Origin of the sequence: Pseudomonas sp. B21-041, assembly GCF_024748675.1 — a bacterium.
GTDB classification, from domain to species: domain Bacteria; phylum Pseudomonadota; class Gammaproteobacteria; order Pseudomonadales; family Pseudomonadaceae; genus Aquipseudomonas; species Aquipseudomonas neuropathica.
Map to the genome: position 1 here is coordinate 3,976,387 of NZ_CP087175.1, position 57,671 is coordinate 4,034,057.

A 57,671-nucleotide genomic window follows, 5' to 3' on the forward strand; every position below is an offset into this window, starting at 1 on the left:
TCAGTTGTACGAGCGTCTGCACACTCGTGACATGCGTGAGATGGGCGGTCTGTGGTCGCGTATCGCTTACCTGCCGGCGATCAGCCTGTTCTTCGCAGCAGCATCCCTGGGCTTGCCGGGTACCGGTAACTTTGTCGGTGAGTTCCTGATCCTGATCGGCTCCTTCGCAAGCTGGCCGTGGATCACTGCAATTGCCACCTCCGGTCTGGTGTTCGGTTCGGTCTACTCGCTGATCATGATCCACCGTGCCTACTTCGGTCCGTCGAAATCGGATTCGATCCTGCACGGTATGGACGCTCGCGAACTGATCATGGTGCTGGGCCTTGCGGTGCTGCTGGTTTACCTCGGCGTCTACCCGCAACCGTTCCTCGACACCTCTGCCGCCACGATGCATGGCGTGCAGCAGTGGCTCGGCACCGCCTTCACTCAACTCGCTTCGGCCCGGTAAGAGCGCTATGGAATTCACGATTCAACACTTTATTGCGCTTGCGCCACTGTTGATCACCAGCCTCACCATTATCGTGGTGATGCTGGCAATCGCTTGGCGCCGCAACCACTCGCAGACCTTCCTGATCTCGGTCGCCGGTCTGAACCTGGCCTTGCTGTCGATCCTGCCAGCCCTGAAAGTCGCGCCTCTGGCCGTGACTCCACTGCTGCAAATCGACACCTTCGCTTGCCTGTACATGGCGCTGATCCTGGTCGCCACCCTCGCCTGTGTGACCCTCGCACACGCCTACTTGGGTGATGGCGGTTCGGGTTACCCGGGCAACCGTGAAGAACTGTACCTGCTGATCCTGATGGCCGCCGCCGGTGGTCTGGTTCTGGTCAGCGCGCAGCACCTGGCCGGTTTGTTCATCGGTCTGGAACTGCTCTCGGTGCCGGTTTACGGTCTGGTGGCTTATGCCTTCTTCAACAAGCGTTCGCTGGAAGCCGGCATCAAATACATGGTGCTGTCGGCCGCCGGTTCTGCATTCCTGTTGTTCGGTATGGCGCTGCTGTACGCAGACTCGGGTTCGCTGAGCTTCGTTGGCATCGGTCAGGCTCTGGCTGCGACTGGCCTGCCTAGCTCGCTGGCACAACTGGGCCTGGGCATGATGCTGATCGGTCTGGCGTTCAAGCTGTCGCTGGTACCGTTCCACCTGTGGACGCCGGACGTTTACGAAGGTGCTCCGGCACCGGTGGCTGCGTTCCTCGCGACTGCGTCGAAGGTTGCGGTGTTTGCGGTGATGGTGCGTCTGTTCCAGATCTCCCCTGCTGCCAGCAGCGGCGTCCTGAGCGACGTGCTGACCGTTATCGCCATCGCCTCGATCCTGTTCGGTAACCTGCTGGCCCTGACCCAGAGCAACCTCAAGCGTCTGCTCGGTTACTCGTCCATCGCGCACTTCGGCTACCTGCTGATCGCGCTGGTGGCAAGCAAGGGTCTGGCGGTGGAAGCCATCGGCGTGTACCTGGTCACCTACGTGATCACCAGCCTCGGCGCGTTCGGCGTGATCACCCTGATGTCCTCGCCGTACAACGGCCGTGACGCCGACGCGCTGTACGAGTACCGCGGCCTGTTCTGGCGCCGTCCGTACCTGACCGCCGTACTGACCGTGATGATGCTGTCCCTGGCCGGTATCCCGCTAACCGCAGGCTTCATCGGCAAGTTCTACATCATCGCTACCGGTGTCGAGTCGCACCAATGGTGGCTGGTCGGTTCGCTGGTACTGGGCAGCGCCATCGGCGTCTTCTACTACCTGCGCGTGATGGTCACCCTGTACCTGATCGAACCAAACCTGCGCCGCCACGATGCGCAACTGCACTGGGAACAGAAGGCAGGCGGCGTGATGCTGCTGGCCATCGCCCTGGTCGCGTTCTTCCTCGGCGTTTACCCGCAGCCATTGCTGACTCTGGTTCAGCAGGCGGGTCTGGCGGGCTGATTGCCTGGCTGGCTAGAAATGAAAACGGCACCTTCGGGTGCCGTTTTTGTTTTTGTGGGATCTTTTACCAATGCTATGCCCTTCCTACTGAAATCCCCGAAATCTCGCGCCCTACTGTTGGGTTCCTCCTACAGCCAGAATTTGGCTTTTTGCTTATCTTGTTCGACGTAAAAGACATCGATCCAAATCGAGTCCGTCTTCAGGAACGAGAAAATAAAACTCCAGCGGAAATCAGAAATGAACAACACAAATGGCCAATCAAAACCTGAGGACGCGACCAGACCGACACCTCCCCATAAACCTTCTGTTCCGGTTGTACGTCGCGTCGTGAACGAGAAAGTCATTAACCGTAAAGAAATAGCGCTGGATCGCAAGTAACGTAGAAGCACAAAAGTCTACTAGCTACGCAAAACGGCACCTTCGAGTGCCAGTTTCGTTTTGTAGAGTTACCGTCAAAAGATCACAGCCTTTATGAGATGCCGAAGACTGAGGTCTTTTGATCTCAACGCCCTCCCCTTTTTAGGAATTTGCCTGCAAACCCCTGAGCAATGGCTGACATTCCGTAGAAGACATTTTTCGTTAAATTCGGGGATCACATATCAAGTGGAGATCCACGAACCATGAAGCGGGATATTTATTCAGAATTGATGAATGGCCTTGATGCGTTAGCCGAAGAACGCCAAGGCAAAATCACCTTGAAGAAGACCCGGGTAACACGGATCGGCGCCATGAAAGGCAAACTCATACTTCCCGCCGAAATTGATGCATCTGTATCACATGGCTTGCTGGATACCTTCGAAAGATAAAAGCCACATCCGCTCACATGTGATCTATCAGAATCATCCGGATTACTGTGGGAGCGAGCCTGCTCCGGGCGGCGTTCCGACGAAGGCGTCGGCACATCAACCCTCTTCAGAGCCTGGCACTCCGCTTTCGCGAGCAGGCTCACTCCTACAGATTGTGTGTCGTTCCCAACACTCAGGTACACCTCAGACCACTTGTGGGAGCGAGCCTGCTCGCGAAGGCGTAGACACTTTCAACATCTTGATTGGCTGACACTCCGCTTTCGTCGGAACGCCGCCCAGAGCAAGCTCGCTCCCACAGGTTTGTGTGGCGTTCACTCAATCCATATAACCACATGACGAAATTGTAATTCCCCCATCACCTCGACGTTATCCGCAGTTTGCAACGATGTCACCCGGCGACCATGCCGGCGGGCCCTGCCCCGCCGAACAATAAAACCCACGCCGAAGCACGTTCCCGTTCTGCCGAACCCAAGGAGTGTTTGATGGTTAACCCTACAAAAATATCGATGGCCGCTTTAGCGGTGGTGGTCGGCGCCGGGCCGTCCATGGTGTTTGCAGAAGACAAACCCGAAGGCTTTGTCGAAGGCAGCAGCCTTACGCTGCTCAACCGCAATTTCTACTTCAATCGTGATCATCGCAATGGTCAGTCCAGCCCCACCGGCAACGGTTATTCCGAGGCTTGGGCGCATGCCGTGATCAGCAAGTTCGAATCCGGTTTCACCCAAGGCACCGTCGGAGTTGGGGTCGATGCGTTTGCGATGATTGGGCTGAAACTCGACACCGGTGACGGCCGTAATGGCGGGCGCAGTTCGTTTGATGTGTTGCCGGTCAACAGCGACGGCGAAGCGCGGGACGAATACACCAAGGTCGGCGGCGCCGCGAAAGTGCGGGCGTTCGATACGGTGATCAAGGTCGGTGATGTGTTCCCGGCTAACCCGGTGGTTGCGGCGGGTGACTCGCGCTTGTTGCCGGAAAGTTTTCGCGGGGTGACAGCGAGCAACACCAGCATTGAAGGTCTGTCGGTGCAGGGCGGTCGGTTGCACGCGATGAGCCAACCGGTGTCCAGCGACATGCGCGAGAACTTCGCGACCTTCTACGCAGGCCCAGTCAACTCGCCGTGGATCGCGTATGGCGGCGGCGATTATGCGCTGAACAAGAATCTCAGTTTCAGCCTGTACTCCAGTCGCCTGAAGGATGCGTGGAACCAGTATTACGCCGGCACCGCCTGGACCTATCCGCTCTCGGATGACCTATCGCTGTTCGGTGGCCTGAACTATTACAAGGCCATCGACGAGGGCAAACAACTGCTCGGCGAGTTCGACAACAACATCTGGAGCGGCCGCGTTGGCGTCAAGCTTGGTGCCCACTCCGTCGCCCTCTCCCACCAGCGCAACAACGGCAATGACGACTTCGATTACCTGCGCCAGTCCGATTCGATCTTCCTCGACAACTCGATCCAGTACAGCGACTTCAACTCGCCGAAAGAGCGTTCGTGGATGGTGCGCTATGACCTCGACATGAGCACTTATGGCGTACCCGGTCTGTCGTTCATGACCCGTTACGCACGCGGCACCGACGCTGATTATTCCAACGCTAACGCCGTGTATATGCGCCGCGATGCCGAGGGCAATCCGCTGACCGATCAGAAACGTTGGGAGCGCGATATCGAAGTCAAATACGTGGTGCAAAGCGGTTCGATGAAAGACTTGTCGCTACGTTTGCGCCAGGCCACCACCCGCGCCACGGCGTTCGAGTCGGATCTGGATGAAGTGCGGGTGATTGTCGAGTATCCGCTGGCGATTCTTTGATTGCACGGCTGATGCAAATTCACCTTTAGAAGCTCCTTGCTCCTTTGGTAAGAGGTGAATCTTTTGGCGTCCTTCGGGGCGCTTTTTTTTTTCTGCGTTTTGCCGTGGTTATGTATTCCAGGTTCAGGCCCGGCCCTCACCCTAGCCCTCTCCCAGAGGTAGAGGGGACTGACCGAGTTGGCTGTTGAAGATACATCGACCTGAAAAACCGAGGCGTACTCTGGTTTTGAATGGCTTGAAAGCCTGCTCCCTTTCACCCTGGAGGAGAGGGGACAGACCTAGTTGGTTGTCGAAGATACATCGACCTGAAAAACCGAGGCGTACTCTGATTTTGAATGGCTTGAAAGCCTGCGCCCTTCCCCCTCGCCCCATGGGTGAGAGGGGACTGACCGAGCTGGTTGTTGAAGATACATCGACCTGAAAAACCGAGGCGTACTCTGGTTTTGAATGGCTTGAAGATCCGCTCCCTTCCCCCTCGCCCCCTCGGGGGAGAGGGCTGGGGTGAGGGGGCAGGATTTTGAGTTCAACACACAAACAACGGATAAAACCCGGCCATTGATAGCTACGCCGCAGGATCTACGTTATCCAGCGCTCTGTTCACCGCCAGTTCGCCAAGCATGACGACCTGCGCGATACCGAGCAGGGTCTTGCGATGGGTGCCGCCTAATAGCGCAGCGAAGTCACCGAGCATCACCGTGGCCGAGGCCAGAGATTCGCTGGCGTTGGCCAGTAATGATTCGGTGTCGGCTTTGGGATTGACGAGGAACATCTGGCTGGGGATGTATGGCGCGGACATGATGGCGGCTGAGGGTTTGAGGTAGAAATCGAGGGCGCGGTCGGCGGCTTCGTGGAGTTTTCGGGTGTCGACGGAGGCGTAAGGCGATGTTGAGTTGGCGTCGGGGATGGCGTCTGTTTCGGGGGGATTTGGGGTTGGCTTTTTCATAATGTTTTACTCAGCTTGAAGGTGGAGCTGGCCCTTTCGGTTCCACGCGAAAGGGTGGCAGCTGTACGCAGGTTGGAACCCGGGCAACTGAGCAAACCCGACAGACTCGAAGTCTCCCGCGCACAGCCGCCATAACGGAGTGCACACATGAAAGTGCGCAAGCATACGTCATGAACAGTGCGTTTTGCTTCAGTTGAGCCGCGGGGTTCCAATCCCGATCGCTGAATTGGCAGCGACCCACACAGGCTAGAGAGCGGACGTCCGACGGACAACCTGAAAACATTGTGGGAAGGTTCCTGACTTCTAACACAACCTTTAAACATCACGAATTGAAATACGCAGCGTGATATTGCAATTCGGCCCCTGTAGGAGCTGCCGAAGGCTGCGATCTTTTGATCTTGATCTTGAAAATCAAAGTCAAAAGATCGCAGCCTTCGGCAGCTCCTACACGGGACCGCGTTTCGCCGTGAAGGATTCAGCTCCCGCCGTTTCGACACACGCCCATCACGTTGTACTTGATGGTATTGAGCAGACCTTTGGAGTCCTCGTAGGTCATCGCGGTGGGCACCACTTTGCACGCCGCCTGCGGCTTCACCACGCTCACCACTTTGACCACGTCCAGCTTCATTCCGTATTCGTAATCCTTCACCACCGGCGGCGCTTTGCCCTGGTTGGCGGCGTACTGTTCCATGGCTTTGCTGTTGGCGCTGAGCGCGCGTTCAAAGGTGCGGTCACCACCGCCTTCGGCCAGCACATTCGCAGACATCGCCATTACGCCGACGAACGCGATCCACTTGAGCATGTTCATATCCATTTCCTTCCCGTCCGGGCTTGAAAAAAAAGCCCGGCATCGATGCGCGATGAAGGGCTTGTTCAGGTGCGGCAGGCTTACAGATCGCGGGGCTTGTCGTCCTTCTTGTCGGTGACGACCACCGGGTTGCCGGCGGCTTTTTCCTTGGCGACGAACCGTTCCATGGAGCGGTCGTTGCTGGTCATCATCCGCTCGAATGTGCGGTCGCCGCCGCCTTCTGCCAACGCTACGGAAGAGATCGCCAGAGCGGCTGCGAAGGCAGTGAGTTGGGTAAGTTTCATCGTTGATTCCTCGTTTAAGTAACTGACGGGATCAAGGTAACAATCCGAACCTATCGTGACGGTGGCGGGGAAATTACATATCCGTTATGTGCCCGGCACTCTCCTGAAGTCGAACACAAAACCTGTAGGAGTGAGCCTGCTCGCGATAGCGGTGGGTCAGTCAATGTAGATCTGACTGATAGACCGCTATCGCGAGCAGGCTCACTCCTACAGAGGGGATTACCTATTTAGTTGGAACGGCGTCCTCATCCCGGCGATGGGCGAGTTGGTAGAGCGCCGGCAAGATCAGCAGCGTGAGGATCGTGGAAGACAGAATCCCGCCGATCACCACGGTCGCCAGCGGACGCTGCACCTCCGCGCCGGTGCCGGTCGCAAGCGCCATCGGGATGAAGCCCAGCGACGCCACCAGTGCTGTCATTAACACTGGCCGCAAACGAGTGAGAGCACCTTCGTGAATGGCGTCCGAAAGCGACCGCCCCTCCTCACGCAAATTACGAATAAACGCAATCATCACCAAGCCGTTCAACACCGCCACCCCGGACAACGCGATAAACCCGACACCCGCCGAAATCGACAGCGGAATATCCCGCAACCACAGCGCCATCACCCCGCCGGTCAAGGCAAACGGAATCCCGGTAAACACCAGCAAGCCATCCTTCAGGTTGTTGAACATCATGAACAACAACCCGAACACCAACAGCAACGCCACCGGCACCACAATCTGCAAGCGCTTGGCCGCCGATTGCAGTTGCTCGAACTGCCCGCCCCAACTGGTCCAGTAACCGGCAGGGACCTGCACGTCACGTTCGATCACTTCGCCGGCCTCGCTGACAAATGAGCCGATATCACGCCCGCGCACGTTGGCACTGACGATCACCAGTCGCTTGCCGTTCTCGCGGCTGACCTGATTCGGCCCGAGCACCAGGTCGAGGCTGGCGACGTCTTGCAGCGCGATGAAGCCGATCTGATTCGCAGCGCCACTCAGTGCCGGCACTGGGATCAGCAGTGCCGACAAGCCGTCGATGTCCTTGCGCATGGCATCGGACAGGCGCACGACCATATCGAAACGCCGATCACCCTCATACAACGTCCCGGCCTGACGCCCGCCGACCGCAACGGCAATGGTGTCCTGCACATCACCGACGTTGAGTCCGTAACGCGCGGCTTTATCGCGATCGATGTTGATGGTCAGCACCGGCAACCCGGTAGTCTGCTCGACCTTCACTTCGGATGCGCCGTTGACCTTCTGCATGGCAGCAGCGATTTTCGCAGCGGTGGCGTTGAGCACGTCCATGTCATCACCAAACACCTTGACCGCGACGTCGCTGCGCACGCCGGAGATCAGCTCGTTGAAACGCAACTGGATCGGCTGCGACAGTTCATAGTTGCTGCCCGGCAGCGTCGCGGCGGCGGCTTGCAGTTCGGCCATCAGGGTTTCGCGGGACTTGCCTGGGTCCGGCCACTGGTCCTTGGGTTTGAGCATCACGTAGCTGTCAGAGATGTTCGGCGGCATCGGATCCGAGGCGATTTCGGCCGTGCCTGTGCGGGCAAACACGCGCTCGACTTCCGGCACTTTCGCCAGAATCAACGTCTCCAGGCGCTGCTGCATATCCACCGATTGCGTCAGGCTAGTGCCCGGCACGCGCAGCGCTTGCAGGGCAAAATCCCCTTCGCTGAGGCTCGGCACAAACTCGCTGCCCATGCGACTGGTGAGCATACCGCTGAGCACAATCACACCCAACGCCGCGCCCACTGCGATTGCGCGATGGGACATGACCCAGGCCAGCGCCGGCGCATAAACGCGACGTGCGCCACGCATCACCGCGCCCTCTTCTTCCTTGACCTTGCCCGTGACGAACAGCGCAATCGCCGCCGGCACAAAGGTCACCGACAACAGCATCGCGCCAAGCAAAGCGATGACCACGGTAAACGCCATCGGGTGAAACATTTTCCCTTCGACACCACTCAACGCGAAGATCGGCAGGTACACCACCATGATGATCAACTGGCCGAAAATCAGCGGTCGCCGCGCCTCTTTCGCTGCGGCAAAGACTTCCTTGAAACGCTCGGCACGGGTCAGCAAACGTCCGTGATGCTGCTGCGCATGGGCCAGTCGACGCAGGGTGTTTTCAACGATCACCACCGCGCCGTCGACGATGATGCCGAAGTCCAGCGCGCCGAGGCTCATCAAGTTGGCACTGACCTTGTTGCTGAACATGCCAGTAAAGGTGAACAGCATCGACAGCGGAATCACCATCGCCGTAATCAGCGCCGCGCGGATGTTGCCGAGGAACAGAAACAGAATCGCGATCACCAGAATCGCGCCTTCGATGAGGTTCTTTTTCACCGTGGCGATGGCTTTATCGACCAGGTGCGTGCGGTCGTACACCGGCACGGCGATCACGCCTTGCGGCAAGGATTTGTTGATTTGTTCGAGTTTGCTGGCGACCGCTTGCGAGACTGTGCGGCTGTTCTCGCCGATCAACATGAACACCGTGCCGAGCACCACTTCAGCCCCGTTTTCCGTGGCCGCGCCGCTGCGCAGTTCGCGGCCGATTTCCACGCTGGCGACGTTCTTCACCCGGATCGGCGTGCCGTCAACGTTGGCCATGACAATATTGGCGATGTCCTCGGTGCTCGCCACTTGCCCAGGCGCGCGAATCAGCAATTGCTCGCCGCTGCGCTCGATGTAACCGGCGCCGACGTTGGCGTTGTTGCGCTCCAGCGCGGTGACCAGATCGGTGAGGGTCAGCTTGTACGCGGCCAGGCGTTTCGGGTCCGGAGCGATCTGATATTCCTTGGCGAAACCGCCGATGGTGTTGATCTCGGCCACGCCCGGCACGTTGCGCAATTGCGGCTTGATGATCCAGTCCTGAATCACCCGCAGGTCGGTCGGCGTGTAGGCTGTGCCGTCGTCCTTGAGTGCGCCCTCCTTGGCTTCCACTGTCCATAAAAAGATCTCGCCGAGGCCGGTGGAAATCGGCCCCATCACCGCTTCGGCGCCTTCGGGCAATTGCTCCTTGGCGATCTGCAGACGCTCGTTGACCAATTGCCGGGCGAAGAACAGGTCGGTGCCGTCCTTGAAGATCACCGTGACTTGCGACAGGCCCGAGCGCGACAGCGAACGGGTCTGTTCAAGTGCCGGCAAACCGGCCATCGCGGTTTCAATCGGAAAGGTGATGCGCTGCTCGGTTTCCAGCGGCGAGAACCCGGCGGCGCCGGTGTTGATTTGCACCTGGACGTTGGTGATGTCGGGCACGGCGTCGATCGGCAGTTTTTGATAACTGGCGATGCCGAGGCCGGCCATGAGCAGAACGGCGAGCAGCACGATGATGCGCTGCTCGATGGCAAACTGGATCAGGCGTTCGAACATGGGATTCTTCCGGATCAGTGGCTGTGCTCGGCTGAGGCTTTGCCCAGTTCCGACTTGAGAACGAAGCTGCCGGCGCTGGCGACTTGCGCGCCCGCCTCCAGGCCCTGGGTGATTTCCACCTGCCCGGCGGCGCGACTGCCCAGCTCCACCGCGTGCGCTTTGAAGCCGTCGTCAGTGCGCACGAACACCGTGGGTTTGTCCTCGACGGTCTGGATCGCGCTTTCCGGCACCGCGACTTTCGCCTGACGGCTGTCGGTGGCCACCAGCGCCGTGACGAACAACCCCGGACGCCACGAGCCCTGCGGGTTCTCCAGGGTGACGCGCACGGTCGCGGTGCGGGTTTGTTCGCCAAGCAGACTGCCGACGTAAGCCACGCTACCGGTGACTTGCGCGTTCAACTCCGGCGCGCTGACGGTGACGGCTTTACCCACCTGCACCTTGGTCAAATCCTTGGGCGAAACGCCGAACGTCACCCACACCCGCGACAAATCCGAGAGCGTGAAAGCCGCCGTGGTTTCATCGACCACCTCCCCCGGCGTCAGGTGTTTTTCCACCACCACACCATCGAACGGCGCACGCAGCTCGTAGCGATTGCCGCCGGTGGCAACCACGCTGCCGCTGAGCACGCTGATTTTTTGCCGGGCATTGCTCACGGCAATCTCAGCCTCCTCCAATGCCTGACGAGCCTGGAGAAAATCCTGCTCGGCAGAAATCTTGTCCTGCCAGAGTTTCTTTTCGCGCTCATAGGTCGTGCGCGCCAAGGCCAAACGCCGTTGCGCTGCTGCCTGCTCGCTGCGCTGTTCGGAGATCTGCTGACTGGCGATGACAGCCAGCAACTGGCCCTTCTTCACCGATTGGCCGAGGTTGACTGCCACCGACTCGACCACGCCGGGCACACGCGGCACGACGTGGGCGGTGCGGTCTTCGTCGAAGCGCACTTCGCCGGGGAACGGCAGGCCGAGGTTGATGTTCTGCGCCTGTGCCCGGGCCAGTTGAATGCCCGCAGCAGCGATCTGCTCGGCGCTCAACTCGATATGCCCTTCTTCGGCGTGGTCGCCGTCGGCGGCTGCGCCTTCTTCGGCGTGATCCGCATGTTCGGCCGCTTCATCAGCGTGGGCGTCGATGGACGCGTTGCCCGGCCACATCGAGCCGATGCCGATGCCCAGCGCCAATGTCGCCGCAGCGACCACAATCAGTTTTTTATCCATAGAAACTCCTCTGCGCCAAACCACCGCGCAGTGATCAAAAAGATGAAATTCAAGGGCTGACGGCGAGGTCGCCGAAGATTCGTTCGATGCGTACGCGGGCGTCGGTGGCTTCGCTGACAGCCTGGATGTATTGGCTGCGCGCACTGATCAGGGTGCGCTGGGCGTCGAGTACATCGAGGAAGCCGAACTTGCCCATTTCGAAACCGCGCGTGGCGCTGTCCACCGCACTTTGCGCGGCGGGCAGGATGGTCTGGTTGAACGCGGAGACTTCGCCGTTGGCGGTCTGCCATTGCGCCAGCGTGGTCTGGATTTCCGTGCGCAGACGCAGCTCGGTGGCGTTGCGCAGATCCCGCGCCTGATCGCTACGCCGTGCGGCCGCGAGCACGTTGCCCTGATTGCGGTTGAACAGCGGAATCGGCATCGACAGCCCGACCACGTTGACCCGCTCGCGCTCGGTTTCGCTGTATTGGCTGCCGATGCTCACGGTGAGGTCGGGAATGCGCTGGGACTTTTCCAGGCCCAGCGATGCTTCGCGCTGATCGATCTGCAACTTGGCCAGACGCAGTTCGGCAGTCTCGTTCAAACGCTCGAGCAATCTTGTCGGTGGTGGTACGGCCGGCATGCTTTGCGTGAGCGCCTGCACCTTGGTCGACGTCGGCAATGCCGCGCCCATGACTTGCGCCAATTGTTGGTACGCGGTGGCCTGATCGCGCTCTGCCCGGCTCAGTTCAAGGCGCACTTCCGAAAGCTGCACTTGCGCCCGCGTGCCTTCGACCGGCGACGATTTACCCGCCTCGATCCGTCCTTGCGCCACGCGCACACCGTGCTCGGCCAATTGCAGGGATTGACGCGACAGCTGCAAGCGTTGCTGCGCGGTTTGCGCACTGTTGAATGCCTGAATCACGTCAGCACGCAAGGCATTGCGTTTGCGCTCCAGTTCGATGCCGGCAGCATCCTGCGCGCGGCTGGCAACGTCGATCCGTGCGCCGCGTTTGCCGCCCAGTTCGATCGGCTGACTGAGCATCACCGTGGTCGTGCGCGACTCGCGGCGAGTGTCTTCGGCCTCCCACGACACTTCAGGGTTAGGGATCAGCCCGGCCTGTTGCCGATCGCCTTGGGCGATGCCGATTTCCCATTGCGCGGCGGCCAGTTCCGGGTTGCCGGCAAAGGCGCTTTGCAGGGCTTGATCCAGGGTCAGGGTCGAGGCACTCGCCAGGCCGGCGCTGGCCAACAACACCAGGCCGCTGACTGTTTTTTTCAGGCGTGATTGCGCCGTCAGTTCTATTAAACCGGGCAATGGAAGTCTTCCTTTATTCAAGAATCTCGGATGCCGCCACGGTAGGGTTTTGAACTTATCGACAAGGTGACTGGAACATTACAAATCCGTTATCCACGGTTTACCGAAGTTGTTTTGTTCTAGGATGCGAAGTGCAAATGGCGTTATCGAAATACATGGAAACAAAAACACGGTAGTTATCTGCTGAACAGCACTTGCCGTAAGTGAACTCAAGAGAATTTGGTGGTCAGCACTGCGACCTACTGTCGCAGAACACCGATCTAAAGCGCTTGGGCGTTGACCCTGTAGCCGCTACAACCTTTATTGTCCGCACTCCCCTCACCCCAGCCCTCTCCCGGGGGGAGAGGGAGCCGACCGAAGTGTCTGGCGTTATTTATCGACCTGTTACATCAAGTTGATTATGGATTCAGTAACGTTCTTTCACATCGGCGTAGTTCTGAAATATCCCACGCTCAGTCCCCTCTCCCTCCGGGAGAGGGTTAGGGTGAGGGCCTTTTAAATTAAATACCCATTAAATATAAGTGGTGAAAGATCATGCGAATCCTTGTCGTCGAGGACGAGCTTAAAGCTGCCGAATACTTGCATCAGGGTTTGACCGAAAGTGGTTATGTCGTTGACCACGCCGCCACCGGTGCCGATGGCCTGCACCTGGCGCAACAACAAGCCTATGACCTGATTATTCTCGATGTGAACCTGCCGGAACTCGACGGCTGGGGTGTGCTGGAACAGTTGCGTCGCACCCATTCGACGCGGGTGATGATGCTGACGGCGCGCGGGCGTCTGGCCGACAAGATTCGCGGCCTCGATCTGGGTGCCGACGATTATCTGGTCAAGCCGTTCGAGTTTCCCGAACTGCTGGCGCGGGTGCGCACCTTGATGCGTCGTAGCGAAAATATCCCGGTGCCGCAGGTGCTGAAAGTCGCTGATCTGGAGCTCGATCCGGGCCGCCATCGCGCGTTTCGCGGACAACAGCGTATTGACCTGACCACCAAGGAATTCGCCCTGCTGCATCTGCTGATGCGCCAGTCCGGCGAAGTGCTGACGCGCACACAAATCATCTCGTTGGTGTGGGACATGAATTTCGATTGCGACACCAACGTGGTCGAAGTGTCGATCCGCCGCTTGCGGGCGAAGATCGACGACCCTTTCGACAGCAAGTTGATCCACACCCTGCGCGGTGTCGGCTATGTGCTGGAGGCGCGGGAATGAAACCCTCCAGCCTGTCGATGCGCCTCGGTTTGACGGTGAGTATTCTCGGCGCGCTATTGGTGGTGTTTCTGGCGATCCTTGCCTATTTCGCGTTGACCCATGAGCTGAATTCGCTTGCCAGAGACAGCCTGGAAAAGAAGATGGCGCAGGTCGAACACAGCCTGTCGTTGTACGTCGATGCCAATGAAATCACCGGCAAGCCGCATATTCTGCTCGATCAGGTGATGGGGCATGACAACCTGACGCTGACCATTTATGACCGCCTCAATCGGCGCTCGCCGCTGCTCAAGTCCGGCTCGGGATTGAGCGATCCGCGCGTCGAATTGAAAGCGGTGCGCGCCACCACCGATCAACTGACCTACAGCGACAGCACCGACGCTGATGGCAAGAAATTCCTCACCGCCTCGAAACTGATTCGCCTCAAGGACAGCAGCAGCGTGCCGGTGCTGCTGTCAGTGGATAACGCCCACGATGAGGCGCTGCTCAGCGCCTATCTGCGCTCGACGCTGATTGCCTTGCCGTTGTTGCTGGTGTTTATCGGTCTGACCGCTTGGGGCGCGGTGCAGCGTGGTTTGGCGCCGCTGCGCGAGTTTCGCAAAGTGGCGGCGATGGTCTCGACCCAGGATCTGGAACACCGGCTGTCCGTGGTGAACATGCCGCAGGAACTGAGTGAACTGGCGCAGGGCATCAACTTCATGCTGCATCGGCTCGATGCCGGGGTGCAGCAGTTGTCGCAGTTCTCTGATGACTTGGCGCATGAGCTGCGTACGCCAATCAATAACCTGATGGGCAAGGCGCAGGTGACCTTGTCCCGCGAGCGCACGACCGAGGAATACAAGGACGTGCTGGTGTCGTGCACCGAGGAACTGGAGCGCGTGGCGCGGATTGTCTCGGACATGTTGTTTCTCGCGCAGGTCAGTCATCCGTCGGCGCTGGCGCCGTTTGAAGCGGTGGCGCTGGAGGTTGAGGCGGCGAAGGTCGCGGAGATGTTTTCGTTGTCGGCGCAGGATAAGGATATTCATTTGAATGTCATTGGCAGCGCACAGGTGATGGGCGATCGGTTAATGATTCAGCGGGCTATTTCCAATCTGCTGTCCAACGCGCTTCGTCATTGCCCGAACGGGAAAACCGTGACGCTGCTGATCGAACAGAGTGCGACGCAGGCATCCCTGCTGGTCAGCAATCCTGGCGCGGGGATCGAGGCGCAGCATTTGCCGCATCTGTTCGACCGCTTCTACCGCGTCGACAGCAGCCGCTCGCGCTCGCAGGGCAGTACCGGATTGGGGCTGGCGATCGTGCGCTCGATCATGAGCCTGCATCAGGGCGTGGCGGAAGTTAAAAGCTTGCCGGGGGCGTTGACCGTGTTCCGGCTTGGGTTTCCTGCGGTGACACCAATGGCCCCATCGCTTGCAAGCAAGCTCCCACAGTGATTTGGTTTTGTGGGCACCACTGAAACCTGTAGGCCTTCGCCTGCTCGCGATGGCGGTGGGTTCTTCAACATCTGCACTGCCTGATACTCAGCCTTCGCGAGCTTGCTCGCGAAAGCGTCGGATCAGGCGATATCCATGTTGAATGTCAGAATGGGAATCGGGAGTTTTGTACGATTTCTTACCGATACGCTCTCGTCTCCGCACAAACTCCGAAAGCTCCCGCCCTAACATCCGCTTCGTCCTACAGCCAGCCTTGAGTGAGTAGTTCTATGGTGAAGGTCTTTGCAGGTAGAAGAACGATGGGGGGCACTATGAGCAGAGACATGTTTTGTGAGTTAGTTGCAGGAATCGAGACTCTGGCAGTCCAAGGTCGGGCGCAGCGCCTTCTCGCTCACACAGGAAAAACCGGCACACCACGAATTGGCGCTATGAAAGGCAAGTTGGTGCTGCCTGAAGATTTCGATTCGCCATTGCCTGACGCCATGCTTGATACCTTTGAAGAAACTCAAGCATGAAGCTGACATTGACCGACGCCCTTTAGTAGCTGCTGCAGTGGGCAGAGCGTTTTTGAGTTTTGTGAACACCACTGCAATCTGTGGGATCGCTTGCCTGCTCGCGATTACGGTAGATCAGGCGCGAAAGAAAACGGCACCTTCCGGTGCCGTTCGCCTTTCACATTTCAGCTTTTACTTACGCGCATCCGCCCACGATTTCAGCAGTTCGTTGTAGCTCACGGTCTCGCCCTTCGGCTTCTCGTTAGCCAGTTTCGGTTTCGGTGCACCCGGTTGATCAAACCAGTACTGAGCATCCCGCTCCGGGTTCATTTTTGGTGCGCAAGTGGCTTGGGCCTTGGAGCGTTCGAGGCGCGTCATGATTGCGTCCTGATCCTTGGCCAAGCCATCCAGCGCCTGTTGTGGAGTTTTCTCGCCGCTCGCCGCTTCAGCAATGTGGCTCCACCACAATTGCGCCAGACGCGGATAGTCCGGCACGTTGGTGCCGGTCGGGGTCCATTGCACGCGGGCCGGGCTGCGATAGAACTCGACCAGACCGCCAAGTTTCGGCGCCAGGTCAGTCATCGCTTGCGAGTTGATGTCCGACTCACGAATCGGCGTCAGGCCGACGATGGTTTTCTTCAGCGATACGGTTTTGGAAGTCACGAACTGCGCATACAGCCACGCCGCGAGCTTCTGTTTCTCAGGTGTGGACTTCATGAACGTCCACGAACCCACGTCCTGATAACCAAGCTTCATGCCCTCTTCCCAATACGGCCCGCGTGGCGATGGCGCCATCCGCCATTTCGGCGTGCCGTCGGCGTTGACCACCGGCAGGCCCGGCTTGGTCATGTCGGCGGTGAACGCGGTGTACCAGAAGATTTGCTGCGCAATGTTGCCCTGCGACGGCACCGGACCGGATTCGGAGAAGGTCATGCCCGCCGCTTCCGGTGGCGCGTACTTCTTCAGCCAGTCGACATACTTGGTGGTGGCGAACACCGCCGCCGGGCCGTTGGTGTCGCCGCCACGGGTCACGCTGGAGCCGACCGGGTGGCAGTCCTCGACGCGAATCCCCCACTCGTCCACCGGCAAACCGTTGGGCAACCCTTTGTCGCCGCCACCGGCCATGGAGAACCAGGCATCGGTGAAGCGCCAGCCCAGCGACGGGTCTTTCTTGCCGTAGTCCATGTGCCCGTAAACGCGTTTACCGTCGATCTCCTTGACGTCTTCGCTGAAGAATTTGGCGATGTCTTCATAAGCCGACCAGTTCACCGGCACGCCCAATTCGTAGCCGTACTTTTCCTTGAACTTGGCTTTCAGATCGGCGCGTTCGAACCAGTCGGCGCGGAACCAATAGAGGTTGGCGAATTGCTGGTCGGGAAGTTGATAGATCTTGCCGTCCGGCGCGGTGGTGAACGAGATGCCGATGAAGTCCTTGATGTCGAGGGTTGGCGAGGTGAAGTTCTTGCCTTCGTTGGCCATCAGGTCGGTGATCGATTCGGTTTTGCCGTAGCGAAAGTGCGTACCGATCAGGTCCGAGTCGTTGACCCAGCCGTCATAGATATTCTTGTCCGACTGCATCACCGTCTGCATTTTCTCGACCACGTCGCCTTCTTGCAGCAGGTCGTGGGTGAGTTTGATCCCGGTGATTTCGCTGAACGCCTTGGCCAGCACTTTCGACTCGTACTCGTGGGTGGTCAGGGTCTCGGAAACGACCTTGATGTCCATGCCGCGAAACGGCTCGGCCGCTTTGATGAACCACTTCAACTCTTCGAGTTGCTGCTCGGCCGTCAGGGTCGACGGTTTGAACTCACTGCCGATCCATTTTTTCGCCGCGTCTTCGTAGGCATCCGCCCACGCGGCGGCGCTCAAACCGCTGAGTGCCAGCATGGCTGCCAATGAAATGCTATGTCGCAGCTTATTGTTTTTGTCGAACATAGAGACCTCCTGTTTAAGTTGTGGAGCCGCGTTGCCGAACGACTCGACTAGCCCCAACGCATCACAGCCAACAGCCACACCAGGGACAACGCGGACGCTACCCAGATGCTCCAGTCGGTGGCGCCGATCACCAGCAAATGCAGGTAGGCGCTGCCGAGAAGACCGATAAACAAACGATCACCACGGGTGGTGGCAATCGGCAGAAAACCTCGCCGCAGGATGCTCGGCGAGCGCAATTCCCACGTCGTCATGCCGACCAGAATCAGGCCGATGACGATGAAGAATGCTGCGGTAGGCGTGGTCCAGCTCATCCATTCCATCATCAGCTCCTCAGACCCGACCGAGGGCAAAGCCCTTGGCCACGTGGTTGCGAACAAACCAGATCACCAGCATGCCCGGCAGAATGGTCAACACCCCCGCCGCTGCCAGCACGCCCCAATCGATACCCGAGGCCGACACCGTGCGCGTCATCACCGCCGCAATCGGCTTGGCGTTTACCGAGGTCAACGTGCGCGCGAGCAGCAGTTCGACCCAGGAAAACATGAAGCAGAAAAACGCCGTGACGCCAATGCCGGAACCGATCAGCGGGATGAAAATCTTTACGAAGAACTTGGGAAAACTGTAGCCGTCGATGTAGGCGGTTTCGTCGATTTCCTTCGGCACGCCGGACATGAAGCCCTCCAGAATCCACACCGCCAGCGGCACGTTGAACAGGCAATGCGCCAAGGCTACGGCGATGTGCGTGTCGAACAGACCAATCGACGAATACAACTGGAAGAACGGCAGTAGAAACACCGCCGGCGGCGCCATGCGGTTGGTCAGCAGCCAGAAGAACAGGTGCTTGTCGCCGAGAAAACGGTAGCGCGAAAACGCATAGGCCGCCGGCAACGCCACGCTCAGCGAGATCACCGTGTTCAGGCTGACGTAATACAGCGAGTTCAGATAACCGGTGTACCAGCTCGGATCGGTAAAGATCACCTTGTAGTTCGCCAGCGTGAAGTCCTGTGGGAAAAGCGTAAGGCCGCCAAGGATTTCGGTGTTGCTCTTGAACGACATGTTCAGCAGCCAATAGATGGGCACCAGCAGGAACAGGATGTACACCAGCAACGGAATAAGCTTTCTTTTGCTCATGGCCGGGCCTCAGCGGTTGGCGTCGGAGTGCGTCATGGCGGTGTAGAACAGCCAGGACACCAACAGGATGATCAGGAAGTACACCAGCGAAAACGCCGCTGCCGGACCGAGGTCGAATTGCCCTACGGCCATCTGGGTCAACGTCTGACTCAGGAAGGTCGTGGCGTTACCCGGCCCGCCGCCGGTGAGCACGAACGGCTCGGTGTAAATCATGAAGCTGTCCATGAAGCGCAGCATCACCGCGATCAGCAGCACGCTCTTCAGCTTGGGCAACTGAATGTGCCTGAACACCGCCCAGGCCGAGGCGCGGTCGATGCGCGCGGCCTGGTAATACACGTCGGGAATCGCGCGCAAACCGGAGAAACACAGCAGCGCCACCAATGAAGTCCAGTGCCAGACGTCCATCACCAGCACCGTCACCCAGGCGTCCATGGTGTTTGCCGCGTAGTTGTAGCTGATGCCCATCGCGTTGAGGCTCGAACCCAGTAGACCGATGTCGGCACGGCCGAAAATCTGCCAGATGGTGCCGACCACGTTCCATGGGATCAGCAGCGGAATCGCCAGAATGATCAGCACCACCGACGACCAGCGGCCCTTGGTCGGCATGGTCAGGGCGACGGCGATGCCCAGCGGGATTTCAATCAGCAACACGCACGCCGAATAGATGAACTGACGCAGCAGCGAGTCGTGCAAACGCGGATCGAGCAGCACTTGTTTGTACCAGTCGGCGCCGACGAAGTAGCGGCTGGACTGGTCGAAGATGTCCTGCACCGAATAGTTGACCACGGTCATCATCGGGATCACCGCACTGAACGCCACCAGTAGGAACACCGGCAGCACCAGCCACCAGGCCTTGTTGTTCTGCACCTTGTTCATGGCTGCACCTCTTCATCGGCTTCAAGCAGAAACTCATCGGCATAGACCATCAGCCACTGCGCCGGAAAACTGATGTACGCCGTACCCTGGGGCACCGGTTTGTCTTCGGCCAGACGCACTTTCAGCGGTGCACCGTCGAGGTCGAGGGTCATGATCTTGTAGGTGCCGAGGTCTTCGACGTGTACGACCTTTGCCTGCATCGCGTCATCAAACGGCTCGTCCCACACGTGAATAAACTCGGGGCGGATGCCGACCTTCAGATTTTTCCACTGGCCGTGTTCGATATGTCGCTGCATCGCGTCAGACAGCGGCAGATGCGTCGAGGCGAAACCGACGCCGCCGGGTTGTGGCTGCACCTCGATCAGGTTCATCCCGGGGCTGCCGATGAAATAACCGACAAAAGTATGGCTCGGCCGCTCAAACAGTTCCCGAGGCGTGCCGAACTGGACGATCTGGCCGCCGTACATCACCGCAATCTTATCGGCGAAGGTCGAGGCCTCCAGCTGATCGTGGGTGACGTAGACCATGGTGATGTTGAACTGCTCGTGGATCTGCTTGAGCTTGCGTCGCAATTTCCATTTCAGGTGCGGGTCGATCACCGTCAGCGGTTCGTCGAAGAGGATCGCCGAAACGTCGTCGCGGACCAGACCCCGGCCCATCGAGACTTTCTGTTTTTCGTCAGCGGTGAGGTTGCGCGCCTTCTTGCTCAGGAGGTTTTGCAGGTCAAGGACTTCGGCGATTTCCTGCACCTTGCTGTGCACTTTCGCCTCGGCCATGCCCTGATTGCGCAGGGGGAAGGCGAGGTTATCGAACACGGTCATGGTGTCGTAGACCACCGGGAACTGGAAAACCTGGGCGATGTTGCGCTTCTCCGGCGTCAGGTCGTTGACCGCTTTGCCGTCGAACAACACATGACCCTGAGAGGGGCTGAGCAGGCCGGAAATGATGTTGAGTAAGGTCGACTTGCCGCAACCCGATGGCCCGAGCAAGGCGTAGGCACCGCCCTGCTCCCAGACGTGATCCATCTCGCGGATCGCGTAATCCTCCGCGCCGCTCGGGGTTTTGCTGTAGCTATGGGCGAGGTGTTGCAAACGGATTTCGGCCATCAGGCAACCCTCGCGACACGCCGGCCCGGTGCTTGCACCAGCCGGCCCTGCGCATCGAAAACAAACAGTTTGTGGGTCGGGATGTAAATGCGGATCGGCGCATCGACGTCGTATTCGTGAACGCCGGGCAGGTGCAGCACCAGCAGGAAATGCTCGTTGCGCACGTGCAGGAAGGTTTCCGAACCGCTGATCTCGGCGACTTCGACGGTCACTGCCAATTCCAGATCGTCATCGTTGCTCGGCACCAGCGAGATATGGCTGGGGCGCACGCCAAAACGAAACTCGCCCTCACCCACCGGGCGCAGATCGACGTTCAACGGGAAGTGCACAAAATTGGCGAAACTGACTTCGTTGCCAGCGATACGACCGGGCATCAGGTTGATCGGTGGCTCGGAGAACAATTCGGCGGCGAGCACGGTTTGCGGCTGGTGATAGACCGAAGTCGACGGGCCGCTCTGAATCACCCGGCCCTCGTGAAGAATGGTCGTGGTGCCGCCGAGTGCCAGCGCTTCGTTGGGCTCGGTGGTGGCGTAGATCGCGATGGTGTGGCGCGCCTTGAACAGCTCGCGCATTTCCTGGCGCAGCTCTTCGCGCAGTTTGTAGTCGAGGTTGACCAGCGGCTCATCGAACAGGATCAGCTCGGCATCCTTGACCAGCGCACGGGCCATGGCGGTGCGTTGCTGTTGACCGCCGGACAGCTCCAGCGGATAGCGCTGCAGAAACTTCTCGATGCGCAGCATCTTCGCGGTTTCCTGCACTTTGCTGTGGATGATCTCTTTGGAAACGCCGGCCTGGCGCAGCGGCGAGGCGATGTTTTCGAACACGGTCATCGTCGGGTAGTTGATGAACTGCTGATAGACCATCGACACGTTGCGCAGACGCACCGGACGTTGGGTAACGTCGACGCCGTTCATCAGGATTCGGCCGCTGTCCGGTTTGTCCAGACCGGCCATTAAACGCATGAGGCTGGTTTTGCCGGACAGCGTGCGGCCGAGCAAAACGTTGAAAGAACCAGGTTCGAATTTCAGGCACGCATCGTCGATCCAGATCTGGCCCTCGACGGTACGGCTGACGTGCTCCAGGGTGAGTGACATGGCTCGGCCTTTTTATTATTGGAGTCAAGCGACCTGTGCACGGGAGCGAGTTTCGTGCCAGAAATAGCAAGTGATTGATTTGTCGCGAAAATCGTTGAAAGCGCGGAGAACAGGCGTTCATTGCTGAACACATTTGAACAGTTGGCCGATTGACAATGAACAATAGTGAACAACACTCTATGAACGCTTTTTGCCCGATCTCGTAAACACGGAAGATCCCTGTAGGAGTGAGCCTGCTCGCGATAGCGGTGTGTCAGTCAATGCAAATCCGTCTGATAGACCGCTATCGCGAGCAGGCTCACTCCTACAGGGATCTGTGCAGGTTTCGAAGATCGGGTTCATAACAACAATAAAAATCGCTGCATCAGAGGCGCACTGCCATGGCCGCACCTGCCCCGCCGCTGTCCCACGACGCGATCGTCCAGACTTCCTGGCAACGTTGCCGCGCGTTCGGTCTCGACCACCAAAGCACGCCAGCCTTCGATCAACTGCCCGCCGCCGGCATCGCGCAGTTGCTCGACAGCCACCATTCACTGGTGCAGACCACGCACCAGGAAGTCCTGCCCTATTACGAAAACATCCTCAGCAATTCCAACTGCCTGATCATGCTTGCCGACAATCAGGGCCAGGTGCTGACCTCGTGGGGCACGCAACGCTTTATCGAGCCGAATCTGGCCCGGGGGTTTCAGGCTGGGGCGAGCTGGATGGAGCGCTGCAGCGGCACCAATGCGATCGGCACGGCGCTGGCTTGCGAGCAAGCGGTGCATATCGAACACGATGAACACTTCCTGAAAGCCAACCGTTTCATGACCGGTTCCGCCGCGCCGATTTTTGACGCTGAGCGCAAGGTGATCGCGGTGCTCGATGTGTCCAGCGACAGCTACCTGCCGCCCTCGCACACTTTGGGCATGGTCAAGATGATGAGCCAGACAGTGGAGAACCGGCTGATCCTCAACCTGTTCCATGGCCAGCACTTTCAACTGACCTTCAACACCGGGTTGAACAACCTCGACAGTCAGTGGGCCGGGTTGTTGATCTTTGATGAGAGCGGTCAGGTGCTGTCGGCCAATCGCCGGGCGGACAATTTGCTCGGCGTGCGCTTGTCGCGGGTCAGCGTTGAAAGCCTGTTCAAGGTGTCACTGCTGGAGTTGATCAATCAGCCCGACGGGTTGCCGTTTGCCTTGCAGACGTCCGGGCGTAACCGTTTTCAATGTTTGTTGAAGCGGCCGAAACAGGCGCCAATTCAGCCTCGGGTGTTTGCCGAACCGAAAAGCATTGAAGTGCCATTAAAACCACCCGCGGGCGCTATCAGCCTCAACACCCTGCACTTCGGCGACAGTCGCGTGGAGAAAGCTGTGCGCCAGGCTGAGCGTTTGCTGGAGAAAGACATTCCGCTGCTGATCCATGGCGAAACCGGTGTCGGCAAAGAGGTCTTCGTCAAAGCTCTGCATCAGGCCAGCTCGCGCAGCAAACAGGCGTTTATCGCCGTCAACTGCGCGGCGATCCCCGCCGAACTGGTGGAATCCGAATTATTCGGTTACGAGAAAGGCGCGTTCACTGGCGCGAATCAGAAAGGCAGCATCGGACTGATTCGCAAGGCTGACAGAGGCACGTTATTCCTCGATGAAATCGGCGATATGCCGTTGCCGACGCAGGCGCGGTTGTTGCGGGTGCTGCAGGAACGTTGCGTGCAACCGGTGGGCAGCAGCGAGTTGTTTGCGGTGGATTTGCGGATCATTTCGGCGACTAACCGCTCTTTGCGTGAACAAGTGCAGTTGGGGCGGTTTCGTGAGGATTTGTATTACCGCATTGGTGGATTGACGCTGGAGCTGCCGCCATTGCGAGAGCGCAGTGATAAAGAGGCGTTGTTTAAACGGTTGTGGGAACAGCATCGCGAGCCGACGCAGTGGGCGGGATTGAGTCAGGAGGTGCTGGAGTTGTTCAGCCGTCATCCGTGGCCGGGGAATTTACGTCAGGTCAGTAGCGTGATGCAGGTGGCGTTGGCGATGGCTGAGGAGCAGCCGGTGAGGCTGGAGCATTTGCCGGATGATTTTTTTGTTGATCTGGAGATGGAGCCGGTGGAGAGCGCGGCGCCGCTGGGGGTTGATTTGAATGATGTGGAAGCGTTGAACCGGGAGTTGAAAGCGGCCGGGGGGAATATTTCGCACCTGGCGCGACGGTTGGGGGTGAGTCGGAATACGCTTTACAAGCGGTTGCGGCAGATTGAAGGTTGAGTGAACCGCCCTTTCCCTCATAGGAACGCCGCCCGCCCATCCCTCTCCCGGAGGGAGAGGGAGCTGACCGAGGTGTATGGCGCCGGACATCGACCTGAAAGATCGTGGCGATTATGGATTCGGCGCAAATCGCTCAGGTCGGTGTATTTCCTGAACATCCCCCATTCAGTCCCCTCTCCTGGGGGAGAGGGCTAGGGTGAGGGCGAAAATTCCGGCTCAACATGCGCAACCGAAGCCGCCTCCAATGTGCGCAATCCCACCATCACAACAACCACCATCATGATCCCAGCGCCAATGGCCACGCCAAACCCCGCCCGCGCGCCCCACGCATCAATCACCAGCCCCGCCAGCATGCCACCCAGCGCAACGCCAATGCTGATACCGGTGGTCATCCACGTCAGCCCTTCGGTGATCCGCGACGGCGGGATGATGATCGTCCCCAGCTTCATGACCACCACCATCGTCGGCGCAAACGAGATGCCGGCAATAAACAGCGTCGATGAAAGGACATAAACGTCCGTGGCAAAAATGGGCAGCACGCCAGTGAACGCCGTGACCAATATCCCGATCAGGAACTGTTTTTCGATCGCCAGGGAAACCCTCATCGCGCCAAACGTCAGGCCCGCCACCAGTGAGCCGAACGCATAGGCCGCGAGGATGAAGGTCGCCGCCCCCGGCCAGCCTTGCGCATTGGCGAAGGCGACAACAGCGACATCGATTGCTCCGCCAATGACCCCCATCGCTAACAACGCGAGGACAATGGTGCGCACGCCGGGGATCAGCAAGGTTGAGCCGCTATGGCTGGCGTGACCGACGACAACCTTCGGCTCTGTCTGGCGTTGCAGCAGAAACGCCGTGACCCCGACAGCCAACAGCCCGACCGCAACCAGCGGCCCGGCTTCGGCGAAAAAGCTCACACTCAAACCAATCGCCAGTGGCGGGCCGATGATGTAGGCGAGTTCGGTCAATACGGTGTCCAGCGAGAACGCCGTGTGCAACTGCGGCTTGCCCCGGAACAACTGCGACCATCGCGCGCGGATCATCGATGGCATGCTCGGCATCGTCCCCGCCAATGCTGCCAGAACAAACAGCAAGCCGGCAGGTGCGCGCCAATAAACAGCGATGATCAGGGCCAGCAACATGGCAATGCTGAACGCCGTGACGACAGGTAGCACGCGGCTCTGGCCATGCTGATCAACCAGTCTGGAGATGTGCGGGCCGAGCAACGCATTGGCCAGGGTGAAAGTACCGGCGACTGCGCCGGCCAGCCAGTACACCCCGGTTTGCTGCACCAGCATGGTGATGATGCCGATGCCGATCATTGCCTGCGGCAAGCGTGCAATGGAACTCGCGAGCACTAGCCCGGTGGCGCCGGGGGTGGTTAGCAGTTCGCGGTAGTGATTGGCCATGGTGTCTCCATTCGATATTCGTCGCCGCTCAGCATCCGGCTGAACGCGTTGCCGACATCAAGACCTACGCGAACGTCAAAAGCAACCCTCACCCCAGCCCTCTCCCAGGGGGAGAGGGAGCTGACCGAAGTGTCTGGCGTTGTGCATCGACCTGAAAAACCGAGTTGATTATGGATTCGGCAAAAATCGCTCAGGTCGATGTATTTCTTGAGCATCCCCCATTTAGTCCCCTCTCCCTCTGGGAGAGGGTTAGGGTGAGGGGCTTTTCTGGCGGCCAAACAAAAACCCGCACAAGGCGGGTTTTGTTGATCGTTCCCACGCTCCGCGTGGGAATGCAGCCTGGGACGCTCCGCGTCCCTGATCTCAGTCAGCCAGACGCCAGGTAGTCCCACCCTTGCCGTCTTCCAGCACAACACCCATCGCCGTCAGCTGATCACGAATCCGATCCGACTCAGCCCAATCCTTCCCGGCCCGCGCCGCCAGACGCGCCGCAATCAGTGCATCAACCTCTGCCGCATCGACACGCCCTTCAGCGCCCGCCTGCAGGAAGTCATCCGCCTCCAACTGCAACACACCCAACACGCTCGCCAGCTCTTTCAGACGCGCCGCCAGACCTGCCGCTGCATCAAGATCGCTCTCACGCAGACGGTTGATCTCACGCACCATCTCAAACAGCACGGCGCAGGCTTCCGGCGTGCCGAAGTCGTCGTTCATCACCGTGGTGAAACGCTCGACGAAGGCTTCGCCGCCCGCCGGCGCCACAGTCGGCAGGCCTTTCAACGCGTGGTAGAAACGCTCGAGGGCGCCTTTGGCGTCCTTGAGGTTGTCTTCCGAGTAGTTGATCGCGCTGCGGTAGTGGCTCGACACCAGCAGGTAACGCACGACTTCCGGGTGATACTTTTCCAGCACGTCGCGAATGGTGAAGAAGTTGTTCAAGGACTTGGACATCTTCTCGCCATTGATGCGAATCATGCCGCAATGCATCCACGCGTTGGCGTAGGTCTTGCCGGTGGCCGCTTCGCTCTGGGCGATTTCGTTTTCGTGGTGCGGGAACTCGAGGTCGCTGCCGCCGCCATGAATGTCGAACGTCTCGCCGAGGCAGCAGGTGGACATCACCGAGCACTCGATGTGCCAGCCCGGACGCCCGGCGCCCCACGGCGATTCCCAGCTTGGCTCGCCCGGCTTGGCGGCTTTCCACAGGACGAAGTCCAGCGGGTCCTGTTTCGACTCGTCGACTTCGATGCGCGCGCCGATGCGCAGGTCTTCGATTTTCTTGCGCGACAGCTTGCCGTAGCCCATGAACTTGGCGACGCGGTAGTACACGTCACCGTTGCCCGGGGCGTAGGCGTAACCCTTGTCGATCAAGGTCTGGATCATCGCGTGCATGCCCGGAATGTGATCCGTGGCGCGCGGTTCCATGTCCGGCTTCTTGATGTTCAGGCGCGCTTCGTCTTCGTGCATCGCCGCGATCATGCGCTCGGTCAACGCTTCGAACGATTCACCGTTCTCGTTGGCCCGGTTGATGATCTTGTCGTCGATGTCGGTGATGTTGCGCACGTAGGTCAGGTCGTAACCGCTGAACCGCAACCAGCGGGTCACCAGGTCGAACGCGACCATGCTGCGGCCGTGGCCAAGGTGGCAGTAGTCGTACACGGTCATCCCGCAGACGTACATGCGCACCTTGTTGCCATCCAGCGGCTTGAAGACTTCTTTGCTCTTGGTGAGCGTGTTGTAGATCGTTAGCACGTTATTTCCCTTGACGCTGAATCACTGGCCCCACGAATCACGCAGGGTCACGGTACGGTTGAATACCGGCTGACCTGGTTTCGAGTCCTTCAAATCCGCAACGAAGTAACCTTCGCGCTCGAACTGGAAACGGTCTTCCGGCTGTGCATTGCCAAGCGATGGCTCAGCACGACAACCGGTGAGTACCTGCAGCGAATCAGGGTTGATGTTGTCGAGGAAACTCGCGCTGTCTTCGGCCTTCTCAGGGTTGGCCGAACGGAACAGGCGATCGTACAGACGCACTTCGCACTCGACGCTGGCCGCAGCCGGCACCCAGTGGATCACGCCTTTGACCTTGCGGCCTTCAGGGTTCTTGCCGAGGGTTTCCGGGTCGTACGAGCAACGCAGCTCGACGATGTTGCCGTCGGCGTCCTTGATCGCTTCGTCGGCACGGATCACGTAGCTGCCGCGCAGACGCACTTCACCGGCCGGTTCCAGGCGCTTGTAGCCCTTCGGCGGCTCTTCCATGAAGTCGTCACGGTCGATGTAGATTTCCCGGGCGAATGGCAGCGCGCGTACGCCCATGTCTTCTTTCGGGTGGCGCGGCAGTTCGAGGTTCTCGACCTGGCCTTCCGGGTAATTGGTGATGACGACTTTCAGCGGACGCAGTACGCACATGGCGCGTGGCGCGGTCTGGTCGAGGTCGTCACGGATGCTGAATTCGAGCATGCCGAAGTCGACCACGCCGTCGGAACGGTTGGTGCCGATCATTTCGCAGAAGTTGCGGATCGATTTCGGCGTGTAGCCACGGCGGCGGAAGCCCGACAGCGTGGACATGCGCGGATCGTCCCAGCCATTGACGTGCTTTTCATCGACCAGTTGCTTGAGCTTGCGCTTGCTGGTGATGGTGTAGTTGAGGTTCAGACGGCTGAACTCGTACTGACGCGGGTGCGCCGGCACTGGCAGTGCGTCGAGGAACCACTCGTACAGCGGACGATGGCTTTCGAATTCCAGGGTGCAGATCGAGTGGGTGATGCCTTCGATGGCGTCCGACTGACCGTGGGTGAAGTCGTAGTTCGGGTAGATGCACCACTTGTCGCCAGTCTGGTGGTGATGCGCGTGACGGATGCGATACATGATCGGGTCGCGCAGGTTCATGTTCGGCGAGGCCATGTCGATCTTCGCGCGCAGCACGCGGGCGCCGTCCGGGAACTCACCGGCACGCATACGCGCAAACCAGTCGAGGTTCTCTTCTACCGAACGGTCGCGGAACGGGCTGTTCTTGCCCGGCTCGGTCAGGCTGCCACGGTATTCCTTGGCCTGCTCAGGGGTCAGGTCGTCGACGTAAGCCTTGCCGGCCTTGATCAGCTCGACGGCCCAATCGTGCAACTGGTCAAAATACTGCGAGGCGTAGCGCACTTCACCGGACCACTCGAAGCCCAGCCATTTGACGTCGCTTTCGATCGCGTCGATGTATTCCTGGTCTTCCTTGGCCGGGTTGGTGTCGTCGAAACGCAGGTGCGTGACGCCGCCGAACTCCTGGGCCAGGCCGAAGTTCACGCAGATCGACTTGGCGTGGCCGATGTGCAGGTAGCCGTTGGGCTCCGGCGGGAAACGGGTGACGATCTGGGTGTGCTTGCCCGAGTCCAGGTCTGCCTGGATGATCGGCCGCAGGAAATTGACCGGCACGGCAGGGCCGGACTTGGCATTCGAGGTAGGGTCGACAGTGGGCTTGCTCATAGGATCCTTGACTTACATGTGCGCGGCCGCAGAGGGGGCCAGACAAAACAAAGCCGCTATCATAGCCGATGCTGTCAAGGGGCTGACAGAGCACGGCCTATAAAGGAGCGCATTTAATCGCAGGGATTTGGAAAAACAGCCTCGAAATTCGCGCCTGTCACGCTAAACTGCGCACCTTGGCCTACGGGCTGAACCGGTAACGGGCAGAAATGTCCCATTGCCCACGAATTCCTTATAAAGAGTAGCGATCATGACTCAAGTCAAACTGACCACCAACTTCGGCGACATCGTCATCGAACTGGACGCGGAAAAAGCGCCAATCACCGTTGCCAACTTTCTCGAATATGTTAAAGCCGGTCACTACGAGAACGTGGTTTTCCACCGTGTGATCAAGGGTTTCATGATCCAGGGCGGTGGTTTCCAGCCTGGCATGCAGGAAAAGAAAGACAAGCGTCCAAGCATCCAGAACGAAGCCGACAACGGCCTGAAGAACGAGAAGTACACCCTGGCCATGGCTCGCACCATGGACCCGCATTCGGCATCGGCGCAATTCTTCATCAACGCCACCAACAACAGTTTCCTCAACCACACCGCCAAAACCGCTCAGGGCTGGGGTTATGCAGTGTTCGGTAAAGTCGTTGCAGGCACTGACGTTGTCGACAAGATCGAAGGCGTGGCGACTACCTCCAAGGCCGGCCATCAGGACGTACCAGCAGACGACGTGATCATCGAGAAAGCCGAGATCATCGAAGCGTGATATTGCTGATTTCAGACTTGCATCTGGAAGAGGAGCGCCCGGACATTACCCGGGCGTTTCTGGATTTACTCGCCGGACGCGCCCGCTCGGCGAGTGCGCTGTACATCCTCGGCGACTTCTTCGAGGCGTGGATTGGCGACGACGCCATGACGCCCTTCCAGCGCTCCATCTGCCAGGCCCTGCGCGAACTGAGCGACAGCGGCACGGCAATTTTTCTGATGCACGGCAATCGCGACTTCATGCTCGGCAAGGCCTTCTGCAAGCAGGCCGGCTGTACGTTGTTGAAGGACCCGAGTGTCGTGCAGTTTTACGGCGAGCCGGTGCTGTTGATGCACGGCGATAGCCTCTGCACCCGCGACGTCGGCTACATGAAGCTGCGGCGTTATCTGCGTAATCCGATCACGCTGTTCATCCTGCGTAACCTGCCCTTGAGCAGCCGCCATAAACTGGCGCGCAAGCTGCGCAGTGAAAGCCGTGCACAGACGCGGATGAAGGCCAATGACATTGTCGATGTCACGCCTGAAGAGATTCCGCGGATCATGCAGGCGTTTGGCGTGAAAACCTTGATTCATGGCCACACCCACCGCCCGGCGATTCACAAGTTGCAGCTTGGTGAACAAGCGGCGAAGCGGATTGTGTTGGGGGATTGGGATCGTCAGGGGTGGGCGTTGCAGGTGGATGAAAGCGGTTACGCATTGGCGCCGTTCGACTTCGCCCCGCCGCTGGCTTTGCCGCACGGCTGAAGATCGCTTCCCCCTCACCCCAGCCCTCTCCCCCAGGGGGGCGAGGGGGAAAGGGAGCCGACCGAGTGCAGCTCAAAACCCGCGCTCGACTCCCGATCTCAAATCACGCTTTCCCCAAACCGGAGTTCAAATCGGTGACTCAGGTCGGCGTACCTCGAAAGCACACCACGGTCAGTCCCCTCTCCCTCCGGGAGAGGGTTAGGGTGAGGGGTTTTTTACCTTAGTGCCCTGAAGCCGCAGGCCCCGCCTTCGCAGCAAACGGCGGCTTCGCCAGCCACACAATCAGAATCAACCCCATAAACCCCCAGCCCAGCAGCGTGAAGTAATCCACGGTGGAGAGCATGTACGCCTGGCTCGTCAAAATCTGATCCATCTGCGCATAAGCCGACTGGCTCGCCCCGCCCAAATGATTCAAGGTCTCGCGAGTCGCCGGTTCGAAAGTGCTGATGCTCTCACTCATATACGCATGATGCTGATCCGCGCGGCGAATCCAGATCCACGTGGTCAGCGACGCCGCAAAGCTACCGCCCAACGTCCGCAGAAAAGTCGCAAGACCAGCACCATCGGCAATCTGGCTCGGCGGCAGGTCCGACATCAGAATGCTCAAGGTCGGCATAAAGAACAGCGCCACACCAATGCCCATGAACAACTGCACCAGCGCAATGTGCTGGAAATCCACTTCATTGGTAAATCCGGCGCGCATAAAGCAACTCAAGCCAATCGCCAGAAACGCCAGTCCGGCCAGCAAACGCAGGTCGAACTTGTTAGCGTACTTGCCGACAAATGGCGACAGCAGCACCGGCAGAATGCCGATCGGCGCTACGGCCAGACCGGCCCAGGTCGCGGTGTAGCCCATTTGTGTCTGCAACCACTGCGGCAGGATCAGGTTGATGCCGAAGAACCCGGCGTAACCGAGCACCAACACTAGCGTGCCGATGCGGAAGTTGCGGTAGGCGAACAGCCGCAGGTTGACCACCGGATGCTGGTCGGTCATTTCCCAGATAACGAACACCGCCAGCGCGATCACCGAAATCGCCGCGCCGATGATGATGAAGTTCGACTCGAACCAATCCAGGTCATTGCCCTTGTCGAGAATCACCTGCAAAGCGCCGACGCCAATGATCAGCGTGATCAGGCCGACGTAATCCATCGGCTGACGGCTGGTTTCCACCGGACGTTTGGCCAGTTGCGAGCGCACTACCATCACCGCAAAGATGCCGATCGGCACGTTGATGAAGAAGATCCACGGCCAGCTGTAACTGTCGGTAATCCAGCCACCGAGGATCGGCCCGGCAATTGGCGCAACCACCGTGACCATCGCCAGTAACGCCAGGGCCATGCCTCGCTTCGCGGGCGGATAGACCGCGATCAGCAGGGTTTGCGTCATCGGGTACAGCGGCCCGGCGACCAGACCTTGCAGCACGCGGAAGCCGATCAGTTCCGGCATCGATGTTGAGATACCGCAGAGAAACGAGGCCAGCACAAACAGAATGGTGGCCCAGAGAAACAGCTTCACCTCGCCGAAACGGCGGCTGAGCCAACCGGTCAGCGGCAGCGCAATCGCGTTGCTCACGGCGAACGAGGTGATCACCCAGGTGCCCTGCTCCGAACTCACCCCAAGGTTGCCGGATATCGTCGGCAGCGCCACGTTGGCGATGGTGGTGTCGAGCACTTGCATGAACGTCGCCAGCGACAGGCCGATGGTGCTGAGCAACAGGCTGGGCGGCGTGAAAGAGGCGTTATTGCTCATTGTGAATCCTATGAAACCTGATGGTCGCCGCAGCCCTGTAGGAGTGAGCCTGCTCGCGATAACGGTGTATCAGTCGAGGAATTGGGTCTGACACACCGCTATCGCGAGCAGGCTCACTCCTACAAAGTCAGTGCAGGTCAGCGTTGCGCGGTTTTGCTCACCGCGGCGCTGTTGTCGTGGATCAGTTGCGCAATCATCGCGTCGGCTTCGGCCAGCTGGCGATCGTAGACGTTGGTGCTGAACGAAGCCTTTTGTGGAGGCTGCTGTGCCAATACCGGGCCGCTCTGGTCGTGCAGGTTCACTTCAACATTGGTCGACAGGCCAACGCGCAGCGGATGCTTGGCCAGTTCTTCAGCGTTGATGTGAATCCGCACCGGCACACGCTGAACGATCTTGATCCAGTTACCGGTAGCGTTCTGCGCCGGCAGAAGAGCAAACGCGCTACCGGTACCGGCGCCAAGGCTGTCGACGGTGCCGCTGTATTTCACGTCGCTGCCGTAGATGTCGGATTCGATGTCGACCGGCTGGCCGATGCGCATGTCACGCAGTTGGGTTTCTTTGAAGTTGGCGTCAATCCACAGCTGATCCAGCGGAATCACCGCCATCAACGCCGTGCCCGGCTGCACGCGCTGGCCGAGTTGCACGGTGCGTTTGGCGACGTAACCGGTGACCGGCGCGATCAAAGTGCTACGAGCATTGGTCAGGTAGGCCTGACGCAGATCTGCAGCCGCCGACATCACGTCCGGATGCGACGACACCACGGTGTCATCGACCAGCGCGCTGGTGGTTTTCAGCTGCTGCTTGGCGTTGGCCAGGGCGTTCTGCGCCGAGGTCAGGTCGTCGCGAGCGTGGGACAGTTCTTCCTGAGAAATCGCCCCGCCCTGCGCTAGGTTTTTCCGGCGGTTGTAGTTGTCCTGCGCCTTCTGTACTTCGGCCTGTTGCGCATTGACCTGGGCTTTCATGCCGTCAACGTTGCTGTAGAGGCCGCGTACCTGACGCACGGTGCGCGCCAGTTTCGCCTGGGCACTTTGCAGACCGACTTCAGCGTCGTTCGGGTCGAAGTTGATCAGCACCTGACCTTCGTGAACCAGATCACCATCGTCAGCACCAATGCTGACCACGGTGCCGGTCACCAGGGGGGTGATTTCGACAACGTTGCCGTTGACGTAGGCGTCGTCAGTGCTTTCGTTAAAGCGCCCGATGAATTCGTGATACGCCCAGACGCCGGCGCAGGCGAGCGCAACCACAACGGCGAGCACCAGCAGCATCACTTTGCGTTTGCGCGGGTTGCCGGTGTCCGGGGTGTTGCCTTGAGCTTGGGTATTTTCGGCAGTGGCCATGACAAGTACCTTGAATTAGTTGTGCGGCGTGGCTGGGGTGGCGTTGGCTGCGGTCAGGGTTTGCCCCTGGAAGCCGCCGCCCAGCGCTTGCATCAGTTGAATCGACAGGTCGATCTGCTCGGCATTGAGGGTGGCCAGTTGACGCTGGGCCTGCAGCAATTGCTGCTCGATGCTGAGCACGTCCAGGTAGTTGCCGATGCCGGAACCGTAACGCTGGACGACGGTGTTGTAAGAGTCCTGAGCGATGTCGGTGGCGTGTTGCTGCGCACCGATCTGCCGGCCGATGTCACGCAACTGGTTGAGCGTGTCGCTGACATCGCCCAGTGCTTTCACCAGACTTTTGTTGTACTGCGCCACCGCCAGATCGTAATCGGCGTCGCGCGCATCGAGGTTGGCACGCAGGCGTCCGCCGTCGAAGATCGGCACCGAAATGGTCGGGGCAATGTTGAAGAAGCGACTGGCCGAACCGAACATCGCATCACCCAACAAGGACTCGGCACCGGCCGAGGCCGACAGGTTCAAGTTGGGATAGAAGCGGGTTTTCGCCGAGTCGATATCCTTGCTCGCCGCTTCAACGCGCCAGCGCGCAGCGACCAGATCCGGGCGACGACCGAGCAGTTCCGCCGGCAGCACCGACGGCACGGCGACAGCGCTGGCTTGCAGGACTTTCGGTCGGGCAATTTCGTTGCCGCGATCCGGGCCTTTGCCGAGCAGTACGGCCAAGGCGATCTTGGCGCTGTTCAGGCGTTTTTCTGCGTCGATCAGGCTGGCTTCGGAACTGGCTTCCAGACTCTGGGTTTGCTGGAACTGGTACTGGCTGTCGATCCCGGAACTCAGGCGACGCTGGCTCAGGTCGAGCATCTGCTTGGTGCGTTTGAGGTCTTCGTTGGCCAGGTCATAAACGATGTGCGCCTGACCGAGATCGCTGTAAGCGCGAGCGACGTCGGCGGCGAGGGTCAGTTGTGCAGCCTGACGATCGACCTCAGCGGCGCGAGCCTGGCCCAGTGCGGCTTCCCACGCATCACGCTGGCCGCCCCAGAGGTCGAAGTTGTAATTGAAACCAGCGCTGACGTTACGCACGGTGGCGTAGGCATCGCCCTGCCCTCGCGGGTCCTGATCCTTGGCCAGACGCGAACGGCTGATGCCGGCGCTGGCGTCGAGGGTCGGATAGCGTTCGGCGTCGGCGGCATACGCGGCGGCGCTGGCCTGATGGGCTCGGGCTTCAGCGATCTGCATGTCCGGGCTGTCGTGCAGCGCTTCGCGGATCAGACCGTCGAGCTGCGGATCACCGAGGCTGGTCCACCAGTCGCTTTTCGGCCAGGCGGCCGGCGACAGGGTCACGCCGTTGAGAGACTGGCCGACTTTCAGATTTTTCGCATCGAGGCTCGCGCCCGAAGTGTCGAGGCCGCTGTAGTTGGCGCAACCGGCGAGGATCATCGCCGACAGCACCAGCGTCAGGCTGCTGCGCAAGGTTTTACCGCTCATTGTGTTCACCTAACCGCTGGATGGTGATCGGGTCACCGGCTGCCAGCAGAATTTTCTTGAGGATGTATTCCAGGGTCTTCAACTCGTCCGGGGTGACGGCGCCGGCCAGTTCATTCATCGCATCGGCGCCGATGTGCGGCAGGCGATCGGCCAGTTGCTGGCCTTGCTCGGTCAGCTTGAGTTGCACCTGACGGCGATCGCCTTCGCTGCGCTGGCGAGCCAGAAAGCCTTTCTGCTCCAGACGATCGAGCATGCGCGTCATCGAGCCACTGTCCAGCGACAGGTGCCGGCACAGCTCGGCCGGGGTGTCGACGCCGAACTGAGCCATGATGATCAACACCTTGAACTGCGCGGCCGTGATGCCGTGGGGTTCCATGTGGGTATCGATGATCCGGTCCTTGAGCAGCGCAGCACGGCCAAGCAACAGGCCGAGATGGCAGTGTTTGAATTCGTCCGGGGTGAAATGCTTCATTTGCTCACCTAATAACTGCCTAGGCAGTGAATGTATGTCGAGATGTTACTGCCTAGGCAGCGAATGTCAATGGAATAGTTAGGAGGCTTGGTAGTTAGTTGACCAGTGGAGTGGGTTTTTGTGTTGCATGGGCGACCGCATTCTAGGAATCGCCTGATGTCCAGGCTCGAGTGCCGTGGCTAACGTACGCCGCTCATCGGCCGACACGTAAAGCCCTACTAATGAAGCGTTTCAAACTCCACCGCCCGCTCCTGCTCTCTATCGCAGTCACTCTGTTTGCCTGCGCTTCGAACGCGATGGCCGGCAGTTGTGTGGTAGTCGACTCAAAACTCGACACGCTCAACTTCGGCGCCAGCCTGGCCAGTTCAACCCTGACCATTCCTGCCGACACACCCAATGGCACCGTGGTTTATCAGGACACCGTGCAGTCGACCGCTCACATCTGGAGCTGCTCAAAGACGTCCATGTTCGGCATTCTGATGAATCCGAAGTTAGGCACCGCCAGCGGTACGGAAACTCTTTTTCCGTTAGGCAAAAGCGGGCTTTCCTACCGGGTCTGGTTTGCCGCGCTAGACCGCTACCAATCAGCGCCGCAGGCCATCGCGCCCAACACCAGCTATGGCTTCGGTGCAAACTCGGTGCGCCTGGAAATCGTCAAGACCGGCGAGCTGGCGTCGAAAGTCAACATCGATGCGGGGTATCTGGGCAGCCTGCAGGACGATGATCTGATCCTGAAAAAACTCAACCTGATGAACCCCATCGTACTGAACGCCGCCTCCTGCGAGACACCTTCCGTCCCGGTGGCCATGGGCGACGATTATCAACTTCATGAATTTCGCGAAGCCGGCGCCAAGCCGCGCACGGTGCGCTTCGATATCGCCCTGAACCAATGCCAGACCGGCATCAAGAAAGTCACCTATTCGCTCAAGGCCAACACGCCAGTGATCGACGCGACCAAGGGCATCGTCGCACTGAATGCCGGGTCCACCGCCAAAGGCATCGGCCTGCAAGTGATGAATGAAGCGGGCCAGCCGATCGCTTTCGACACGACCTACCCGTTCGATGCTTTCAACACCACCGGGCTCAACTTCAAGATCCCGTTGTCAGCCGCTTATTACCGCCTGGGCAATGAAGAACTCAGCGCGGGCAGCGCCAATACCGAAGTGACTTTCATCGTCAATTACTTGTGAAGTCTTTAAGAATCGTCTGATTTTCGCCGCCCCCGGCCACCCCTACTGTGCCGGCATGCGATTGAAGAATTACCTCCACCAGATCAGCCCGGTCCTGTCCACGCCCCATGCTGCGCGACGTTTGTTGCGCATTTTTGCGTGGGTGTTGCTGGTGGGCATCCTCGGTGGCGTGTACAGCTTTCTGCTGTTCACCTTCAACAATGAGATCTCCCAGCGGCGCAGCTACATGAGCAGCGCCATTGCCGAGGCGCATACGTTTTTCACTACGCGCGAGGCGCTGCTGGAAAGCCTGAGTTTGTCGGCGACTCGGCAGACTGCGTTAAGCGCGCCGCTGTCCGAAGAGGAAATTCGACTGTTGCTCGGACAACCCCCGGGCAAGCAATGGAGCATCTGGCTGACCCAGCGCATGCGCGACTACCTGCAGGCGCGCAAACTGAACCTGCTCTACGTCAGCAGCGGCGCCAAGGTGCAGGTCTGGCGTCTGTACAACACGACGCCCATGGCCGGCGATTTTCCGCGTGCGATGCTTGATCGCCTGGAAACCCTCAAGCGTGACAACACCAGCGCCCTCAAAGAAATCTGGCTGACCCACAATTCGCAAGGGCACTCGCAGCTGTACATTTTTATTCGTCTGGATGATCGCGACCTCGATTCCGGCTGGCTCGGTCTGGAAATGGACGACCGCGAAGTCTCCAGCGCATTGAGCGACCATAGCGCCGGCGAGTTCACCATGTTCAACTCGCAAGGCATGCCACTCTTCAGCAACAGCCACAAGCCGCCGCCCGGGCAGGATCTGCCGCTGTTGCGCCAACAGGATTTCTTCGGCTTCGTCGGAGACGGCTGGCTGCCCGAGCAATTGGTGTTGCGCAAACAGCTGAAATCGTCGGACTGGCAGTTGACCTATTCCATCGACTTGCTCGCAGTGTTGTGGGCGTTGTGGCCACAGATGCTTGGCGCGCTGGCCTTCTGCGTGGCCAGTATCAGCTTGGTCTGGCTGCTGATCCGGCGTCTGGAACATCGCTTCATCATGCCGACCCTGCAACGCATTCAAGCGTTGGTCGAAAGTGAGCTGTTCAGCCGCGACGTGATCCAGACCGCGCCAGTGGCGCTCTGCGTATTACGCCGCAGCGATGCTCAAGTGGTGCTGGAAAATACCCTCGCGCAGCAATGGCTGGGCGCCTGCAGCGAACAACTCGGCCCCGGCTGGATCCGGGCTGCATTCGCGGAAAACGCGCCATGCCTGACCGACTACTTCGAGACCGCCGACGGTCGCCACCTGTACCTGAGCTGCGCGCCGACCCGCTACAAGGGCGAAGACGTGTTGCTTTGCGCCTTCAGCGACATCAGCGCACGCCGACAGATCGAAGCGGCGCTGGAGCAGGCGCGCCAGTCGGCCGATGCCGCCAACGAAGCGAAAACCCTGTTTCTGGCGACCATGAGCCACGAAATCCGCACGCCGCTGTATGGCGTGCTCGGCACTCTGGAGTTGCTCGCTCGGACCCGGCTCGACGCTCAGCAGAAAGGTTACTTGCGAGCGATCGAAGGATCGTCGGCGACCCTGCTGCAATTGATCTGCGACGTGCTCGATGTGTCGAAAATCGAGGCCGGGCAATTGGCGCTGGAACTGAGTGATTTTTCCGTCGTGGCGCTCGCCCAAGAAGCCGTTCAAGGATACGCGGCGGCGGCACAGAGCAAAGGCTTGCAGCTGTACGCCTGCTTTGACCCGCAATTGCCCGACAGCTTGATCGGCGATGTCAGTCGCTTACGGCAGATCCTCAATAATCTGTTGAGTAACGCGGTCAAATTCACCGATTCCGGGCGCGTGGTGTTGCGGGTCAAAGTGCTGACCCGCGAAGGCGAACGCGTTTGCGTGCAATGGCAGGTCTCGGACACCGGGCGCGGGATTGCCCACGCGGATCAGGCCTTCATCTTCGAACCGTTCTACCAGACCCAAGGCAACAGCCATGAGGTTGCCGGTACCGGGCTGGGCCTGCCGATTTGCCTGCGCCTGACCCATCTGATGGATGGCACCCTGCGCATGGTCAGCGAGCCGGGGCTGGGCAGCAGTTTTTCCCTGACCTTGCCGCTGGAGCAGCGCTCGGGTAATGCGCAGCCTGAGGGCAAGGCGAAGCTCGCGGCCGATACCGTTTACGTGGTGTCGCCAGTGCGCGAGCTGGCCGAAAGCCTCGCTGGCTGGTTGCGCCGCTGGGGCGCTCTGCCGCATATCGGCGCACCGGCCAGCCACGACGGTGCCGACGATGGCGTGTTGCTTGAGTTGTGGCCTGCGCCGATGGAACAGCGCCGAGAACTGCGCTGGGCAGGGCCACGTATTCTGGCGAGCGGCGATGGCGCGTGGGAGTCGCTGAGCAAAGGCGACGGCTGGCTCGTCAACCTGAACGATCTGGCCGCGATCCGCCAGGCGGTGTGCCAAGCGCAGGGCGGTCCCGTCATCGAGCATCAACACCCCGCTCAAACCCAGGTGCTGGCGGCGTTACACCTGCACATCCTCGTCGCCGAAGACAATGCGATCAACCAACTGATCCTGCGTGACCAATTGCAGGAACTGGGCTGCACGGTGACGTTGGCCAGCGATGGCGAAGAAGCCTTGTCACTCTGGCAGGACGACAGCTTCGATGTCGTCCTGACTGACGTGAACATGCCACATCTCAACGGCTACGAACTGGCCAAGGCCCTGCGACACCTGGGCTGCACCACGCCGATCATCGGCGCCACCGCCAACGCCCTGCGCGGTGAAGAGGCGTTGTGCCTGGCCGCCGGCATGAATCACTGCCTGATCAAACCTTTCACGTTGCGAGCCTTGTCGACCGCACTGGCTCCCTACCAACGAGTCGCCGATGAAGTCCTCTAGCCTACTGATTGTCGAAGATCACCCATTTCAGCATCTGTACTTGCAGAACCTGTTCAATGCGCTGGGCGTGTTCGATCTGGAATTTGCCCGGGACGGCGAAGAAGCCCTGCACCGCCTGCAAAATCGCGAATTCGATCTGGTGCTTACCGATCTGTTGATGCCGGGCATGGACGGCGTGCAGTTCATTCAGGGCCTCGCGATGCAGAAATCGCGCCCGGCACTGGCGATCATGAGCGCCGCCTCGCGGCGCATGCTGATGGGTGCGAGCCTGGTGGCGAGCAATCTGCAGGTGAAGGTCATCGGGCTGATTTCCAAACCGGTCAACAGCGCGGCATTGCACTGCCTGATCGAGCAGTTGCAGGCGTTGCGTCAGGACGCGCCTGTTGCCGCGCATACCGGTATTGATCGGCAGAGCATTTTGCGCGCGCTGGACAACGGTGAGCTGCAAGCCTGGTTTCAACCCAAGAAGGCGCTGGACAATGGCCGCATCGTCGCCGCCGAAGCACTGGTGCGCTGGGTGCACCCCGAACATGGCATGTTGTTACCGGGGTTATTTCTGCCGGTGCTGATCGCCCACGACCTTGAAGAACATCTGCTCTGGCGCATGCTGGAACAGGCGATTGCCGCCCAGGCAATATGGCGCCAGCAAGGCTATGACATTCCGGTGTCGATCAATCTGCCCACGCACTTGCTCAACAGCCACGACCTGCCCGATCGCATCCTCGCCTTTGTCCTGCAACACAACGGTCTGCCGGCGCGGATCTGTTTCGAGCTGATGGAATGCTCGGTGCCCGACGACATCAGCAATTTCTACGCCGGAGCCTGTCGCTTGCGGATCAAGGGTTTCGGCTTGTCTCAGGATGATTTCGGCAAAGGCTACAGCGCCTACATGAACCTGGTGTCGGCGCCGTTTACCGAGCTGAAAATCGACCGTGCACTGGTCCAGGGTTGCAACAGCAACGCCGAACTGGCGCAAGCGCTGACCAGCATCGTCACCCTGGGTCGGCAACTGGGCCTGACGGTGGTGGCCGAAGGCGTGGAAACCGCGCAAGAACTTGCTCTGTTGCGTAAGATCGACTGCACTCAGGTTCAGGGTTTCCTGATTTCCCACGCAGTGTCTTCGGAGCAGTTCCAGCAGTTGCTCAGCCACGACGGCCCGGCGAATGTCTGGTGACCGGCACAATGCAGTGGACAATCACCACTTGCCATCGAGGCCATCCATGTTCACTCGCGTAATCACTTTCTTTGACCGGGCGTGTTGATGCCGCATCCCAATGCCTTGCTGGAAAAACTCGCCAGCAGTTCACTGCGCCTGAACAAGGGCATGCTGATCCTCGGCGCGCTGGTTTTGCTGTTGCTGGGCATCAGCTATCTCGGCGTGCAGCGCATGGTCGAAGAACAGCGCGATACCATGCAGTTCCACTTCGCCCGGCTGATGGAAAACATTCGCGAGCAGGAAGCGTTTCTCGGCGATATCTCACGGGCCAGCGACAAGGGCGAGTACTTCCCGGAAACCGTGGCGCCGCCGGTGGTGCAAAAGCGTTTGCCCGAAGAAGGGCCGAACATTTATGAAGGCCGTGGGCTGCCGTTCTCGCTGCCATTCAGCGTCAAGATCGATCCCGAGCGAATCGCTCCCAGCCAACACCCCAAGGTGTTTGCCCTCGGCAGCTATCTGGCAGCGTATTACAGCGCCTTCTGGGCGGCCTCGCATTACCAGTCGCCGCAGGTGATCCTGCTCAACGGCCCGGACAATTTCGATATCGCCGTGCCCGCCGCCGGTCGTCTGCGAGGTGCGGGGCCAACGCAAATCAGCACCTTCGTCGAGATCATGACCCAGAAGAATCTGCAACGGCGCGCGCAGACTTCAGCGCAAGTGCAGTGGGCGCCCTACCCGTTCGCTGCGGACGACAACGTGACGCCGAGCCTGCTCGCTTATGTACGGATCAACCTGAGCAAACCGACGCTGACCATTGAAAGGGCGAATTCCTGGGTAGTGCTCGGCTCGCTGCTGAAGCTCTCGCAAGTCAACAATATCGAGCGTTTGATGAAATGGTCGATCTACGATGACTTCACCCTGATCACGCCCAGCGGCACAGTGTTGATCGGCGAACTCAAGCCTGATCGGGTGCTCAATGAAGGCGCAAACCTGACCCGCGACGGTCTGGTGTTCAAGCTGAGCAGCCCCGGTGAACGGCACTGGACGGCGATCTATGTGATCAGCGTGCAGAGTTTTCTCGATTACGCATTATGGCCATTGCTGTGTCTGCTGGGCTTGGTGCTGGTAGTGCTCGGCAGTGGCCGAGCGCTGAATCGCTGGTACGCGCAACGGGTGATTTTGCCCGCACAAAGTGCCCACGCAAGCATCGCCGAAAGTGAAGCGTTCAGCCGTGCGGTCATCGATACCGCACCGACCGGCCTGTGCGTGATCAGCCGTCGTGATCATCAGGTCTTGCTGGAAAACCAGCGCGCCCAGCAATGGCACGACACCCAGGAATTGATCAGCCTGCTCGAACAACAAGGCGCGACCGGCCATGGCCACGCGGAGCTTGAGATCGACGGCCGGCATTTGCACGTGGCCTTCATCGCCACCCGTTATCAGGGCCAGGACGCGTGGCTGTGTGCGCTGCACGATGTCACCCGCCATGTCGAAGATGCAGCGGCACTGGAAGTCGCCCGTCAGGCGGCCGATTCGGCCAATCAGGCAAAAAGCCGTTTTCTGGCAACCATGAGCCATGAAATCCGCACGCCGCTGTATGGCGTGCTCGGCACCCTGGAACTGCTTGGCCTGACCGATCTCGCGCCGCGTCAGCAGGCCTATCTGGAAACCATTCAGCGCTCGTCCGCCAGCCTGTTCAAACTGATCAGCGACGTGCTGGATGTGTCGAAAATCGAGGCCGGGCAGATGAACCTTGAGCTTCAGCCGTTCTGCCCGCTGGAGCTGACCGAAGACGTGGTGCGCAGCTACGGCGCGTTTGCCCGAGGCAAAGGTCTGCAACTGTACGCCTGCATTGATGCGGCATTGCCGGATCAACTGCTCGGTGATGCGCAACGCATTCGCCAGATCCTCAACAACCTGCTGAGCAACGCGATCAAGTTCACCGATAACGGGCGCGTTGTGGTGCGCGTTGTGGTGCTGCAAAGCACTGGCGGCCGCGCCGAGGTGCAGTGGCAGGTCAGCGATTCCGGCGTGGGTATTTCCCAGGCACAGCAAGAGCAATTGTTCGACCCTTTCTATCAAGTCAATGAAGCCGATAGTCATGCCGGTGCGGGTCTCGGTCTGGCCATTTGCAAATGGCTGTGCGAGTTGATGCATGGCGAGTTGAATGTGGTCAGCGAACCGGGCCTGGGCAGTCGCTTCAACCTGCAACTGGCGCTGGATTGCGCGCCGGGCAGGCTCGCCGATTGCCCGGCCTTCGAGGCCGGCAGCGCCGCCGTTTACGTGCGCGCACCGGTCGCCGAACTGGCGCAGCATCTGCTCGGCTGGCTGCACCGCTTTGGTCTGGATTGCCGTCTGGTGACGCACGAGTTGCCGTCGTCTTCCGCGCTGCTGGTGGATCTTGCGCCGCTGACCCACGCCACGGTTTTCGATGGCCAGCGAATCGTCGCAATACCGGGCGGCCCCAACCCGGCACAGATCAGCGGCAGCGGCTGGCAGGTCGATGCCGACGATGTGCGCGCGATTGGCTGGGCGATCGCGCTGGCAAGGCACGACGCCCATCAGCGGCGCGTACCCGAGCAGCAGGAAAATACCCGAGCACTGAACCTGCGCGTGCTGGTGGCCGAGGATAATGTGATCAACGCAGCGGTCATCCAGGAACAACTGGAGGCACTAGGCTGCTCGGTGGTTGTCACTACCAACGGCGAACAGGCGCTGGAGCGATGGGCGCCGGGGCGCTTCGATATGCTGCTGACCGACGTCAACATGCCGATCATGAACGGCTATGAGCTGACCACAGCCTTGCGCGAACAGGATGCAACGCTGCCGATCATCGGTGTTACCGCCAACGCCTTGCGCGAAGAAGGCGAACGCTGCGCCGCTGTGGGTATGAACGCATGGTTGGTCAAACCGCTGAACCTGGCGACGCTGCGCGCGCAACTGCAAAGCCACTGCCAGATTCCGATCGCGCAGGTCGCTGACATCCCGCCAGCGCTATCGCCGAAGATGCGCGAGCTGTTTGTCTCGACACTGCACAAGGATATTCAGACCACCCTCAGCGCGCTGGATGCCGCCGACGCCAACAGCGTCGCGCAGCAACTGCACAGCATGGCCGGTGCGTTGGGTGCGGTGCAGGTCGAGGCGCTGGCCCAAGCTTTCGTTGCACTGGAATGCCGCCTGACCGGCATGTCGGTGACTCCCGCGCTGGCCGTAGAGGTTCGTCAACAACTGGCGCGCCTGACTGACCTGCTCGACGCCCTTGAATAATTTCACTCTGGATAAAGCACTCATGGAAACCTTCAACGTTGTCATCGCCGATGATCATCCCATCGTCCTGCTGGGGGTGCGGGAACTGGTCGAGCGCGACCGGCGCTTCAGCGTAGTCGGCGAGGCCGTGTGTTCCGATGGTTTGATCAAGCTGCTGAGGTCACAACCGGTGGATCTGCTGATCACCGACTTCAACATGCCCGGTGACTCGCCCTACGGTGATGGCCTGAAACTGGTGGAGTACGTGACCCGACACTTTCCCGCAGTGCGGGTGCTGGTGCTGACCATGATTTCCAACCCGTTGATCCTGACCCGCCTGCAAGAACTCGGCGTACTTGCAGTCATTCAGAAAAGCCAGTTGCACGTTGAAATAGAAGTGGCGCTCAAAGCCATCGCCAAGGGCAAGCGCATAAGCGGCCATCGAACGACGCCGACTTCGGTGCTGGACGATGGCGCCGATCTCGATGAACGTTTCTCCCGTCTATCGCCCAAGGAACATGAAATCCTGCGCTTGTTTGTTCAGGGGCAAGGCGTCAATGAAATCGCCCGAGGTCTGAATCGAAGTGCAAAGACAATCAGCACGCAGAAGATTTCGGCCATGCGCAAACTGGATGTCAGCAGTGATCAGGAGCTGCTGACTTACTGCATCGAACGCAACTTGTTCAATTGACAGACTGTTGCCCCTCGCAACTTGCTGGTTTCTAGGGATTGTCTGATGTTGCAGCGCCCAACCGGGTTTTATCGTGTTGTCTTTACCCCACCAATGGAAAAGCAACATGAAAAAGCTGTCTCGCACGCTTCTCGCCCTGTCGATCTTCGCTGCCGCTAATGTCCTGGCGGCCGATCCGGTTGTGCCTACCAAGGCTGGCAGCGGCACCATCAACTTCACCGGCACCATCAACAACGATGCCTGCTCGGTCGAAGGCGCCGGCAAGGACAAGACCATTTCGGTGAACATGGGCGAAGTGTCGATCAAGGACATGGGCACCGCCACCGCGCCAAAAGGCAACGGCACGCTGAGCGTCGAGAACTTCGACATGAAGATCAACTGCAACGCTGGCACCAAAGTGGCAATGATCTTCGAACCAACCAAGGGCGCAGGCTCGGGTATCGAAACCGGCACCAAGGTCTTGAAACTGATCGACGGCCTGGGCTCGGCAAAAGGTATCGGTATCGCCTTGCTTGATGCCAACGGTGCAGTAATCGACCTGACTTCGCCGACTACCGCGCGCATCGAAAACACCCTGCAGGACAGCAACACCACGCTGAAATTCTCGGCCGCCTACGTGACCACCGTCGATCCGAAACTGGCCGTTGCCGGCCGTGGCGACGCGACCCTGCCGTTCACCCTGCAATACGAATAAATCGCGCGATTCATCGAGCACTGTGCGGGGCCGAACGGTCCCGCACTTTCTTTCACTCTGCGCGGTAATTCTTCATGTTTTTACGTCCTTCCCTGTCCCTTTGCGTCGGCCTTCTGGGCCTGCTCGCCGTCAATCAGGCCATGGCTGGCATTTCCCTGAGCAGCACTCGACTGATATTCGACGGCAAGCACAAAGAAGCCGGCATCACCGTGCGCAACAGCGGTGCAGACGTGTTGATTCAGTCCTGGGTCGATACCGACAGCGACGAAGCCTCTGTGCCCTTTGCCGTCACTCCACCGCTGGTGCGCGTCAGCGACGGAGAACAACAGATTCTGCGGGTCATCTACGAAGGCACCGGTATGCCCAAAGACCGCGAGTCGGTGGTGTGGTTGAACGTGCAGGAGATCCCGCAGTCGGCGAAAACCGCGAACACCCTGCAACTGGCGGTGCGCCAACGGATCAAGGTGTTCTTCCGCCCTGGCGGCCTGAACAACAACGCTTATCAGGCCCCGACCGAGCTGACCTGGCGACTGACCGAGCGCGCCGGCAAGAGCGTACTGGTGGTGAGTAATCCCGGGGTTTATCACGTCTCGATTGCCGACATCACTGTGCAATCCGGCGCCACACGCGAGCATCCGTTCGACTCGATGATGATCGCCCCTGGCGAAGAAAAAGAGTTTGTTCTCAAACAACTTCACACGGCAGGTTCCCCGCGCCTGTTGTTCAGCAGCATCAACGACTACGGCGCCAGAGACCGTTATGTCGCGCAACTTTCCGGCAGCGCCGCAGTAAGCGCCAGCCTGGATAAAGAATCGCCATGACTCGCGTGCTGCTTTAACAGCCGCACTTTCACTGTATTTCTCTTCGCTCCGTTAGTTCGTATCGGAGGTGATATAGGGTTCCTGCATGTTTTTATTCAAGCGCGATGGCCTGGCACCGTTTTCGGTTGCTCTGGTCTTCAGCACAACCTGTCTGGCTGACGCCGAAGAGCAATTCAATACCTCGTTTCTGCAAGGCGCGACGTCTGCCATCGACCTGCAATCGCTGCTCGCCGGCAGCCGCGTGCTCCCCGGCACTTACCGGGTCGATCTGTATGGCAACGATATGCTGGTGGGCCGCCGCGATATCGCCTTTCGGCGTCTCCCCGACAGTCACAAGGTCCAAGCCTGTCTGACTCTGGACATGCTCAAGCAACTGGGCGTGGATATTGGCAAGCTGCAAGCCAGCGGCAAACTCGACGTCGCCGATGCGGATGCCTGCCTCGACCTGCCCGCGCTGATCGATCATGCCACCGTGCGCTATGACGTGCCGCGCCTGCGTTTGCTGGTCAGCGTGCCGCAAAGTGCCATGGAGCGTGGCCGCCGTGGTTATGTCGATCCGGCGCTGTGGGACGAAGGCGTACCCGCAGCGTTCATCAATTATCAGGTGAGCAGCAACCGCAACAGCACCGATGCCCAGACCACGATTGCCAATAACGTCGGCCTGCGCAACGGCATAAACCTTGGCGGCTGGCGCCTGCGTAACGAGTCGAACTTCAACAGCAGCACCGGCCAGCCAAGTACGTTCAAGAGCAACCGCAGCTACCTGCAACATGACGTCACCGCGCTGAAGGGCCAGTTCAGTGCCGGGGATATTTTCTCCGACGCCGACCTGTTCGACAGCGTGCGTTATCGCGGCCTGAAACTGGCCTCCGACGACGGCATGCGCGCCGACAGTGAGCGCGGCTATGCGCCGGTGATTCGCGGCATTGCGCAATCCAGCGCCACGGTAGAGATTCGCCAGAACAATTACATTCTGTACACCGCCAACGTACCGCCCGGGCCGTTCGAGATCAGCGACATTTACCCCAGCGGCTCCAACGGCGATCTGGAAATCACCGTAATCGAAGCCGATGGCCGGCGCCGGGTCACGGTGCAGGCTTTTTCAAGCCTGCCGATCATGGTGCGCGAAGGCCAGTTGAAGTACAGCGTTTCGGCGGGCCGCTACAACAGCAACAGCGATGACCAGCAAACGCCGGAATTTATCAGCAGCACCGTGGCTTATGGCGTCAGCAGTAACCTGTCGGCGATTGTCGGCACTCAGGCCACCGAGGATTTTCAGGCACTGTCGATCGGCGCCGGTCGCAACACTGCCATCGGGGCGATCTCGCTCGATCTGACCCACTCCAGCAGTCGCACCTTCGGCCAGACGCTCAAGGGCAACAGCCTGCGCGCGTTGTACGCCAAGACCTTTACCGGTACTGACACCAACTTCACCCTCGCCGCTTATCGCTATTCGACCGAGGGCTATCGCACCTTGAGCGAACACGTCGAAGAGCTAAGCCGTGAGGGTGAGCAGCGTAGCGGCAACTCGAAAACCCGCACCGACCTCACTGTCAACCAGAGCCTGGGGCGCAATCAGCAGTTCGGCAGCATCTACCTCAACGCCAGTGATCAGCGCTATTGGGGCCGCGGCGGTTCGCAGAGCCTGTCGGCCGGTTACAGCAATTATTGGGCTGACGTCAGCTACAACCTCAGCGCGACTTACACCAAGGATGTCGGCAACTACGGCCCGGCGAACAACGACACTTTGTTCAATCTCTCAGTGTCGTTTCCGCTGGGCTCAAAGCCCCGCGCGCCGCGAGCGTTCGTTTCGGCCAGCACGCAGAAAGATGACAGCAGCACCCAGGTCGGCATCAACGGTTACCTGTCCGAAGACAGCGACACCTATTACTCAGTGCAGGGAGGCAACAGTCGCACCGGCGGCAGTACGGGGTCGGCCAACCTCAGCACGCGAACCCCAGTGATGGACATCAGCGCCGGCTACAGTCAGGGCCGTGGCTACAACTCGCAGAGTCTCAACGTGGCCGGATCGATTGTCGGCCACGCGGGCGGGATCAACCTGGGGCAGACCGTCGGTGAGACTTTTGCGCTGGCGCAGGTCGACGGTGTCAAAGACGTGAAGATTGCCAGTTTCTCGGGCGCGAAAACCGCCGGTAATGGATTCGCTGTGGTGTCCAATGCGCAGCCGTATCGGGTCAACTGGATCAGCCTCGACACCCGCGACCTGGGCGGCGACTTTGAAATTGAAAACGCCACCCAGCAAGTGGTACCGCGCCGTGGTGCCGTGGTGCTAGCGCGCTACGCGAGCAAAACCGGACGCCGGGTGCAGTTTTCTCTGTTCGACGCGCACCACCAGCCGATCCCGTTTGGCGCCGCACTGGAGGACGCCGCCGGCAAGCAACTGGCGATCTCCGACCCGAGCGGCAAGGCACTGGCGCTGGTCGCGGACGACGCCGGCACCCTGACCATCAATTGGCAAGGCCAGCGCTGCGAGGCGTCGTATGCACTGCCCGAGCGGGACAAGGCGTTGAACTACGAGCGGGCCTCCCTGGTGTGCCGCGCGCCAGTGGCTGACTGAGAAGACGCCATCGCTGGCAAGCCAGCTCCCACAAAGTCCTTGGCGCACACAACAATCATGTACGCCACAGAAGCTTGTGGGAGCTGGCTTGCCAGCGATTGAAGCGACTCGGTTCAGGAGAAAGCGCGATCTAGAAATCGCGCTTGTAGAAAATATCCAGCGAACTGGCCACGCCACTGGCCGCTTCGACGTAAACCTTCTTGCTCAGCTTATAGCGCAGCGCAATGGTGCTGGCCGGTTCAAACACGCCAACGCCATAACGCAAACTGAGCTTCTCGGTAATATTACCGCTGGCCACCACACTGGTGGCATCGCCGCTGCCTGCGGTGTCCAGCTGAAAGTCCTGAATCCCCAGATCCTTGGCCAGACTGCTGGTGACCCCGGAACTGCCCATCAAGCCCAGACCCAACGCCGCTTGCGCGAGCATGTTGTTGTCTTCGCCGTTGGTGCTCAGCGGTCGGCCGAGGACCAGATAGGAAAGCGCCTGCTCCTGGCTCATCGCCGGCTCGGAGAAGATCTGTGTGGTCGGCTGCTCGGCGCTGCCGCTCAGGCGAATACCGGCGATCACGTCGTCGGTCTGGCGGATCGCTTCGATGTCCAGATACGGCTGATCGAGGGGGCCGGCGAACAACAGACGCGCACGGCGCACTTGCAGGCGCTGGCCGTAGGCACTGTAGCGGCCGTCGTTGAGCCACAGTTCGCCACGGGTGTCCATGTTGTCGCCGATGTGCACATGGCCTTTCACGTTGGCAGTCAGGCCAAATCCAGCGAAGGCCAGTTTGTCTTCGCCGACCACCACGTCGATGTCCATTTTCATCGCCATCGGCGGTTTGCCCTCTTCGGTCTGCGCGCCGACGATGATCGTGTCATCGGAGACTTTCACCGTTGATGGCGGCAATTCGCGCACGGTGATTTCGCCTTTGGGCACCTGCACTTTGCCAGCGATTTTCAGCTCGTCGCCGGCCATGGAAATCTTCAGGTCCGGCGCCACTTCGAGCTTGGCATAGGGCTCGACGGTGACCGGCAATTGCGTGCCCTTCAACGCCAGATCGACCACCAGCGCCTGCCCCCAGGCGACGTTGCCGTTGAGGCTGCCCTGCCCGTTCTTGCCGCTTTTCCAGCCGCCGTCGAGGCGTACCGATTCGCCGGCAATCAGCGCGGTGAGTTGCAGGTTCTGCAGTTCCATCGGCAACTCGGCGCCGGACACTTCACCGTCGCTGAGTTGCACGGTGCCGTTGACCAGCGGCGCGAGCAATCCACCGGAAATCGTGCCGCTGCCATTCAGGCGCCCGGTGAGTTTTTCAACCATCGGCACAAACGGCCGCGCCACCGACAAGTCCAGCCCGGAGAGACGGAACGAGCCGCTCAACGGTTTGTTTTTCGGCAGTGGATTGAGCTGCGCTTGCACCAGCAACTCGCCGAGTTTACCGCCGACGAAGTTGAGTTCAGTATCGACGCGCTTCGGTGTGAGTTTGCTAGTGAGTTTCAGGGTCTGGTACGGGAAGTCCAGCCACTGATCCTTTTCCTTCATGCGCAAGGTACCGCCGCTGGCGTCAATGCTGACAACACCGTTCGGACCGCTGGCTGGCAGATCCAATTGCAAATCGGCGTTGAGCTTACCCTTCCAGGCGAAATCTTTTGGCAGCCATTGCGCGAGGCTTTCGATCGGGAACTGCTTGAGGTGGTAGCGCAGTTTCGGCTCCGGCATCAGGCGCTGATCTTCACCGCACAGGCTGGCGTCGCCGGACATCCAGCAATGAGCGCCAAAGTTGATTTTACCGTCTGCCAGACGTTCGAGCTTGGCCGGGCTTTGCAGTTTCCAGTCCTGGCCACCCGCCTGAATATCGCCACTGGCCAGACGACCACGCCAGTTGCCCTTGTCCAGATTGCCATCCAGACCGAGGGCTAGTTTCAGCTTCGGCCCGATCAGGTCGAGGTTGAGTTTCTGGTTCTTGATGTCGCCCTGAGCGCTGGCAGTCAGCGTGCCCAATGAAGTGTCACCGGCCTGAATGCCGGCACCTTTCAGATCGATCTTCGCCCGTTGCGCACTGTCGAGGGTGGCATCGAGGTTGAGGCTTTGCAGGCGATTGTCCTGGAACGCCAGTTGCGAACCTTGCAGGTCGAGTTTGCCCTGCGGTGCTTTCAACGTACCGGCCACATTGACCTGACCGTTGACCTGCCCGCGCAGTTGCGGCCAGAGCTGAGCCAGACGCGACAGCTTGATATCAATCTGCCCGGTGAGTTTCTGTTGCAGACTGCCCTTGCCGCTGATGCTGTTGTCGCCGAGACGGATTTGCAGGGCATTCAGATTCCACTGTTCGCCAGCGCCATCAGCCTTGGCCTGGAGGATCGCCGGTTGACCGCGCAATTTGCCTTTCAAGTCGAGGTCGGCGGTGAGGCTCAGGCGTTCGTTTTTCATTTCGCCTTGGCTTTTCAGCGGTCCAGCTAACGTGCCCGGCAATTCGGCGACCCAGTACGCCGGGTTGAGCGCCGACAGTTCCAGCGCGGTGTCCCAGGCGATACCGTCGGCGAACTGCACATTCACATGGCCTTCAGCCTTGCCCTGCCCGGCTTCCATTTTCAGTTGCGGCAAGGCGACCTGTTTCAGGCTGCCGCTGAACGGACTGCTCAGGGTAAACGCGCCGGCCGGACCATCCAGAGCGGCGGCGAAGTTGCCGAGGTATTGACCATCGGTGTAGGAGACTTCGCCCGTGAAGGTGCGCAAAGCGACCTCAGGTTCGTCGATTTCGTTGTAGAGCCGATGCCACGGAAAGTCCTGCCAGTTGATTTTGGCTTGGGCGCTGAGGCCTTTACTCCAGTCGACGCTGCCGGTGAGTTTCAGGCTTTGTTTATCGTTGGCCGTCAGGTCGAGGCCGGCGATCTGCGCGCCGCTGGCGTCGACTTTGCCTTTGAGCAGCAGCGCCACCGGGCCTTTGTCGGCGGGTAGCGTGGCGTTGCCGTTGAGCTGGTAGCCGTTTTTCAGGTCGCCTTCACCGGTCAACAGCAATTGATTGAGTTGCAAGGTGTCCGGCAGGTCGGCGCTCGGCTTGAACGCGTCGCTGGTGATGCGCACTTTGGCTGGCAGATTTTCCGCCAGCGGTTGCAACTCGCCGCTCAACTGGCCATCAAGGTAACCACGGCTGTCGGCGTGCAGATTGAGGGTTTTCAACAGGTCGCCGTCGATCTTCAACGCCAGCGTCCAAGGCCCCGTGCCCGGCGACGGCAATGTCAGGTCACCGGCGATGTTCAGCGGCCAGTTGCCGCTCGGTTCAAGTGTGCCGAACAGGTTCAGGCTGAGCTCGTCGCGCTGCAATTTCACGCTGTCGATCTGCATGCCCTGCGCGGTCCAGTGCGCCGCCAGTTGCAAGCCCTTGAGCTGTTCGCTGCCGTTGAACAGCAGGCTGCCAACCTGCACGTCGCCCAGTTCGATGGCCACCGGCAATTGCAGATCCGGCAGTTTGATCGGACCGCTCTCGGTCGTCTCTTCGCTCGGCGGGAATTGCAGAATGACCTGATCTGCCTTGAGCTGTTCGATGCACAGAGTCATGCGCGTCAGGCACAGCGGCGACCAGGCGAAGATTGCCTGGTTCAGTTCGACGCGACTGCTGTCCTGCTGCCACAACAGATGATCGGCGCTCCATTGCCCGCCAAGGCGCCCCTGGAAATTCTCGACGCTGAGCCCCGGCACAAGGCCCAGTACCCAACGGCTGCCAGCCGCCGTGCCGAGTACGGCGGTGACGCTCAATACAATCAACAACACCAGCGCCAGCAGCGTCAGCGCCGTAATTTTCAAACCACGCTTCACAGCTCAGGCCCCATGGAAAAGTGCAGCCGGATGCCGCCATCGTCGTCGAGTGCGTGGGCCAGGTCGAGGCGGATCGGCCCCACCGGCGAGACCCAGCGCACACCAATGCCGACCCCGGTCTTGAGGTTCGGCAGTTCGAGTTTGTTGAAGGAGTTGCCCTGGTCGACGAAGGTCGCCACGCGCCATTTTTCGGCGATCGAGTATTGATACTCGACGCTGCCAGCGACCATGTAACGGCCGCCGATTCGGTCGCCATCGGAGTTTTTCGGCGACAGACTCTGGTAATCGTAACCGCGCACGCTCTGATCGCCACCGGCAAAGAAGCGCAGCGACGGCGGCACCGAGTTGTAGCCGTTGGTGGCGCTACCGCCGACCTGCACGCGACCGAGCAAGCGATGTTTGTCGAACACCGTGGTCAGGCCTTTGACCAGCGCGGTGCCATACAGAAGGTTGTTGTCCGAGCCGAGGCCTTCCTTCGCCACTTTGCTTTCGAAGCTCAGGCGATAGCCGTTGTGCGGGTCGATGCGGTTGTCGCTTTTCAGGTACGAGTAACTGATGCCAGGCATCAGCAAGGTACTCAGGCCCGAGTCGTCGCCGAGTTCATATTCTTCACGCTGCCATTTCAGCGAAATCACCCGCTGCCAGCCGCTCGGCAATTTGCTGTGCCATTCCGGGCCGAAGGTCAGCAGTTTGCTGAGCGTGTCGGAACCGTCGATGTCTTCGAACTGATAACCGCCGGCCCAACGCAGTTTGTCGGTCAGCGGCGGGTCAAGCGGGATGTCGTAGAACAGCCCGACGTTTTGCCGTGGCGCCGACAGCTCGGCTTCCCAGCCATAGCTGTCGCCTTGCGGGTTGACCCAATGGCGCGTCCAGTTGGCTTTGATGCGCGGGCCGACGTCGGTCGAATAACCGAGGCCCAGGCCCATGGTCCGTGGCTTGCGCGTGTCGAGTTTGACGTCGACCGGGATCACGTCATTTTTCGCGGTCGTCGGTGCGGCATCGACGCGCACGCCTTCGAAATAGCCGCTCGATTGCAGGTCGCGATTGAGTTCGGCGATCAGCTCGGAGTCGTACGGCTCGCCCTCCTTGAACGGCACCATGCGTTGCAGCAGGTCTTCATCGAACGGCGTATCACCTTCGAATTTGACTTTGCCCAGCGCATAACGCGGGCCGCTGTCGTAGATCAGTTCGATGTCGGCCACCCCGGCGCGCGGGTCGACCATAAGTTTTTGACGGGTGAAATGGCCACTGAAAAAACCGAAGCGCGAGGCCTGATTCTGAATAAGTCTTTTGGCGTCTTCGTAACGGCCATGGTTGAGCACCGCACCGGACTTGAGCGCGTCGCTTTTCGGTACACGAAAAGATTTGAGGGAGGCAGCCGGGCCGTCGACACGAATGGTGACGTTGCGCAGGTGAATAGGCTCGCCGGGATCGATGTTCAACACCAGGCGCGGCTTGTCGCCGCCCTTGACGTCACTTTCAATCTGCGGCTGGTAGTAGCCCAACGCCTGAGCCGCTTTGCGCGCCTGCTCTTCGGCACCGCGACTGAAGCGCTGCAGGGCTTCTTCGTCACGATCGCCGAGGCTGCCGATATAGCCTTCTATATTGGCCTTGAGTTCATCGTTGGACGGTTTGATCCGCACATCCAATTCACTTTGCGCCAGCGCCGTGCAGCTGGTTAACAGCAGGAGCACGCCACTGGTAAATCTTCCTGGAAACTTCATAGGCGCGGATGCTATCACGGGCTTGGGAGCGTGATAGAACAGGAAATTTCCCAAGAAGTTCGATTGTCATGCTGTTGCAGTTTGTAACACCTGCGGATTGGCGTGGAAAAATACGTGTTCGCGCACCGGGCCGACGGCAACTTCGCCGATCTCTTCGTAACCCTGCCTTTTATAGAATTCCAGATATCGTGGGTTGCCAGTGTCGAGCACTACGCCTTGCGAGGTTTCGTCAACGGCGCACCAGTTGTGTACGGCGGTCAGCAATTGTTCGCCGAAGTGTTTGCCCTGGAACTGCGGGTGAATGCCCAACAAGGGAAGCATGTGCACGGAATCGCTGGGCACACACGCGGCGACGGCGTCGTGGTATTCCAGATAGCGTCGGGTGCAACGAAAACCGGTGCTGAGCACCATGCGCAGGCGCCACGCCCAACTCTCGGTGATGCCCAAACGCCGTTGCGGTGGCGCGATCAGGGCGATGCCGATCAGGCGGTCGTTGACCAACAGGCCGATGGCGGGCAGGTCCTGCAGAAAGTGTTGTTTGACCAGTTCACGCACCGTCGCCCGCACCCGTTGCTCGTAGCCGGGGCGCTCGGCTTCGAACAGGTAGCCGAAGGTCGGCTCGTGGCGATAGGCCTGATAAAGCAGCGAGCGGGCTTCGCGGGAATAGCCGCGGTCGAGCATATGTATGTCGGCGATGGCTGTCTGGGTTTCAGGCATGACGGTGAATCTCCCCGGGGCGCGTGCAAATGGCGGCGCTCTTGTTGGTACGAACCTTGTGGTGGTGACACAGTTCCCCACAGGTATAGACCAACTCGGGATCTTCATCGACCGGTGGGGCCTCATCGCTGGCAAGCCAGCTCCCACAGGTTTCTCTGGTGTACATGAATGTTATGAACGACGCGGACATTGTGGGAGCTGGCTTGCCAGCGATGGGGCCCTCCGGGACAACACATGTCCCACAGGCCAAAATGATTTCTCCCACACTGGCCCATCTCCCCCATGTCAGCTAGCATCGCCCTTTTGCCAGGACTGCCGACCATGAAGATCGTTTCCTTCAACATCAACGGACTGCGTGCCCGTCCGCATCAGCTGGCAGCGCTGATCGAAAAACACCAGCCGGACGTGATCGGCCTGCAGGAAACCAAGGTCCACGACGACCAGTTCCCGCTCGAAGAAGTCCGCGCCCTCGGCTACCACGTGTATTTCCACGGCCAGAAAGGCCATTACGGTGTGGCGATGCTCTCGCGCAAGGAGCCGATCGCCATCCACAAAGGTTTCGCCACCGACGAAGAAGACGCTCAGCGTCGCTTTATCTGGGGCACGTTCGCCGACGCCAATGGCGTACCGGTGACCATCATGAACGGCTATTTCCCTCAGGGTGAAAGCCGCGACCATCCGACCAAATTCCCCGCCAAGCAGCGTTTCTACAGCGATCTGCAAGCGCTGCTGGAAAGCCAGTTCCACAACGAGCAGCCGCTGGTGGTGATGGGCGATGTGAATATTTCCCCGGAAGACTGCGACATCGGCATCGGCCCGGACAACATGAAGCGCTGGCTGAAAACCGGCAAATGCAGCTTCCTGCCGGAAGAGCGCGAGTGGATGGCGCGCCTGAAAAATTGGGGTTTGACCGACAGCTATCGCCACTTGAACCCGGATGTGACCGACATGTTCAGTTGGTTCGACTACCGCAGCCGTGGATTTGAGGATGAGCCCAAACGTGGCCTGCGCATCGATGTGATTCTGGCATCCCATGGTTTGCTGCCGCGGGTGAAAGCCGCCGGTGTCGACTATGAATTGCGCGGGATGGAAAAGCCTTCCGATCATGCGCCGATCTGGCTTGAACTCAGCTGATATCAGCCAAGATCAAAAGATCGCAGCCTTCGGCAGCTCCTACATTTGGAATGCGTTCCCCTGTAGGAGCTGCCGAAGGCTGCGATCTTTTGATCTGTCATCTTTTGGTCATGCGCCTGACTTAATCTCCCCGGCAATCCCCTTGGCTTGATTCGGTGCCGGCATGACCCTGCGTGTTCTGTGCGTGTTTCTCTTGAGTGCGTGGCTGACGGTTTCTGCCGCCGCCCTGCCCCTTCCTGAAAACGGCCCCGCGCTGCGCATTCAAGGTTCCAACACCATCGGCGCCGAACTCGGCCCGGCACTCGTTGAGGGCCTGCTGCAAGAGCAAGGCCTGCTGAAAATCCACCGCGAAACCCCGGACACCGCCAACGAACTACGCATCGTCGGCCAGACCAGCGAAGGTAAACGCGTGGTCGTTGAAGTCGCCGCCCACGGTTCCAGCACCGGTTTCACCGCGTTGAAAAATGCCAGCGCCGACCTCGCCGCGTCTTCCCGCGAGATCAAGGACAGTGAGTTACAGACCCTGCAATCACTGGGCGACCTGAAAAGCCCCGCCGCTGAACAAGTCATCGCCATCGACGGCCTGGCGATCATCCTTCATCCCGACAATCCCCTCCAACAACTGGACACTGAGCAACTGGCGCGGATCTTCGCCGGCGATGTGAAAACCTGGGAAGACCTCGGCGGGCGTGGTGGTGCTATTCATTTATATGCGCGCGATGATCAGTCCGGCACTTACGACACGTTTAAGGAGTTGGTCCTGAGTCGTCGTGGGAAAAGTCTGAGCAACGCGGCGAAAAGGTTTGAGTCCAGCGAACAGTTGTCCGACGCGGTGAGTAGCGATCCGCAAGGCATCGGTTTCATCGGTTTGCCCTACGTGCGTCAGGCCAAAGCCGTGGCCATTGCTGATGGCGCATCGCAGTCGATGCTGCCGCTCAACAGCCTGATAGCTACCGAAGACTATCCACTGTCGCGGCGGTTGTTCTTCTATCTACCGCCCGAAAGCAACAATCCTTGGGCGAAAGCCTTGGTGACGTTTGCGCAGAGCCGTCAGGGCCAGGCGATTGTCGCGGCAAACGGTTTTATCAGTCAGACCGTGCATGCGATGAGCGTCGCGCCGAATGCACTGATGCCCGAGGGTTATCAATCCCTCAGCCGTCACGCCCAGCGTCTGACGGTGAATTTCCGTTTTGAAGAAGGCAGCGCGAGTCTGGATAACAAGGCGCGGCAGGATCTGGCGCGGGTGATCGACTATATAAAGCGGCGTGACAAAACCGAACGCGCGGTGACCTTGGTCGGCTTTGGTGATGCCAAGGATGATCCGGCGCGGGCCGATTTGCTTTCGAAGCTACGGGCAATGGCGGTGCGGCGGGAATTGGTGAAGAACGGCGTGGTGTTGCGCGAGGTTCGCGGGTTTGGCGCGTTGATGCCGGTGGCGGCGAACAATGCGGATGAGGGAAGGATCAAGAATCGGCGGGTTGAGGTTTGGGTGTATTGATATCACCAGATCGTTCCCACGCTCCGCGTGGTAACGCCACCATGGACGCTCCGCGTCCACTGTGACGCAGAGCGTCACGGGATGCATTCCCACGCAGAGCGTGGGAATGATCAGGTGGATCAGCGTTCGCTACGCAACATTTCCTTCGGCACATACTTGCCGATCTCGAACT

The 57,671-nt window shown here is 59.6% G+C and carries 42 protein-coding genes and 1 pseudogene (2 of these 43 only partly in view); 20 read left to right on the plus strand and 23 right to left on the minus strand.

The window, feature by feature from the left end; translation table 11 throughout:
- The 4 genes and pseudogenes from nuoM to LOY43_RS17545 all read left to right on the plus strand — a co-directional run.
- Nucleotides 1–448, plus strand: partial view of an NADH-quinone oxidoreductase subunit M gene (gene nuoM, locus LOY43_RS17530; RefSeq protein WP_016986254.1) — the 3' end only. 1,085 nt of this gene lie to the left of the window's left edge; 448 of the gene's 1,533 nt are visible here — the last part of the coding sequence; the start codon falls outside the window, past its left edge; the stop codon is at nucleotides 446–448.
- 7 nt (nucleotides 449–455) lie between these two features.
- Nucleotides 456–1,919, plus strand: coding sequence for an NADH-quinone oxidoreductase subunit NuoN (gene nuoN, locus LOY43_RS17535; RefSeq protein WP_007920173.1), 1,464 nt, complete (start codon nucleotides 456–458; stop codon nucleotides 1,917–1,919).
- A gap of 620 nt (nucleotides 1,920–2,539) precedes the next feature.
- A pseudogene (locus LOY43_RS17540) lies at nucleotides 2,540–2,632 on the plus strand (transcriptional regulator); the annotation flags it as partial.
- A gap of 575 nt (nucleotides 2,633–3,207) precedes the next feature.
- Entirely contained in the window at nucleotides 3,208–4,533 is a 1,326-nt protein-coding gene (locus LOY43_RS17545) for an OprD family porin (protein WP_220556482.1), read from the plus strand.
- Nucleotides 4,534–5,095: 562 nt separating this feature from the next.
- Here the strand turns inward: LOY43_RS17545 and LOY43_RS17550 are convergent.
- The 6 genes from LOY43_RS17550 to LOY43_RS17575 all read right to left on the minus strand — a co-directional run bounded on the left by LOY43_RS17550 (nucleotide 5,096) and on the right by LOY43_RS17575 (nucleotide 12,446).
- A complete protein-coding gene (locus LOY43_RS17550) occupies nucleotides 5,096–5,476 on the minus strand; it encodes a DUF6124 family protein (RefSeq protein WP_258708471.1) in 381 nt (126 codons plus the stop codon).
- Between the two features lie 475 nt (nucleotides 5,477–5,951).
- The gene (locus LOY43_RS17555; RefSeq protein ID WP_095124491.1) at nucleotides 5,952–6,284 is read right to left on the minus strand and encodes a DUF2790 domain-containing protein; all 333 of its coding nucleotides are present in this window, start codon (nucleotides 6,282–6,284) and stop codon (nucleotides 5,952–5,954) included.
- A gap of 80 nt (nucleotides 6,285–6,364) precedes the next feature.
- Nucleotides 6,365–6,568 carry a co-regulatory protein PtrA N-terminal domain-containing protein gene (locus tag LOY43_RS17560; RefSeq protein WP_258708472.1) on the minus strand — a complete coding sequence of 68 codons (204 nt, stop codon included), beginning with the start codon at nucleotides 6,566–6,568 and terminating at the stop codon, nucleotides 6,365–6,367.
- A 223-nt stretch (nucleotides 6,569–6,791) separates the two neighbouring features.
- Nucleotides 6,792–9,941 (minus strand): CusA/CzcA family heavy metal efflux RND transporter, encoded by a 3,150-nt coding sequence (locus tag LOY43_RS17565; RefSeq protein WP_258708473.1) that lies wholly within the window; start codon nucleotides 9,939–9,941, stop codon nucleotides 6,792–6,794.
- Nucleotides 9,942–9,955: 14 nt separating this feature from the next.
- A complete protein-coding gene (locus tag LOY43_RS17570) occupies nucleotides 9,956–11,149 on the minus strand; it encodes an efflux RND transporter periplasmic adaptor subunit (RefSeq protein WP_258708474.1) in 1,194 nt (397 codons plus the stop codon).
- A 49-nt stretch (nucleotides 11,150–11,198) separates the two neighbouring features.
- Nucleotides 11,199–12,446: a TolC family protein gene (locus LOY43_RS17575; RefSeq protein WP_258708475.1), complete on the minus strand. Its 1,248-nt coding sequence runs from the start codon at nucleotides 12,444–12,446 to the stop codon at nucleotides 11,199–11,201.
- A 534-nt stretch (nucleotides 12,447–12,980) separates the two neighbouring features.
- Between LOY43_RS17575 and LOY43_RS17580 the strand changes: the two genes are divergently transcribed.
- From LOY43_RS17580 to LOY43_RS17590, 3 genes are all read left to right on the plus strand, one after another.
- Nucleotides 12,981–13,655 carry a heavy metal response regulator transcription factor gene (locus LOY43_RS17580; protein WP_095048087.1) on the plus strand — a complete coding sequence of 225 codons (675 nt, stop codon included), beginning with the start codon at nucleotides 12,981–12,983 and terminating at the stop codon, nucleotides 13,653–13,655.
- Nucleotides 13,652–15,085, plus strand: coding sequence for a heavy metal sensor histidine kinase (locus tag LOY43_RS17585; protein WP_258708476.1), 1,434 nt, complete (start codon nucleotides 13,652–13,654; stop codon nucleotides 15,083–15,085). Before LOY43_RS17580 ends, LOY43_RS17585 begins: the two co-directional genes overlap by 4 nt.
- Nucleotides 15,086–15,354: 269 nt before the next feature.
- Nucleotides 15,355–15,600, plus strand: coding sequence for a hypothetical protein (locus tag LOY43_RS17590; protein WP_258708477.1), 246 nt, complete (start codon nucleotides 15,355–15,357; stop codon nucleotides 15,598–15,600).
- Nucleotides 15,601–15,771: 171 nt separating this feature from the next.
- Here LOY43_RS17590 and LOY43_RS17595 read toward each other — a convergent pair whose 3' ends face one another.
- Genes LOY43_RS17595 through LOY43_RS17620 form a run of 6 tightly spaced genes read right to left on the minus strand, consistent with a single transcriptional unit; the run spans nucleotide 15,772 to nucleotide 21,721 of the window.
- Nucleotides 15,772–17,514, minus strand: coding sequence for an ABC transporter substrate-binding protein (locus tag LOY43_RS17595; RefSeq protein WP_258708478.1), 1,743 nt, complete (start codon nucleotides 17,512–17,514; stop codon nucleotides 15,772–15,774).
- Between the two features lie 47 nt (nucleotides 17,515–17,561).
- Nucleotides 17,562–17,834 (minus strand): DUF2160 domain-containing protein, encoded by a 273-nt coding sequence (locus LOY43_RS17600; RefSeq protein ID WP_007912485.1) that lies wholly within the window; start codon nucleotides 17,832–17,834, stop codon nucleotides 17,562–17,564.
- Between the two features lie 10 nt (nucleotides 17,835–17,844).
- A complete protein-coding gene (locus LOY43_RS17605) occupies nucleotides 17,845–18,645 on the minus strand; it encodes a carbohydrate ABC transporter permease (RefSeq protein WP_003192012.1) in 801 nt (266 codons plus the stop codon).
- Between the two features lie 9 nt (nucleotides 18,646–18,654).
- Complete coding sequence (locus tag LOY43_RS17610; RefSeq protein ID WP_007912484.1) at nucleotides 18,655–19,521, minus strand: carbohydrate ABC transporter permease; 867 nt, start codon at nucleotides 19,519–19,521, stop codon at nucleotides 18,655–18,657.
- A complete protein-coding gene (locus LOY43_RS17615) occupies nucleotides 19,518–20,627 on the minus strand; it encodes an ABC transporter ATP-binding protein (RefSeq protein WP_258708479.1) in 1,110 nt (369 codons plus the stop codon). The genes LOY43_RS17610 and LOY43_RS17615 overlap by 4 nt, the downstream gene beginning before the upstream one ends.
- Nucleotides 20,627–21,721, minus strand: a complete 1,095-nt coding sequence (locus LOY43_RS17620) for an ABC transporter ATP-binding protein (protein WP_093434228.1) — start codon at nucleotides 21,719–21,721, stop codon at nucleotides 20,627–20,629. The genes LOY43_RS17615 and LOY43_RS17620 overlap by 1 nt, the downstream gene beginning before the upstream one ends.
- Before the next feature lie 380 nt (nucleotides 21,722–22,101).
- Between LOY43_RS17620 and LOY43_RS17625 the strand changes: the two genes are divergently transcribed.
- Entirely contained in the window at nucleotides 22,102–23,955 is a 1,854-nt protein-coding gene (locus LOY43_RS17625; protein ID WP_258708480.1) for a sigma-54-dependent Fis family transcriptional regulator, read from the plus strand.
- Between the two features lie 191 nt (nucleotides 23,956–24,146).
- Here the strand turns inward: LOY43_RS17625 and LOY43_RS17630 are convergent, their stop codons facing one another.
- The 3 genes from LOY43_RS17630 to LOY43_RS17640 form a co-directional block, all read right to left on the minus strand.
- On the minus strand, nucleotides 24,147–25,364 hold the full coding sequence (locus tag LOY43_RS17630) for an MFS transporter (RefSeq protein ID WP_258708481.1): 1,218 nt from the start codon (nucleotides 25,362–25,364) through the stop codon (nucleotides 24,147–24,149).
- 363 nt (nucleotides 25,365–25,727) lie between these two features.
- Entirely contained in the window at nucleotides 25,728–27,110 is a 1,383-nt protein-coding gene (gene cysS, locus LOY43_RS17635; RefSeq protein ID WP_016986558.1) for a cysteine--tRNA ligase, read from the minus strand.
- A gap of 21 nt (nucleotides 27,111–27,131) precedes the next feature.
- On the minus strand, nucleotides 27,132–28,829 hold the full coding sequence (locus LOY43_RS17640) for a glutamine--tRNA ligase/YqeY domain fusion protein (protein ID WP_016986557.1): 1,698 nt from the start codon (nucleotides 28,827–28,829) through the stop codon (nucleotides 27,132–27,134).
- A gap of 250 nt (nucleotides 28,830–29,079) precedes the next feature.
- Here LOY43_RS17640 and LOY43_RS17645 point away from each other — a divergent pair, with 250 nt between their 5' ends.
- Together LOY43_RS17645 and lpxH are read left to right on the plus strand one after the other, a co-directional pair.
- The gene (locus tag LOY43_RS17645; protein WP_095050763.1) at nucleotides 29,080–29,586 is read left to right on the plus strand and encodes a peptidylprolyl isomerase; all 507 of its coding nucleotides are present in this window, start codon (nucleotides 29,080–29,082) and stop codon (nucleotides 29,584–29,586) included.
- Entirely contained in the window at nucleotides 29,583–30,329 is a 747-nt protein-coding gene (gene lpxH, locus LOY43_RS17650; RefSeq protein ID WP_095050764.1) for a UDP-2,3-diacylglucosamine diphosphatase, read from the plus strand. The genes LOY43_RS17645 and lpxH overlap by 4 nt, the downstream gene beginning before the upstream one ends.
- Before the next feature lie 220 nt (nucleotides 30,330–30,549).
- Here lpxH and LOY43_RS17655 read toward each other — a convergent pair whose 3' ends face one another.
- From LOY43_RS17655 to LOY43_RS17670, 4 genes are all read right to left on the minus strand, one after another.
- The gene (locus tag LOY43_RS17655) at nucleotides 30,550–32,079 is read right to left on the minus strand and encodes a DHA2 family efflux MFS transporter permease subunit (protein ID WP_095050765.1); all 1,530 of its coding nucleotides are present in this window, start codon (nucleotides 32,077–32,079) and stop codon (nucleotides 30,550–30,552) included.
- Nucleotides 32,080–32,216: 137 nt separating this feature from the next.
- A complete protein-coding gene (locus LOY43_RS17660) occupies nucleotides 32,217–33,419 on the minus strand; it encodes an efflux RND transporter periplasmic adaptor subunit (RefSeq protein ID WP_008082123.1) in 1,203 nt (400 codons plus the stop codon).
- Nucleotides 33,420–33,434: 15 nt separating this feature from the next.
- On the minus strand, nucleotides 33,435–34,904 hold the full coding sequence (locus tag LOY43_RS17665; RefSeq protein ID WP_258708482.1) for an efflux transporter outer membrane subunit: 1,470 nt from the start codon (nucleotides 34,902–34,904) through the stop codon (nucleotides 33,435–33,437).
- Nucleotides 34,894–35,376: a MarR family winged helix-turn-helix transcriptional regulator gene (locus LOY43_RS17670; protein WP_077573642.1), complete on the minus strand. Its 483-nt coding sequence runs from the start codon at nucleotides 35,374–35,376 to the stop codon at nucleotides 34,894–34,896. The genes LOY43_RS17665 and LOY43_RS17670 overlap by 11 nt, the downstream gene beginning before the upstream one ends.
- A 221-nt stretch (nucleotides 35,377–35,597) precedes the next feature.
- On the opposite strand from LOY43_RS17670, the gene LOY43_RS17675 reads away from it, so the two are divergent.
- The 8 genes from LOY43_RS17675 (at nucleotide 35,598) to LOY43_RS17710 (ending at nucleotide 48,621) form a co-directional block, all read left to right on the plus strand.
- Nucleotides 35,598–36,566, plus strand: a complete 969-nt coding sequence (locus tag LOY43_RS17675) for a fimbrial protein (protein WP_150774795.1) — start codon at nucleotides 35,598–35,600, stop codon at nucleotides 36,564–36,566.
- Nucleotides 36,567–36,621: 55 nt separating this feature from the next.
- Nucleotides 36,622–39,435: an ATP-binding protein gene (locus tag LOY43_RS17680; RefSeq protein ID WP_116030160.1), complete on the plus strand. Its 2,814-nt coding sequence runs from the start codon at nucleotides 36,622–36,624 to the stop codon at nucleotides 39,433–39,435.
- The gene (locus LOY43_RS17685) at nucleotides 39,422–40,609 is read left to right on the plus strand and encodes an EAL domain-containing protein (protein ID WP_116030161.1); all 1,188 of its coding nucleotides are present in this window, start codon (nucleotides 39,422–39,424) and stop codon (nucleotides 40,607–40,609) included. The genes LOY43_RS17680 and LOY43_RS17685 overlap by 14 nt, the downstream gene beginning before the upstream one ends.
- 87 nt (nucleotides 40,610–40,696) lie before the next feature.
- Entirely contained in the window at nucleotides 40,697–43,858 is a 3,162-nt protein-coding gene (locus tag LOY43_RS17690) for a hybrid sensor histidine kinase/response regulator (RefSeq protein ID WP_258708483.1), read from the plus strand.
- Between the two features lie 22 nt (nucleotides 43,859–43,880).
- Nucleotides 43,881–44,528, plus strand: a complete 648-nt coding sequence (locus LOY43_RS17695) for a response regulator (protein WP_122843759.1) — start codon at nucleotides 43,881–43,883, stop codon at nucleotides 44,526–44,528.
- Between the two features lie 106 nt (nucleotides 44,529–44,634).
- Nucleotides 44,635–45,222, plus strand: a complete 588-nt coding sequence (locus LOY43_RS17700) for a fimbrial protein (protein ID WP_116030164.1) — start codon at nucleotides 44,635–44,637, stop codon at nucleotides 45,220–45,222.
- A gap of 74 nt (nucleotides 45,223–45,296) precedes the next feature.
- Nucleotides 45,297–46,043 (plus strand): molecular chaperone, encoded by a 747-nt coding sequence (locus LOY43_RS17705; RefSeq protein ID WP_116030165.1) that lies wholly within the window; start codon nucleotides 45,297–45,299, stop codon nucleotides 46,041–46,043.
- An 85-nt stretch (nucleotides 46,044–46,128) separates the two neighbouring features.
- A complete protein-coding gene (locus LOY43_RS17710; protein ID WP_116030166.1) occupies nucleotides 46,129–48,621 on the plus strand; it encodes a fimbria/pilus outer membrane usher protein in 2,493 nt (830 codons plus the stop codon).
- A gap of 130 nt (nucleotides 48,622–48,751) precedes the next feature.
- On the opposite strand, the gene LOY43_RS17715 is transcribed toward LOY43_RS17710, so the two are convergent.
- The 3 genes from LOY43_RS17715 to LOY43_RS17725 form a co-directional block, all read right to left on the minus strand.
- Entirely contained in the window at nucleotides 48,752–52,426 is a 3,675-nt protein-coding gene (locus LOY43_RS17715; protein ID WP_258708484.1) for a translocation/assembly module TamB domain-containing protein, read from the minus strand.
- Nucleotides 52,423–54,150, minus strand: a complete 1,728-nt coding sequence (locus tag LOY43_RS17720) for an autotransporter assembly complex family protein (protein ID WP_220556502.1) — start codon at nucleotides 54,148–54,150, stop codon at nucleotides 52,423–52,425. The genes LOY43_RS17715 and LOY43_RS17720 overlap by 4 nt, the downstream gene beginning before the upstream one ends.
- A 66-nt stretch (nucleotides 54,151–54,216) precedes the next feature.
- Nucleotides 54,217–54,867, minus strand: a complete 651-nt coding sequence (locus LOY43_RS17725; protein ID WP_007912451.1) for an N-acetyltransferase — start codon at nucleotides 54,865–54,867, stop codon at nucleotides 54,217–54,219.
- 321 nt (nucleotides 54,868–55,188) lie between these two features.
- On the opposite strand from LOY43_RS17725, the gene xthA reads away from it, so the two are divergent.
- Nucleotides 55,189–56,001, plus strand: coding sequence for an exodeoxyribonuclease III (xthA, locus tag LOY43_RS17730; RefSeq protein WP_064389273.1), 813 nt, complete (start codon nucleotides 55,189–55,191; stop codon nucleotides 55,999–56,001).
- Between the two features lie 163 nt (nucleotides 56,002–56,164).
- Nucleotides 56,165–57,499, plus strand: coding sequence for a substrate-binding domain-containing protein (locus LOY43_RS17735; RefSeq protein ID WP_220556503.1), 1,335 nt, complete (start codon nucleotides 56,165–56,167; stop codon nucleotides 57,497–57,499).
- Nucleotides 57,500–57,618: 119 nt separating this feature from the next.
- Here the strand turns inward: LOY43_RS17735 and LOY43_RS17740 are convergent, their stop codons facing one another.
- Nucleotides 57,619–57,671, minus strand: partial view of an acyl-CoA dehydrogenase gene (locus LOY43_RS17740; RefSeq protein ID WP_095050781.1) — the end only. The gene runs 1,177 nt beyond the window's last position; only the last 53 of its 1,230 coding nucleotides appear in the window; its start codon lies beyond the right edge, outside the window; its stop codon occupies nucleotides 57,619–57,621.

Bases quoted from the DNA above. Each gene is read 5' to 3' on its own strand.
- LOY43_RS17545 (WP_220556482.1), top strand. From the start codon at position 3,208: ATGGTTAACCCTACAAAAATATCGATGGCCGCTTTAGCGGTGGTGGTC.
- LOY43_RS17685 (WP_116030161.1), top strand. From the start codon at position 39,422: ATGAAGTCCTCTAGCCTACTGATTGTCGAAGATCACCCATTTCAGCAT.
- LOY43_RS17595 (WP_258708478.1), bottom strand. From the start codon at position 17,514: ATGTTCGACAAAAACAATAAGCTGCGACATAGCATTTCATTGGCAGCC.
- LOY43_RS17705 (WP_116030165.1), top strand. From the start codon at position 45,297: ATGTTTTTACGTCCTTCCCTGTCCCTTTGCGTCGGCCTTCTGGGCCTG.
- LOY43_RS17630 (WP_258708481.1), bottom strand. From the start codon at position 25,364: ATGGCCAATCACTACCGCGAACTGCTAACCACCCCCGGCGCCACCGGG.
- LOY43_RS17690 (WP_258708483.1), top strand. From the start codon at position 40,697: ATGCCGCATCCCAATGCCTTGCTGGAAAAACTCGCCAGCAGTTCACTG.
- LOY43_RS17555 (WP_095124491.1), bottom strand. From the start codon at position 6,284: ATGAACATGCTCAAGTGGATCGCGTTCGTCGGCGTAATGGCGATGTCT.
- LOY43_RS17660 (WP_008082123.1), bottom strand. From the start codon at position 33,419: ATGGCCACTGCCGAAAATACCCAAGCTCAAGGCAACACCCCGGACACC.
- LOY43_RS17615 (WP_258708479.1), bottom strand. From the start codon at position 20,627: ATGGCCGAAATCCGTTTGCAACACCTCGCCCATAGCTACAGCAAAACC.
- xthA (WP_064389273.1), top strand. From the start codon at position 55,189: ATGAAGATCGTTTCCTTCAACATCAACGGACTGCGTGCCCGTCCGCAT.
- LOY43_RS17585 (WP_258708476.1), top strand. From the start codon at position 13,652: ATGAAACCCTCCAGCCTGTCGATGCGCCTCGGTTTGACGGTGAGTATT.
- LOY43_RS17560 (WP_258708472.1), bottom strand. From the start codon at position 6,568: ATGAAACTTACCCAACTCACTGCCTTCGCAGCCGCTCTGGCGATCTCT.
- LOY43_RS17610 (WP_007912484.1), bottom strand. From the start codon at position 19,521: ATGAACAAGGTGCAGAACAACAAGGCCTGGTGGCTGGTGCTGCCGGTG.
- LOY43_RS17665 (WP_258708482.1), bottom strand. From the start codon at position 34,904: ATGAGCGGTAAAACCTTGCGCAGCAGCCTGACGCTGGTGCTGTCGGCG.
- LOY43_RS17675 (WP_150774795.1), top strand. From the start codon at position 35,598: ATGAAGCGTTTCAAACTCCACCGCCCGCTCCTGCTCTCTATCGCAGTC.
- LOY43_RS17710 (WP_116030166.1), top strand. From the start codon at position 46,129: ATGTTTTTATTCAAGCGCGATGGCCTGGCACCGTTTTCGGTTGCTCTG.
- LOY43_RS17565 (WP_258708473.1), bottom strand. From the start codon at position 9,941: ATGTTCGAACGCCTGATCCAGTTTGCCATCGAGCAGCGCATCATCGTG.
- LOY43_RS17600 (WP_007912485.1), bottom strand. From the start codon at position 17,834: ATGGAATGGATGAGCTGGACCACGCCTACCGCAGCATTCTTCATCGTC.
- LOY43_RS17620 (WP_093434228.1), bottom strand. From the start codon at position 21,721: ATGTCACTCACCCTGGAGCACGTCAGCCGTACCGTCGAGGGCCAGATC.
- LOY43_RS17625 (WP_258708480.1), top strand. From the start codon at position 22,102: ATGGCCGCACCTGCCCCGCCGCTGTCCCACGACGCGATCGTCCAGACT.
- LOY43_RS17680 (WP_116030160.1), top strand. From the start codon at position 36,622: ATGCGATTGAAGAATTACCTCCACCAGATCAGCCCGGTCCTGTCCACG.
- LOY43_RS17640 (WP_016986557.1), bottom strand. From the start codon at position 28,829: ATGAGCAAGCCCACTGTCGACCCTACCTCGAATGCCAAGTCCGGCCCT.
- LOY43_RS17695 (WP_122843759.1), top strand. From the start codon at position 43,881: ATGGAAACCTTCAACGTTGTCATCGCCGATGATCATCCCATCGTCCTG.
- nuoN (WP_007920173.1), top strand. From the start codon at position 456: ATGGAATTCACGATTCAACACTTTATTGCGCTTGCGCCACTGTTGATC.
- LOY43_RS17645 (WP_095050763.1), top strand. From the start codon at position 29,080: ATGACTCAAGTCAAACTGACCACCAACTTCGGCGACATCGTCATCGAA.
- LOY43_RS17580 (WP_095048087.1), top strand. From the start codon at position 12,981: ATGCGAATCCTTGTCGTCGAGGACGAGCTTAAAGCTGCCGAATACTTG.
- LOY43_RS17700 (WP_116030164.1), top strand. From the start codon at position 44,635: ATGAAAAAGCTGTCTCGCACGCTTCTCGCCCTGTCGATCTTCGCTGCC.
- LOY43_RS17550 (WP_258708471.1), bottom strand. From the start codon at position 5,476: ATGAAAAAGCCAACCCCAAATCCCCCCGAAACAGACGCCATCCCCGAC.
- LOY43_RS17725 (WP_007912451.1), bottom strand. From the start codon at position 54,867: ATGCCTGAAACCCAGACAGCCATCGCCGACATACATATGCTCGACCGC.
- LOY43_RS17590 (WP_258708477.1), top strand. From the start codon at position 15,355: ATGGTGAAGGTCTTTGCAGGTAGAAGAACGATGGGGGGCACTATGAGC.
- LOY43_RS17655 (WP_095050765.1), bottom strand. From the start codon at position 32,079: ATGAGCAATAACGCCTCTTTCACGCCGCCCAGCCTGTTGCTCAGCACC.
- LOY43_RS17735 (WP_220556503.1), top strand. From the start codon at position 56,165: ATGACCCTGCGTGTTCTGTGCGTGTTTCTCTTGAGTGCGTGGCTGACG.
- LOY43_RS17570 (WP_258708474.1), bottom strand. From the start codon at position 11,149: ATGGATAAAAAACTGATTGTGGTCGCTGCGGCGACATTGGCGCTGGGC.
- LOY43_RS17605 (WP_003192012.1), bottom strand. From the start codon at position 18,645: ATGAGCAAAAGAAAGCTTATTCCGTTGCTGGTGTACATCCTGTTCCTG.
- LOY43_RS17670 (WP_077573642.1), bottom strand. From the start codon at position 35,376: ATGAAGCATTTCACCCCGGACGAATTCAAACACTGCCATCTCGGCCTG.
- LOY43_RS17720 (WP_220556502.1), bottom strand. From the start codon at position 54,150: ATGAAGTTTCCAGGAAGATTTACCAGTGGCGTGCTCCTGCTGTTAACC.